Below are 57,671 nucleotides of genomic sequence, written 5' to 3'. Positions count from 1 at the left end.
CTTTGTTCTTGTCTTGTGTCTCTTGTTTTGTTTCTTCTTGTCCAGGCGCTCTTATCTCTTATCTCTTATCTCTGTCTTTGTCTCTTGTCTTTTGTCCGCCGACCAGACCACCGACTGAATCTGCTGCTACTGCAACGGGATCTCGAGACCGGGACACTAGTGGATGGTTTCCACCGTGGTCTTGGCTGCTGCTCTGTCAGGTGATCGGCGAGGTTAGGTCGTAGAGGGTGATGCCGTCCACCTCCTGCGAGGTGTAGCGGGCTTTCACCCACGCGGTGATCTGACTGCTCACGCTGTTCGAGCTCCGTTCGCGGCCGCCATCGCCCTGCTGGGTACTGGCGATGAAGTAGTGGATGTCGCCGTTCGCCACGTACTGCTGGAACTGTTCGAGGGTGGGGGACGGGTCGCTGCCGTTGAAGCCGCCTACCGGCATGACCGGGAGTTGGGTTGCGAGTTGGAATCCGGCTGCGCTGTTGGAGCTGACGGTCGCTGCTACCCAGGTGTACTCGGAGCCATTGCCTTCCAGGATTCCGGTCACGCGGTCGGTGGGTTTGCTGGCATTCATGAAACTGCCTGCTACGCCGCCCATCATGCCGCCGGTATCGCCGCCGCTGTGAGTGGTGGCACCGTTCTGGGTTCCGCCCGGTATGGTCGGCCGTCCGGCGTCGCCGCCGGGTCGTCCGCCGAAGCCGCCGCGCACACTCGGACCGGCCGAGGGCATCGGTCCCTCATGGGAGGTGACCAGGCCGTGCACGGTGTAGGCGACGGGTCCGGCGAGGCCTACCAGGAGTGCGGCCGCCGCAGCGGCGATGCTCGGCTTGCGGGGGAGCCGGATCAGCAGCGCCAGGGTGGTGAGGATGCCGCCGACCGGGATTGCCCAGCGCAGCCACGGCACGAAGGTGGTGGTGCGGGACAGCAGGATCCATGCGGTCGCGGTGGTGGCGCCGAGGGTCGTGGCGAGAGTGAGCCGCACCCACAGGCGTTCGCGTTCGCGCCACAGCATGACCGCTCCGGCACCGATCAGTGCGGCCACGGCCGGGGCCAGGGCGACCGTGTAATACGGGTGGAAGATGCCCTTCATGAAGCTGAATACCAGCCCGGTGCCGACCAGCCAGCCGCCCCACAGGATGAGTGCCGCCCGTCGTTCGTCGGTGCGATCGGCCTTGCCGCGCAGGAGGATTCCCACGCCGAACAAAAACAGTGCGGCGGGGATGAGCCAGGCGATCTGACCGCCCTGTGCGGCGTCGAAGAGTCGTCCTATGCCTGTGGAGCCCCACATGCCATTGCCGCCCGCGGGCAGTTCGCCGGTGGGCCCGACGCTGCCGCTCTCATTGCCATTGAGGCGGCCGAGGCCGTTGTAGCCGAGAGTCAGTTCGATGATCGAATTGTTCTGGGAGCCACCGAAATACGGACGGTCGGGGGTGGGCCACAGTTCTGCGATGAGTACCCACCAGCCCGCGCCCGCGATCATGCCCGCGCCTGCCGCGAACAGTTGCACAATGCGTTTGCCGAGTTTGGGCGGACCTGCGATCAGGTAGGTCAGCGCCAGCGCGGGTACCACCAGGAGCACCTGTAATTGCTTGGCCAGGAAGCCCAATCCGATGAACAGCCCGGTGAGCACCAGCCAGCGCCAGCGGCCGTCGGCCACCGCGCGGGTCATGGCCCAGGCTGCCGCGATCATGAGGAACACCAGCATGGCGTCCGGATTGTTGAACCGGAACATCACGGCCGCAATGGGAGTCAGGGCGAGGGTCAGTCCGGCGAGCAGTCCGGCCGCCGCACCGAAATTGCGGCGCACGGTCGCCCACAGCAGTGCCACCGAGGCGACGCCGAGCAGTGCCTGCGGCAGCAGCATGGCCCAGCTGGACAGCCCGAATACGCGGACGGACAGTTCCATCGGCCACAACGACAGCGGTGTCTTGTCCACCGTGATGGAGTTGGCTGCATCGGAGGAGCCGAAGAAGAAGGCCTTCCACGACACCGAACCGGCTTGCACCGCAGCGGAATAGAAGGAGTTCGCCCAGCCATTGGCGGAGAGGTTCCAGATGTAGGCGATGGCGGTGCCGATGAGCAATGCGGCCAGCGCTGGGAACTCCCAGCGCACCGATCGCGTGCGCGGCGGCTCCTCGGGAGGCGAAATCAGTCGGGTGCCGTCCAATGTCGCTGTCACGGTGTGTCTCCCGCCTGTTCTCGATCGGGTCTGCCGGGGTTGGCGGGTAGCGTCGTCCAGTCGGGAAGCTGTCCGTGCTCCGCGTGAGGCTCGGACTTCCGTTGCTGAGCCGTAATTGGCTGTGGCACAGTCGAGGTCGCTGTCATTGGTTGACTCCCTTCTGGTTATTGCGGTTCGTGTCGCTCGCGTGGCTCTGCCGGAATACCCAGCGCAGGCCGACGAAGCGGGCGAGGGTGGCGAGCAGGTTGGCGATCACCAGTACCGCGAGTTCCAGGTGCACGGCGGCTCCGGGGGCCCAATGGTGCAGGGTGAACAGCGATCCGCTGGTGAGTAGCAGGCCGAAGGCGAAGATCAGCAGGCCCTGGAAGTGGTGGGATACCGCCTCGTCCGAACCGCGCACGCCGAAGGTGAAGGCGCGGTTGGCGGCGGTATTGCCGATGGCGGTGACGAGCAGGGCCAGGAAATTGGCGGGCTGCGCGCCGAGTATCGGTTGCAGCACCAGGTAGAGCAGCAGGTAGGCGAGGGTCGATCCGATGCCGACAATGCCGAAGCGGACGAGCTGCCCGACCATGCCCAGCGGCACACCCTCCACGAGGGGTTCGCGCCCGATGGCCACGCGCAGTTCATTGATCGGCAGTCGGCCGGTGGTGAGCGCGCGCCCGACCCGCCAGATGCCGCGCAGATCCTTGCGTGCGGTGTCGACGATATCGACTCGGCTGTCCGGATCGTCGATCCAGTCGACCGGCACCTCGTGAATCCGCAGCCCGATCCGCTCGGCCAGCACCAGCAGTTCGGTGTCGAAGAACCATTCCCCGTCCTCGACGAGGGGCAGCACCAGTTTCGCCACCGGGCCGCGCATGGCCTTGAAACCGCATTGCGCGTCGGAGAACTTGGCTTGTAGCGAGGTGCGCAGGATGAGGTTGTAGCAGCGCGAGATGATCTCCCGCTTGGGTCCGCGCACCACCCGCGAGGAGGAGGCCAGCCGGGTGCCTATGGCCAGGTCCGAATGTCCGGAGACCAGCGGCGCGACCAGTGGCAGCAGCGCGTTCAGGTCGGTGGAGAGATCGACGTCCATGTATGCGAGGACCTGTGCGTCGGACTGCTGCCACACCTCGCTCAGCGCCCGCCCGCGGCCCTTGCGGTCCAGGTGCACGACGCGGACGCCGCTCAGCTGTCCCGCCAATTGCCGCGCGACGGCGAGAGTGCCGTCGGTGGAGGCATTGTCGGCGATGGTGATTCGCGCCGAGAACGGGAAGTTCAGGGTGAGGAAGGCGTGCAGCCTGCGCACGCACGGCCCGAGATCGACCTCTTCGTTGTAGACGGGAACGACCACGTCCACAATGGGCGCGGTCACGGCCTCTGCTGGTTCCGCCGCCCGGACGGCGGTCACGGTGTCGGTCATGATGACCAACCTCGGTGATCACACTGGGCCGGCCCTGCGGTGCAGCTGCGAGGTTCCTGTGAGCGGTTGCCGGGGCCGCCGCCCCGGTCCCGCCGATCGGCCTACATGAATGAGGATTCCCTGGTCAGGCCCAGGGATTCGTCGCCGCCGGTGATGATGGGCTGGCAGTTGCCGTAGCCGACCGCGCCGGTGGAATCGGTGACCCGCACGACCGTGTCCCGGATCTGATGCAGCCGCCGCGCGGCGTCATGGGTGCTGCAATCGGGGATGCGTTCGCCGTCCAGATGCAGGCCCGGCCCGCGCCAGGAGCCGTGATGCTGCCCGTCGAGGCCGAAGTAGAGGCCCGCGCCCAGGTGAAAACCGGTGTCGGACACGGCTTCCAGGGTGAGCGTGCGTTCCTTGCCGTCCTCGGTCGTGGCCAGGATCTCGCCGCCGCGCAGCCGCCGGTTCACCGGATCGAAGGACAGGTCGGGGACGAGATCCTTCCACTTCTCCAGCCAGCCGTGATCGTGTTCGACGCCGCCCATGACGGTCTTACTGAAATAGCCGTCCATCTGGATGATCTGGTAGTGCAGGTGCAGTCCATAGCGAGAGCCGTCGGGGCGCGTCATGAGGATCGGGGCCCAGATCATCCGGAAGGAGACCTCCTCGGGGAGGTCCATCGATTCCACATCGGGCATGGGCAGGCCGACGTCGTAGCGGACACCCCAGGAGTGGTCGCGCGTCGAGACCCAATCCTCGAATTCAGTACGCACGCCGTCGATTTCGACCCAGCCGGAGGCGGTGCCGATCTGGTGATAGCGCACCAGGTCCGACATCACCCGGTACCCGCGCCGCATATGGGTGCGGTCCTCCATTTGCGCGGGCAGGGCCGCCTCGAACAGCCAGTCGAAAGCGATTGGCTGGCAGTCGTTCTCATCGAGCCGGAAACGAATCTTGCGCATGGGCTCGACGATCTCGTAGTGGATCGGCCCGACCGTCAGCGCTTCGGGCTCCGGCGCGAGGGTGCGACTGCCGCGCACGGTGATCTGCTCGACGCCCCGGGAGATTCCGGCATAGCCGTCGAGCACATTGCGATTCTTGTACTGCCCCAGGCCGAAACCGAGTTGTCGGGAGCCGTCCGGCGCGCACGCCATGGCGCACACCTTCTCGGTCCAGGCCAGGTCGCTGGTGGCGACCGTGGCGACGGTATCGGCGATCTGATGGTTGAAGCCTTCGTCGGCGGGGCCGAGCGGTCCGATCGGGTTCACGCACCCGGCTTAACACCGGGCGTTCCCGGCCGTCGAGGGGCGGTCCCGGCCAGCGGGTCGCGCACTTACGGGCTGACGTGCAACCGCCACAGCGGGGACACCGGTCCGTGGCCCGCGCCCAGATCGTAGGAGGCCTCCAGGCAGCGGAAGGTCCACTCCTTGGCGAAGGCCACCGCGTCCGGGACCGAATACCCGTGTGCGAGTGCGCAACAGATGGACGCGGCCAGGGTATCGCCGCCGCCGTGATCATTGCCGGTGGCAATGCGCGGGGCGGGAAGCTCATGGAAGGTTTCGCCGTCGAACAGCAGGTCGGTGCTCTGCTCCGAGGTCCGCAGATGTCCGCCCTTGACGATGGCCCACTGCGCGCCGAGCCCGTGCAACGCCTCGGCGGCCTGTCTCGCGCTCTTGTCGTCGGTGACCTCGATGCCGGTGATCAGCCGCACCTCGTCGAGGTTGGGTGTGACCACGGTGGCGAGCGGAATCAGGGTGTGCCGCACCGCATCCAGGGCCTCGGCGTGGAGCAGCGGATCGCCGTGCATGGAGGCCGCGACCGGGTCCACGACCAAGGGGATACTCCCGCCGCGTCCGATGCCGACCTCCCGGCATACGCCCGCGACCGCCTCGATAATGGCGGTGGAGGCCAGCATGCCGGTCTTGGCGGCCCCGATGCCGATATCGCTCACCACGGTTCGCACCTGGTCGGCCACGATCTGCGGCGGAATTTCGTGAAAACCGCTGACGCCCAGGGTGTTCTGCACGGTCACCGCGGCGACGGCCACGCAGGCGTGCACGCCGCACAGCGCCATGGTGCGGGAGTCGGCCTGGATGCCCGCGCCGCCGCCGGAGTCGGTGCCCGCGATGGTGAGGGCGCGGACGGGCGTCTGGCCGTTGGGGGTGAGCGGCAGGAGATTCACGGTGCCTATCTTGCCCTCCGCTTCGCTCCGGGCGGGTTCGCGGCCCCGAACCATTGGCCGATGCCGATTGCCTCCCGTTAATGGTAATCGTTATCATTAACGGGTGACTTCAACCCAACCCCGGCCCCAGCTGCCCGTGACCGTGCTCTCCGGCTTCCTGGGCGCGGGCAAGACCACCCTGCTCAACCACATCCTCGCCAATCGCGAGGGCCGCCGCGTCGCGGTCATCGTGAACGATATGAGCGAGGTGAATATCGACGCCGCGCTCGTCGCCGGACAGGGTCACCTGGACCGGACCGAGGAGAAACTGGTCGAGCTCACCAATGGCTGCATCTGCTGCACCCTGCGCGAGGACCTCATCGAATCGGTCGGGAAACTGGCCCGCGAAGGCCGCTTCGACCACCTTGTCATCGAATCCACCGGCATCTCTGAACCCATGCCCGTGGCCGCCACCTTCGAATGGGAATTCGAGGACGGCTTCACACTGGGCGAGATCGCCCGACTGGACACCATGGTGACCGTCGTCGACGCTTCCACTTTCCTCGTCGAAGTGGTGAAGGGGCAGGCCCTCGCCGAGCGGAATATGCAAGCGGCGGAAGGGGATGCGCGCACCATCGCCGATCTGCTCATCGATCAGGTCGAATTCGCCAATGTGCTGATCATCAATAAGACCGACCTGGTGAGCGCGAATGCGGCCGGGACAGTGGAGGCCACCATCCGGCGGCTCAATCCCACGGCGCGCATCGTGCATGCCGCGCACGGCGTGGTCGAGCTGTCCGAAGTACTGGGCACCGGCCGCTACAACCCGGATCTCGCCGCCCAATTCGACGGCTGGGACGAGGAGCTCGCGGGCGGCCATACCCCGGAAACCGAGGAATACGGCATCAGCAGCCTGACCTTCACCGCTGACCGGCCGTTCCATCCCGAGCGACTGGAATCCGCACTGGCGCAACTGCAAAGGCTCCTGCGCAGCAAGGGTTTCTTCTGGCTGGCGACTCGTCCCGGCCTGGCGGCCATCTGGTCGCAGGCCGGACCGAATCTGACGTTCGAAGCGGGCGCGTACTGGTCGGCGCTGGATTTGCCGCCGGGCCAGGAGATCGTCTTCATCGGTGTGAAGCTGGACCGCCCCCACGTCCGTGACCTCCTGAACTCCGCCCTCCTCACCGATGCCGAACTTGCTGCCGGACCGGCGGCGTGGGCGGAGTATCCAGATCCGTTCCCGTCCTGGGGAACTGCGCACGAGCACGCGTGAGACCGGCTCAATTCGAGATGCCGGGGGTGCGGCGCAGGTAGGTGGTGTCGGTGAGCTGTTCCAGGATGAAGGCGGCGATATCGGCGCGGGCGATCTTCAGGGAGAGGCCTTTCGCGTCGGGGGCGACATTGCGCTGGAACTTTCCGGTGGCCGGGCCGTCGGTGAAGGCGCTGGGGCGCACGATGGTCCAGTCCAGGTTGCTGGCCTTCACGTAGTCCTCCTGGACCACGTGGTCGGCGTAGGCCTGGCGCAGGAGCATGCCGAAGAAGACGTACTTCCACAGGAAGTTCAGGTTCGCCCGGCTGTCGCCGACACCCAGGGTGGACTGGACGATCAGGCGTTTCACGCCGGTTCGCTGCATGGCCTCCATGACCGTGCGGGTGCCCTCGGCGCGCACGATGCCCTTGCGGCCCGCGCCGAGTGTCACGATCACGGCGTCCTGGCCGCTGACCGTGCGCTCCACGACGCCGGGGTCGAGGACATCGCCGACGATCAGGCGCAGGCGCTCGTGCTGAATGGGCATATTGGCCGCGGCCCGGGTGAGGGCGGTGACCTCGTGCCCGGCCTCGAGGGCCTGCGCGACGACCTGGCGTCCGATGGTGCCGGTGGCTCCGAAGATTGCGATTCTCATTGCTTTCACCTCGTGTAATTCGTTGTGCTGAAGGTGAATCAAGTACATCAACGGCGAGCCTCACGAACCATCGTCATGCGTCTCGCGGACATGCGAGAGGCTCCACACGTAATCGGCCCGCTCCCGGAGGGCGTATCGGAACAGATCGTTCCGTTCAAGTGCTATTCTGAAATCATGAGCAAGACCGCCGAAACCCCAGCTCAGCGCGCACTGCCCGGTCGCAAGGCGCAAGCTGCCCGCAATGACGAAATCATCCTGTCTGCGGCGCGGGAGGTTTTCCTGGCCGAACCCAAAGCGCCCATCGCGGCTGTCGCCGAGCGGGCGGGGGTGGGGATCAGTGCGTTGTATCGCCGCTATTCGAGTAAAGACGTTCTGCTGCGCACCCTCTGCTATGACGGGCTGCGTCGATACAACGCCGAAGCCGAAGCGGCACTACAGGATTCGGATGATTGGCAGGTGCTCGTCGACTTCCTGCAACGCGTGGTGGACGCCGACGTGCACTCGCTCACCGTGCATCTGGCGGGCACGTTCACGCCCGATGACTCGATCCTGCCGGAGGTGATGCGCTCGGCCGAGTTGAATGAGGAGATCATTCGCCGGGCGCGCGAATCGGGTCGCCTGCGCGATGGCGTCACGACGCAGGATCTGGGGCTGATCCTCGAATCCTGTGCGGCCATTTCACTTCCCGATCCGCAGCGTGCCGCAAAGCTGCGCCGCCGGATCCTCGCCCTGCTCATCGACGGTTTGGCCGTGCCGGGGGAGCTGCCGGGCCCTCCTCCCGCACCGAACGAATTCGCGCACCGATGGCAGCCGCACGGCCGCTGACTTCCATATATCTTTCCCGGGCTGAAGCAACCAGGCGTCGCTGATCGCGGGTGGCAGGTAAGGTCGGCGGCGGTAATTCATGCCAACGGGGGCTCGCACCAGCGGGCTGAGAGGACGGCTAGGGCCGTCGACCGTATGAACCTGACCGGGTAATGCCGGCGTAGGGAGGATTCACAGATGACGTCCAAGCGTGCCACCGGGACCTCCGCACCCGTAGACACCGTGACCACCGGTCCCATTCAGGGCAGCGTCAAACACTACGAGCAGATCGACGCCGACGGCGTGACGCTGCGCGTTCCGGTGCGGCGGGTCAACCTCACCAATGGTGAGCATTTCGATCTGTACGACACGTCCGGCCCGTACACCGACGACACCGCGGTGATCGATCTCGAGGCCGGTCTACCCAGGACCCGCGACTCCTGGACCAAGCCGGATGTGCCGGGTCCGCGCACGCAGCTGGCGTGGGCGCGCGCGGGAATCATCACCCCGGAAATGCGTTTCATCGCCGCCCGCGAAGGCGTGGAGCCGGAGCTGGTGCGCGACGAGGTGGCCGCGGGCCGCGCGGTGATTCCGGCCAATCACAATCACCCCGAATCCGAGCCGATGATCATCGGCAAGAAGTTCCTGGTGAAGATCAACGCCAATATCGGCAATTCGGCCGTGAGCTCCTCCATTGCCGAGGAGGTCGAGAAGATGGTGTGGGCCACCCGCTGGGGCGCCGACAACATCATGGACCTGTCCACCGGCAAGAACATTCACGAAACCCGCGAGTGGATCCTGCGCAACTCCCCGGTCCCGGTCGGCACCGTGCCGATCTATCAGGCCCTGGAGAAGGTGAACGGCGATCCCACCCAGCTCACCTGGGAGATCTACCGCGACACCGTGATCGAGCAGGCCGAGCAGGGCGTCGACTACATGACCGTGCACGCGGGCGTGCTGCTGCGCTACGTGCCGCTGACCGCCAAGCGCGTGACCGGCATCGTCTCGCGCGGCGGCTCCATCATGGCGGCCTGGTGCCTGGCCCACCATCAGGAATCGTTCCTGTACACCAACTTCCGCGAACTCTGCGAGATCCTGGCCAAGTACGACATCACCTTCTCCCTGGGTGACGGCCTGCGCCCCGGCTCCATCGCCGACGCCAATGACGAGGCCCAGTTCGCCGAACTGCGCACCCTCGGCGAGCTCACCAAAATCGCGAAATCCTATGGCGTGCAGGTGATGATCGAAGGCCCCGGCCACGTGCCCATGCACAAGATCGTGGAAAACGTGCGCCTCGAAGAAGAACTCTGCGAGGAAGCCCCCTTCTACACCCTGGGCCCGCTCGCCACCGATATCGCACCGGCGTACGACCACATCACCTCCGCCATCGGCGCATCCATCATTGCGCAGGCGGGCACGGCCATGCTCTGCTACGTCACCCCCAAGGAACACCTGGGCCTGCCCAACCGCGATGACGTGAAGGTCGGCGTGATCACCTACAAGATCGCCGCCCACTCCGCCGATCTGGCCAAGCAGCATCCGCACGCCCAGGACCGAGACGACGCACTCTCCAAGGCGCGCTTCGAATTCCGCTGGCACGACCAGTTCAACCTGTCCCTGGACCCGGACACGGCTCGTGAGTACCACGACGAGACCCTCCCGGCCGAACCCGCCAAGACCGCCCACTTCTGCTCCATGTGCGGCCCCAAGTTCTGCTCCATGCGCATCTCCGCGGACGTCCGCGAATACGCCGAAAAGCAGGGTCTCACCGATGTGGCCGCCATCGAAGCGGGCATGGCGGAGAAATCCGCCGAATTCGCGCAAACCGGAAATCAGGTCTACCTTCCGGTCGTTTCCTAGCAAATCGGTTCGTGCGTGCGTCTTTCCGGGCGCACGCACGAATATCGAATAGTTCTGCCGAAATCCCCACCCGGCGTTCCTGGGCATTGCTACCGTTGATCTCGCAGTGCCCGGTGACCATAGGGGGAACAATGGGCGACGCCAGCGCAGCTATCCGGGGGGCCGGGCCGATATGACGCAGCCGAACCCCGCAGCAGCCGATGAAGCCACTCGATATCTGGCCTCGGCCGTACATCTCGACGATCGATTGGCCGACGATCTGATCGGCGAATTCCTCACCGAACCCCGCCGCGCCATTCCGCCTTCGCCGGGCGTCAATTCGGAAGTCGTACTGCGCGAGGCGGTAACGGCCCGCGCGCGGCGGGTGCTGGTCGCGGCGGTCGTGCTGGCGCTGCTGGGAACGTTGGTCGGCATCGGCTCGTACCTCGTCGTGGCCTGGCTGGCCTCGGCACTCGCCTGGCGGCTGAGCTCGGTCGTGGTCACCGTGGGCGCCACCTGGATGCTCCGCAATATCGAGACGCCGCCGCAGTTTCCGCGCTGGCTGCACTGGTGGCTGACCTACCTGCTGTGGGGCTCCGTCACCTGGGTCTTCCTCATCGTGGCATTGAGTCCCCTGCTGGTCTCGGGCCAGCGCACCTCCGCCGATCCGAGCGAGCTGCTGTTCGCCCTGTCCCTCATCGTGCAGGCGCTCATCTTCGGTGTCCTGCTGACCGAGAAGCTGATGCGGCAGCATGTGGTCGACCAGTGGTACCGCTTCGGAAACTATGTGCCCGGAACCCCGCCGCGCGATACCGTCGTGCGTTCCTGCGGCCCCTATGCGAATCGGTTGCGGCGTTTCGCCGAGGCGGACGCCCGCACGGGTCAGCACAGTCCCGCCGAATTCGTGGTATTCCGTGGCTTGAATCCTTTCGTGGGCGCGGGGATTCATCTGGAGAAGTGGTCGTGGTCGACAACTCTCGAGCTGTATCCGGCGGACCCGGGGGCAAACGGCGGGGTGCCCACCTTCACTCCGATGGAATTACAGGATTTCGTCACCAAAGACCTGATGGCACTGCGCGAAACGTCGACGCTCACGCCCGGCTGGCGCTTCTCCGACCTGCATATCGCCCATTGGGCGCTACTCGACTCGGGTCACCTGTTGCACTATCCGGATGCCGCGCCTTTGCTCCAGCAACTGGAGGCGGGCATGAATCCGCAGATGCTGCCGGAGTATTGGGCCGGACTGATGAACAGTTCACCCGAATGGTTGCGCTACTTCCGGTGCTACCGGGTGGAGGGTTGGGAGCGGCAGCTGGCGGTGTCCACCTTCCTGCACGTCGGCTGTCAGCAGCGCACGCTCATGCTGGAATGCCAGTCGTTCGTACTGCCGCCGATCGATCCGGCCTACCGCACCGTCGACCGGCGGCGGCTGCCGGTGCTGCCGGAGTTATGGCAGACCCTATGCGAATTCGCCTTGCTGCCCACCACCATTCCCGCCCGGATCGGCACGATCTGGCGGTGGCTGCGCGATCAGGCGCGCGTCGGCGGCAGCGCGTGGCGCTCACCGGGTGAGGCCGCGATCGCCTTCGGCGCGGAGTGCAGCGTCCGGGAACTCGGCTCGGGCGATGCCTTCAATAACTTCTTCGAGGTCACCGACAAGGAACGGTATCTGCTCATCCTGCGCGAGCGGATCTTCGACGCCGTGAGCCGGTTCCTCACCGAGAAGGGCATCTCCACAACGGATTTCGAGCGCTCGGTGACGCAGATCAGCAATGCCACGTACATCAACAACTCGAATGTCGTCGCCAATAATATCGGCGGCTCGAACAATCGCGGCGTCATGAACGGTGCCACCATGCCGGTCTCGAGCCCCGCCGCACCGAGCAGGTAGGAGTGATCATGCCGGAGAACACACCGGGCGGAACCCACATCAACGGCGGCAATATCGTCGCAGGGAATATCGGGGGGAGCGGAAATTCGAGCGTATTCAAGGGTCCGGTGAGTCAGACCGTCGGAGCCGAGTCCGACGCTCTCGCAACGGCTTTGACAGATCTGCGGAGTGAACTGGCCGCACTGCGCGCCGTGCTGCCCGCCACGCCCGGCCCGGACGCCCACCCGGATGAGGTGGGCGAACTGATCGAGGACCTGGAGGGTCCACAACCGAATGTGGGCCGGGCCGTGAGCAAATGGGGCCGGTTGGTGCACCGCATCCCCGAATCACTGCGCACCCTGGACGGCATAACGCGCATAGTGACCCTGTTCGGGCAGGTCCAAGACCTCGCGAGCTAGCCCGAACGCCGGGCGAGCGCCTATTTCTTGTCGGCGGTGAGGGTGCCGCCGATGGCCCAGCTGTCGGTGGGGGTTTCCTGAATCCAGACCTGGACCGCTTCGGCGGGGATCTGGAGGGCGTCGACGAAGGCGTCGGTGAGGCGGCGGACCAGGTCGCGCTTCTGCTCGATGGTGCGGGGGCCCTGCTGAACGGTGACGATGGGCATGGGGGAGCTCCTTCGGTGAATTGGTGAATTTGATTGGGCGCCAATCGGTTTCCGGCTTCGGTTACCGGTTGTTCGGCGGCCTGTGAATAGTTCACCGCACTCGAGGGCTCGGACCAATGGGCAGTGCGTTCCCGCAGCGATAAGGAATGCTTATCGTGATTCGGCGAGCAGGGCCGCGAGGAGTTTCAGGTTCGGGGAGGCGGCGTCGGCGCGGACCGCGAGGGCGATCGGGAGGCTCATGCCCGGATCGGCGAAGGGGCGGAAGGCGATTCGCGGGTTCTGTACCAGGCGGGCATTGGATGCGTAGACCACGGTCCACATGGGGGTGCCGGAGCCGATGATCGCCAGATTGTCCTGGAGGTTGGCGGAGGCGGGGCCGGGGACCGGCTCGAAACCCGCACGCTGACAAGCGGTCAGGACCAGATCGACCAGGGCCGGATGATTGCGGCGTTCGGTCAGGCGCAGGGGGACCGACGCCAGGTCGGCGAGCCGGATCGAGTCCTGTGCGGCGAGGGGGTGCCGGGCGGGCAGGGCCACCACCAGCGGATCCGACCAGACCGGCAGGAAATCCAGGTCGGGACTCTCCGCCGGTTCGGGCGATCGGAGGAAGGCGGCGTCGAGTCCGCCGTCGCCGACCTGCCGTAGTCGCTCGGACACCGGCAGTGCGATCAGCTCGACCCGGACATTCGGTGCGCGGTCGGCGAACCCGTCCAAGACGGCGTCCAGGCGCTCACCCAAGCCGGTGACCGTGCCCAGGCGGAATACCTCGGCCCGGCCGCCCGCCAAGTCCGCGACCGAGGCGCGCGCCTGATCCGCGGCCGCCAGCACGGCGCGCGCGGCCGGGAGGAAACGCAGCCCGGCCTCGGTGAGCAGCACCTTGCGCGGGGAACGATCCAGCAGCTGGACCTTCAGCTCCCGTTCCAGGCGCTGCACCTGCTGGCTGACCGCGGGCTGCGCGATATGCAGGCGTTCCGCGGCCCGGCCGAAGTGCAGTTCCTCGGCCACGGTCACGAAATAGCGCAGTTGGCGCAGTTCCACAGCGGGGACTCCTCGATATACCGACGGTGTCCGTGGAACCTACGCCCGGATCAGGGACGGGTGGAAATCTGCTGCACCGCCCAGCTATTGCCGTCCGGATCATCGAAGAACAGAAATCCGACATTGTCGAGAGGATCCGGTTCGGAGGGGGAGCTCGGAGCCACCAGCTGGATCTCGCTGACTTCCACACCGCGCGCGACCAGCTCGGCCCGCGCCTGCTTCAGGTCGGGGACCACCAATTGCAGGCCCTTCAGATATCCGGGTTCCATCTTGGGTACCACGCCCTCTCCGATCACGACGGAGCAGCCGGACCCGGGTGGTGTCAGCTGTACGACGCGCATGCCATCGCCGATCCGGGTGTCGTGATCGACAGTGAATCCGAGCTGATTGCTGTAGAAATCCTTGGCCCGATCGATATCCGAGACCGGGACGACGACCACTTCGAGAGTCCAGTGCATGAGGATCTCCTACCGGAAGGTGTTCGGATATCCATGCAGACGGTGCGGCGTGGCGAAAGTAATCGCCACGCCGCACGGCACTACCGCTCCTGCGGGCCGATGGGCCAGCCCAGCGCACCGAAGGTGGCGTTCAGGCTGATCTCGGTTTGCGTCGCGAGCGCGTCCAGGTTCGCGAGCATGGTGACCACATTGTCGGTGCGGCAGCCGACCGGATCGCCCGCGCCGGGAGCCAGGCGGGATTTGATCCAGTTGAAGGCGTCGGCCATGCCGAGCGTGGTCAGGGTGAGGTGTTCGCTGAGGTGATCGCGCTTGTAGTAGACGGACGTGCCGCCGTCACACCACTGCTGGACCATCCGGTCGTTGGTGTACCAGGGCACTGCCTCGTCGTAGACGCCTTGGTAGACCATGGTCGGCGCGGTCGGCGGATTGCTGCCCAGCACAGTCGAATCGAAGACCTCCTTGACCTCCGGCAACGCCAGGAAATCGGCGATCGGAATGGTCATCAGACGCTGATAGTCGGTGAACATCAGGTTCAGCACATTGCGCACCAGGCACTGGTTGGCTGTGCGATCCATGACCGCCTTGCCCTCCGGCGTCAGATAGCGCTCGGTGGCCTCCGCGAACTTCGGATACGCATTGCGCAGTGAGGCGATGCCGACGCCGATCAGGCTCGCGAACATCGAACCATTCACGTGCAGCAGCGATTCCACGTCCGAGACGGGCGCGCCCATGGCGATGCCCTTGATATTCAGCTCCGGTGCGTAGGTCGGCTGCATCTCGGCCGCCCAGCCGCTGCCCATGCCGCCGCCCGAGTAACCCCACAGGGCCACGGGCGTATTCGCCCCGTCCAGGCCGAGCGGTTCGAATGCCTCGGCGGCGCGCACGCTGTCGAGAATCATGTAGCCGGGTTCCTTGGCGACCGCGAGATGACCGTAAAGGCCTTCGTAATCAGGAACATTGATGGCGTAACCCTGGCTGATCGAGGCCGCCAGCTCCAGGTACTCGACCGTGGAGTGGATGCCCTCCAGCGCGGGCAGCCCGCCACCCTGTTGCAGCACATACGAGGGCGCGCAATTGGGTGAGGTGCTGTCGTAGAAGAACTGGTGCGAGACCAGCGGCCGGCTGTGCGAGGTGTTCGCGCCCATGGGCACCGCCACCGTGGTGGCCGCGACGGTCGGCTGCCCGAACAGATCGGTGGTGCGATAGAGCAGCTGCCAGGACCGCACATGCACCGGCAGCACGGTGAGCACCGCGAGTTGCACTTCCCGCGTGCGCAGAATCGCGCCCGGCGCAGCGTCTTCGAAGCCGTCCGGAGCGCTGTAGAACGGGTCCACATTCAGCGGCTGCGGGGCGGCGGCGGCCGGGACAGGCGACACAGCTCCCCCGAGCAGCACGGCCGCGGAAGCCGTCAGAGCCGTCGCGAGGGCGGCCGCGGTGAACCGCCGCCATCCCCGTCGTCGGCGATCCCCATTGATTGCCACGTCTGTTCCCTTCCTCATCGACGTGACGATGATTACAACATGGCATACTGTTATCAACAAGATGTCTTTCTGAAACAGGCGCGGCTATTGTGCTGGCATGCCCCGCAGCAAATCCGCCGCGGCGCCCGATCGGCTGGGTTCGACGAACAGTTCGCCCGCGCCCGCGCGGCGCCGGATCCGCGGCCTCGACGCCGACGAGCGCAGCGCCCAGCGCCGCCGTCAGTTGCTCGCCGCCGCCACCGAACTCTTTGCCCGCCAGAGCTATTCGGGCACCTCGATCGAACAGATCTGCCAGCACGCGTATGTCGGCACCAAAGGCTTCTACGATCACTTCGAGAGCAAGGAAGCCTGCTACACCGCGCTGCTGGAACAGATCACCCAGCAGATCCAGCAACGGGTCGCGGACGCCGCGGTCGAGCATGCGGAAGCCGAATGGCCGCAACGCCTGCGCGCCATTCTCGCCGCCTTCGTGCACGCCATCGCCGACGATCCGCGCCTGGCCAAGGTCACCTTCGGCGAAGCGGGCGGCATCTCACCCGCGGTGGAAGCCCAGCGCCGCAGTAATCGCCGCTGGTCGGCCGATTTCCTCGATCATCAATGGCGGCAAGGCGATTCCACGCCGGACCCGCGCAGCCTGGCCCTCGCGCTGGCCACCATCGGCGGCATGTTCGAACTCATCGCCGACTGGCTGCATCATCACGACGATGGCGGACAGCCGGACTCGGTGGAGACGCTGGTCGGGGATCTCACCAATTTCGCGGAGGTCGTCGAGGCCGGTCGCACGGCCCGCGCCAAGCAGTAAATGCGGGCCGCCCTTTCGAATCGGCCCGCACCCTTCTGAGCGACTAGCGCCTACCGGGCTTGTGCGGCTTGGGTTCCGGCTTGTGCGGGTGATGTTCGGACTCCTGCGGCGGCAGGGCCAGCGAGCCGACGACATGCGTCTTGCTGAGTGAGGTCGAGGTGCGCCCGTAGGTCAGGCCGACGGCCGAGGCATTCATATTGAACATGTACGGCTCCTGTAGCCAATCGCTGGACGAGTAGACCGCCTGGAGCAGCTCCAGCGCGAATCCCGGTGCCGCGCCCTGCCTTCCGAGCACGATGTAGCAGGCCGAGCCGCCCTTGTCCGGGTAGCCGATGAACTTCTTCCAGCCCGACATGGTCGCGCCGATGCTGATCAGCCAGTTCTGGAAGTCCTGCGACGGATAGTTCAGCAGGTCGACGGCGAACCCGCTCACCGCGGCGAGGTAGCCCTTGCGGCCGACGGTATTGATATCGGCCATCATCGCCTTGTAGATCGACGGGTCCGGGGACAGCGAATTGGGCTGGTACTTCTGGTAGTACAGGTGCACCATGATCTGCTCGAAGGTGACCGGGTCGTACAGCGCGAGCTGGTATCCGCCGACCGGGGCCACGACTCCGGGGGATACGACCGTGGGCGCGGGCGGATCCACCGCCGGGTTCGGAATCGCCACATCGCCATTGGTGATGATGCCGAACGAGGTGCTGACCTGACCGCCGCCCGGCGCCTTGTTCGGGGTGTAATCCGTTGCGGCATAGGCCAGGATCGCGCCATTGGTGTAGGCCTCCAGCGCGTTCGCGACCGCGATCGCCTGGTCCCCGGAGAACAGCACGTTCAGCGGCCGCAGCGAGAACTCGACGACCGACGGGTTCTTCATGACCGCCGACGACCAGGCGTCGAAGATCCCGACATCGGAATCGCCGTAGCCGGGATTGAGCGCGTCCAGGATCGAGTTGTCACCACCCGTGGCGCTCACCGTCACCAGGCGGCTGTCCGCCCAGGTCTTGGTGAGTTGCTCCCACTCCGTCTGCGATTCGGCCTTGCCGGAGGTGAAGACGGCCTTGTACTCGAGTTTGATGTTCGCGCTGATCTGAGACTGATCGGACGAGAACGACTTCTGCACCGCCTCGTAGTAGTCGAGGCTGCCGCCGACCACCACTTGACCCACGAAATGCGTTCCCCACTTGCGGAAGAAGGCATAGAACTGTTCTTGATTCTGCGGCGTGAAGGTCGACGGCAGGTTCTGCACATCCGGATCGTCGCGGAAATCGGGAGTGAGCCATTGGCTGGAGGTGTGGTTGAGATTCAACTCCCAGGCGGTGAAATCGGCTTCGTAAATTCCGTAATAGTATGACTGGTCGGTTTGAACAGTGGAACTGTAAGCGATATTGAATTGCCCGCTGAACGCGCCGTAAGACGTTTGTACTCCGGCCTTCTGCGAGAAATGCGACTGGAACTGCTCCACCGTGTTGTAGACATACGACGAGCCCGTGGTGTTGGTGTACTCCAGCGGGGTCGCGTTGTCCGGCACCTGGTAGGTGATGCCGGTCGGCGGATATTCCCAGCTCTTGTTGTCGTCACCGAGATTAACTATTTGTGGCATCAATGATCGAGTGCTGTATGTGCCGAGGATGTTGAAACCGCGTCCGATCGCGCCGGAACCGGGTATCAGCGACATGGTGTGTTCCTTCCGTTGCCGTCCCCGGATCAAGGGTACGACCATCGGTAAGAACAAATGTGCGCAATAACCTGATAGGCGAATCTATTTGGTAAGCGCGTGCTCCGGAATATTTGCGGCGGACGAATTTTCGGCAGGCGCTTCTTCAAGACCGATCCGTTTGTGCAGAGCGGCAAGCGGTTTGGGAGCCCACCAATTACCGGTGCTCATCATGCGCATGAGAGCCGGTGCGAGCAGGCCGCGAATAATGGTGGCGTCGGAGATGACCGCCAGGGCCAGGCCGATGCCGAACAGCTTCATCGGGGCCACCTGTGAGGTCGCCACGGCCAGCAGCACCACCGCCATCAAACCGGCTGCGGCGGTGAAGATCCGGCCGGTGCGGGCCACGCCGAGCGCCACCGAACGGGTATTGGCCTCCGGGGTGCGGTCCGAGGCCAGCCACTCCTCGCGAATCCGCGAGAGCAGGAAGACCTCGTAGTCCATGGACATGCCGAAGGCCAGGCAGAACATGAGAATCGGCATGAACAGATCGATGCTGCCGGTCGGCGTGAACCCGAGCAGTCCCGACAGATGCCCCTGCTCGAAGATCCAGATCATGGCGCCGAAGGTGGCGGTCAGCGACAGCATGTTCAGGATGAGCGCCTTGATCGGCAGCACCACGCTGCCGGTGAACAGGAACAGCAGAATCAGCGTGATGATCGCGATCAGCGCGCCCGCCAAGGGAAGTCGTTTGATCACCGAATCCATGGTGTCCTCGTTCAGCGCCGCGGCACCACCGAACTTCGCCGCCACGGGCGCGGGCACCGCACGCAGGGCGGACAGCTGGTCCTTACCCTCCTGCGAATACGGGGTCAGCTTGGTGCCGACGGACAGGTACGCGCCATTCGGCCCGGACATCTGTGGCACCCCGGGAGCCATTTTCGCCCCGTTCACGTACACGCCGTCACTCGATAGCACCGCTGGAACGCCCGGCACCTTCGAGAGTTCGGTGGCGTACGCGCCGATCTCCTTGGTGGGGCCGGTGAATCCGGGCAGCACGATCACCGAACTGGACGCCATATCGGCGTTGAAATCCGAGCGCAGCGCATCGCCGACCTGCCGGGCCGAGGCGAACGTGCCGATCACCCGATCGTCCGGCGTGCCGAAATGCGCCGTCAGGAACGGGGATCCGAGCAGCAGCAGAACCAGGGTCGTTATCAGCGCGACCGGGCCGGGACGATTCATGACCGCGGTGACCAGGCGATACCAGGCGCTGTCCTCGGCCCGCTTCGGCGTCGGCTCGCCGCGACCGAGCAAGCGGCGCAAGGGTTTGCGCAGATCCCAGGCATTCACCCGATCCCCGAGCAGTATGAGCGCGGCGGGCAGCAACAGCACCGAAGCGCCCACGGCCGCCGCCACCACCGCGACACCGGCATAGGCGAAGGACTTGAAGAACGGCTGCGGGAACACCGCGAGCGCCGCGAGAGCCAGGGCCACGGTGAGCCCGGAGAACACCACGGTGCGCCCGGCGGTCTGCACCGAGCGCAGGATCGCGGCCCGGGTGTCGCGCCCCTCGTTCAACTCCTCGCGGTACCGGCTGACGATGAAAAGGCTGTAGTCGATGGCCAGGGCCAGCCCCAGCGCGCTGGTCATATTGAGCGCGAAGATCGACACGTCCATGACCGTGGTCAGCAGCCGCAGAATGCCCAGCGTCGCCGCGATGGCGAACAGGCCCACGCCCAACGGCAGCGCGGCCGCGATCAGGCTGCCGAACACCAGCGCCAGCAGGATGCCGGACACCGGCACCGCAATGGCCTCGGCCAGGATGAGGTCCTTCTCGACCTGATGATTGATATTCGCGAAGGTTCCGGCCATGCCGCCGACCCGCACCTGCACGCCGTCCCGGTCGCCGTTCAGCTCGTCGCTGAGGGTGTTGGCCCGGGTCTGCACCTCGGTATCGGTGCCGGTGACGGTGGCCAGGATGAGGCCGCGTTTGCTGTCCTTGCTGCGCAGCGCCGACGATAAGTCGCCGCGGTCGGCGGAGGTGGTCCAATACGACTGCACGCCGGTGATGCCGGAGTCGTGGGTGAGCTGATCGGTGATGCGCTGTGCCTCGGCCCGCGCCTGCGGACTGTTCACGCCGTCCTCGGCGGTGAGCATGACGAGGAAGTTCGGATTGCCGCCGGGGAAGTTCTCGGTGATGAAGTCATTGGCCTGCACCGACTCCAGCTCACCGGTCAGGTAGCCGCCGCCGACCATGTGTGACTTGGCGGTGGCACCGAAGCCGCCGCAGACGATCATGAGCAATAGTGCGGTCACCAGGACGGCGCGCGGGCGCGCCATGGCGAACCGGGCAAGACTGGTCAGCATCGTTGCGCACCCTTCGAAGTCCCTAGACTTCGGAACGGTAGCGTTCCTGATCCGCCGCCCGGTACGGACAGTGATCATGGTCATGGCCATGTGATCGAACTATTACTCCGCGAACGGCGGGTCGAGCCGCAAGTCAGCGCACCGGCAGAATCCGCCCCCGGACCTCGCCCAGCGTCAATCGGCCACCGCCCACGGCCGGAGCCGAGGCCGTGATCGACACCTCGTCACCGTCCTCCAGGAAGGTGCGCTTCGCATCGCCCAGATCGATGGGTTCGGTGCCGTTCCAGCTCATTTCCATGAACGAGCCGCGCTCATCGCGCTCGGCCCCGGAAATCGTGCCCGAGGCGAACAGGTCACCCGTGCGGGTGGACGCGCCGTTCACCGTCATATGCGCCAGCATCTGCGCCGGTGACCAGTACATGCGGCGGTACGGGGGAGTGGAGACCCGCTGCCCGTTCCAGTCCACGCGCAGGTCGATGTCCAAACCCCAGGCACCGCTGCCGGTCAGGTAGGGCAGCGGTTCGGGATCCTGCGCGGGCAGCGGAATCCGCGCCGCGGCCAAGGCATCCAAGGGCGTCACCCACGCGGATACGGAGGTAGCGAAGGACTTGCCCAGGAAGGGGCCGAGGGGTTGCGCTTCCCACCCCTGGATATCGCGGGCCGACCAGTCGTTGACCAGCGCCACCCCGAATACGTGCTCGGCGAAGTCCTCCGTCCGGATCGGGATGCCCAGGGCCGAACCCGCGCCGACCACGAATCCGAGCTCGGCCTCGATATCGAGGCGGCGGCTCGGCCCGAATTCCGGTGTCCCGGCACTTGTTCGGGTCTGCCCCCGCGGCCGGGTGATCTCGGTCCCCGACACCACGACCGTGCCCGACCGCCCGTGATACCCCACCGGCAGATGCCGCCAATTCGGCAGCAGCGCTTCACCATCCGGCCGGAAGATGCGGCCCATGGCGGTGGCATGATCGAGGCTGGCATAGAAATCCACGTAATCCGCGACCTCGATGGGCAGGTCCACACGGACCGCCTGCACCGAATGCACCGCCGCCGCGGGCAATTCCGATTCGGCGGCGGCATGCACTCGTTCGCGCACCTCCCGCCAGCACTGCGGGCCCTGCGTCATGAACGCGTTCAGGCTGGGCTGGGCGAACATCGGATCATCCAGGGCCACCGCCAGATCGATGATGCTCTCACCCACTCGCGCACCCACCCGCGGCTCACCCCCGCGCGGGCGGAATACGCAGTAGGGGAGATGCGTCAGCCCGAATCCCGAATCCTCGGGGATTTCGATCCGCACACGGCTATTCATATCCACCCGTCCCTCAGATCCACTTCTCCGGCCCACGCCCCGACCAAGTCCACGCATAATTCGGGTCCTCGCAGGCCAGCGCGGCCTCACCCAGTTGCAGCGGATGGAAGGTATCCACCATGACCGCCAGTTCATCGAAGAATTCGATGCCGATGCTGCGCTCGTAGGCCCCCGGCTGTGGCCCGTGCGCGTACCCGCCCGGATGCACCGACACCGACCCCTGCCCGATCCCGGATCCCTTGCGCGCCTCGTAGTTTCCGCCGCAATAGAACATGATCTCGTCGGAATCCACATTGGAGTGGTAGTAGGGCACCGGAATCGACAGCGGGTGGTAGTCCACCTTGCGCGGCACGAAATTGCAGACCACGAAGTTATTGCCCTCGAACGCCTGATGCGCCGGCGGCGGCTGATGCACCCGGCCGGTGATGGGCTCGAAATCGGCGATATCGAAGGCGAACGGATACAGGCAGCCGTCCCAGCCCACCGCATCGAAGGGATGCGTCGCGTAAACCATTCGGGTGCCGACGATTTCACCGGCGGGACGATGCTTGACCAGCACCTCCACCTCGGTGCCGTCGGCGAGCAGTGGTTCGGCCGGACCATGGAGATCGCGCTCGCAGTAGGGCGCGTGCTCCAGCAACTGCCCGTACTTGGACAGGTAGCGCTTGGGCGGCGTGATATGCCCGCTGCCCTCGATAATATACGCGCGCAAGGGTTCCGGCCCGTCCGGCAGCCAGCGATGTGTGGTGGCGCGCGGCAGCAGCACCTGATGGCCCTGATGCACGGTGAGCGCGCCGAACACGGTCTCCACCCGGGCGCTCCCGGATTCGATATAGACCAGTTCGTCGCCGATGGCATTGCGGTACAGGGGTGATTCGCCGAGCGCGGCCACATACGAGAGCCGCACATCCGCATTGCCCAGCACCAGCCGCCGCCCGGTCACCACATCGGTGTCGCGCGGGGTGTCCCCGGGGAACAGGTCGTGCAGCTTCAAATGCCGGTGCCGCAGTGGATGATTCGGGTGGGTCCGCTGATCCGGTAGCGCCCACACCGTGGAATCCACTATGGCGGGCGGTAATCCGCGGTGATAGAGCAGCGAGGAGTCGCCGGAGAAGCCCTCTTCTCCCATCAGCTCCTCGTAATAGAGCTGACCCTGCGCATCCCGATGTTGTGTATGCCGCTTGGGCGGCACCGATCCGACTTGCCGATAGAACGTCATCGCCGGTCTCCCGTTGACTATTGGGTCCGTATTTCCCATCGTAGCCATCGGAATTGCGCAGCAACCCCGGTTTCAGGTGTTCGGATTGCGCAGTTTTCGAGCGTGCGGCTGGACCGCTCAGGCGTGCCGGAGGGCGCGATAGACGGCCGCGCCCACGAATTCGCCCAGGGTGTCGGGGTTCCAGTCCGGCGAACCGGTCAGCAGGGTGCGGACCGCACCCTCACCGGCGGACACCCACAGTTCCACCAGTGCCGGAAGTTTGCGCTCGGCATCCTCGGTGCCCCAGGCGCGCAGGGTCGGTCGCAGTCGCCGGGTGCAGCGTTCCACCGCGAGATCGCGGCCGCGGCCGAACGAATCCGCCACCGCCGGATCGGGATTCCCGTACAGCAGCCGCCAGGTGTCGGGGCGGATGGCCACGGCGTGCAGCAGGGCGCGGAAGCCCTCCACGAATACGGCCTCGTCGGCCTCGACGCGGCGGCGCGGCAGGGTTTCCAGAATGCCGTTGAGTAGGTAGTCCTCCTCGCGGCGCATGAGCGCCTCGATGAGTTCGACTCGATCGGCGAAGCAGGCGTAGACGACCGGGCGGGTCACCTTCATGCGGTCGGCGACGGCGGCGATGGTGATCGCCGCGATGCCGTGCTCCACGGCGATCTCCAGCGCGGTGTCGAGCACCTGGGGTCGACGGCGTTCGGGCCCGAGATGCCGGGCGCGCTGCCGTGGTCGTACCGCCGAATCGGTGCCCATGAGGACCGACGATAGCAGCGCGCCGGGACAGGGGAACGGCTGGTCGGGGCCGGTCCGCGCGAGCGTGCCCGGTATGAGGCCTTCGCCCGTGTGGCGACTCCAAGATCATTTCCTGCAACGGTGAAGGAAAATGCTACTGTCGCGAATGAAAGTGCCCCGAGGTACCGCCGCCCCGCCCCAGGAAGCCGAGATGACCGAGACCCTCTTCAATCCGAAGACCTGCGCGTTCACCGAATTCGACGGAGAAACCCGGCGACTGCTGCGCGCCACCGTGAACTGGTTCGAGGATCGCGGCAAGGCCCGCCTGCTGGCCGACGCCCGCGACCGCGTCTGGTACGCCGAATTCCTCGATTTCGTGAAGACCGAACGCCTCTTCGCGATCTTCCTGACCCCGGCCGCGGAAGGCGGCGGCGATCCGGACAAGCGCTGGGACACCGCGCGCATCGCCATGCTGAGCAAGATCCTCGGCTTCTACGGCATGCAGTACTGGTACGTCTGGCAGGTCACCATCCTCGGCCTCGGCCCGATCTGGCAGAGCGCGAACAAAGAAGCCAAGGCGCGCGCCGCCGCGGCCCTGGACTCCGGCGAGATCTTCGCCTTCGGCCTCTCCGAACAGGCGCACGGCGCGGACGTGTACTCCACCGATATGGTCCTCGAGCCCAAGCCGCGCGGCGGATTCACCGCCACCGGCGGCAAGTACTACATCGGCAATGGCAATCAGGCCGCCATGGTCTCGGTCTTCGGCCGCCGCGCCGATAAGCCGATCATCGACTCCGCCGACTTCCTGCGGAAGATGACCGACGAGGAGTACTCGGGCTACCTCTTCTTCGCCGCCGACTCCCGGCACAAGAACTACAAGCTGCGCAAGAACGTCGTCGACTCCCAGATGTACGTCGCCGCCTTCGATCTGGAGAACTATCCGGTCGCGGAGTCCGACATCCTGCACACCGGCCGGGCCGCCTTCGACGCCGCCATGAATACCGTCAATGTCGGCAAGTTCAATCTCGGCTTCGGCGCGGTCGGTGCCTGCGAGCACGCCCTCTACGAGGCCGTCACGCACGCCGACAGCCGAATCCTGTTCGGGCACCGGGTCACCGAGTTCCCACAGGTGAAATCGCTGCTCGCGGACTGCTTCGCGCGACTGATCGGCATGAAGCTCTACAGCGAGCGCGCCATCGACTACATGCGCTCGGCCCGTGAGAACGACCGGCGCTACCTGCTTTTCAATGCCATCGAGAAGATGTCGGTCACCCGCAACGGGCAGAAACTCTATGAGGATCTGGCCGATGTGATCGCCGCGCGCGGCTTCGAGAACGATATGTACTTCCCCATGGCCATGGTCGGCATGTTCGGCCTGCCGCGCCTGGAAGGCACCGTGCACGTGAACCTCGCGCTGTCGCTGAAGTTCATGCCCAACTACATGTTCCATCCCGCCGATGCCGGATTGGCCGCGCTGCGTTATCTGCCCGGCGCGAGCGTCGCGCCCAAGGCGGCCGTGCGGGCCATCTCGGGTGCGCTCAGCTGGACCAGCCGTCGCGCGGCTGCTCCCGCGAGCCGGGCGGTGCCCACGCTGAAGGCCGAATTCGCCCGTGCCACACACGCTCCCGTGAAGACCCGCCGCGATGCCGCCGACGACGAATTCCTGTTCCGGCAGGGGCCGAGCAGCGGTCTGGGCAAGATCCGCTTCGCCGACTGGAAGCCGGTCTTCGAGAATTTCGCGCACGTACCGAATGTCGCGGTGTTCCTGGAGCAGGCCCTGGCCCTGCAAACCCTGCTGGCCGCAGCCACTCCCACGGCCGCGCAGCAGGAGGACGTCGACTTCCTGTTCGGGCTCGGCGAGCTGTTCACCATGGTCCCGTACGCCCAGCTCATTCTCGAGCAGGCCGAGATCGACGGCACCGATCCGGCCGTGCTGGATCAGCTCTTCGATGTCTTCGTGCGGGAGTTCTCCAAGCACGCGATCACCTTGCACAGCAAGCCGACCGCCACCAAGGCGCAGCAGACGCGCGCGCTCGATCTGGTGCGCCGCCCGGTGGCCGACGACGCTCGATTCGATGAGGTGTTGTCGCAGGTCAGAAAGCTGGCAGGTGCTTACGTCATGAACCCCTGAGCTTGCTAGCGTGGATTATGTTCGCGCAGCTCAGCAAATGCTACATTCGTGAATGAATAGGTCTTCCGGACTGATTCGGCGTCCGGAAGACCGCGCATCGACACTGCAAAGGAGCAGCACGATGACCGCAGCGACCACGCGTCCGCAATTCGACGCACCCGCCCGGACCATCCGCGAAGTCGACTACGGCTTCTTCGGGCCGGACTCGCCCACCTGGAAGGTCTGGACCGCGTCCACCGCGGTCATCGGATTCCAGCGCGCGGTCACCCTCGAGCATTTCGATCCCGCGCTCACCGCGGCCGTCGCCGATGTCGGCGGCATCTACACCGATCCGCGCGGGCGGCTCGACCACACCTTCGCCTACTTCCTGATCGCCGCGGTCGCCGACAGTCGGATGGCCATCGAGGCCTCCGAACACCTCATGCAGGTGCACGCCAAGGCCACCGGCATCGAGCCGATCAGCGGAAAGCGCTACAGCGCGAACAATCCCGACTCTCAGCTGTGGATTCACGTCACCGGCTGGCATTCGGTGCTCAAGTGCTACGAGATGTACGGTCCCGGCCCGCTCAGTCCGGCCGAGGAGAAGCAGTACTGGGCCGACTGCGTCACCGCCGCCGAACTCCAGACCTGCAAACCGGCCGACGTCCCCCGCTCGCGTGAAGAGGTCCGCGAATACTTCGCCATGATGCGGCCCAAGCTCAGCTCCTCCGAGCGCGCCCACCGCGGCATGCACTACCTGCTGTTCACGCCGTCCGATCGCGGCTTCAAGCTGTGGGCGGGCAGTCGTCTGGTCGCGCCCGCGGCCATCGCCACCCTCCCCAAGTGGATGCGCGAAACCGGCGGCTTCGACCAGCCCGGCCTGCTCGACGCCGCCTACCCGCGGGCGGTGCGAATCGCCATCGCCGCTCTGAAGAATGACCGCCTGAAGCTGGCGGTCGCCCGCAATGGCGTCGGCCCGATGACCGCGCGACTGCTGAAAGAGCACATGGAAGCGGGAATCCCGCAGAATCCGATCACCGTGACTCCGTCGCAAGCGCGCGAACTATACGGCCGCGCGGCCCGAACCACCGCCTGACGGTGCTAGTGACCGGAGGCACAAACGCCTACGGTGGCGTAGCCGGACGAGCGTACGGCAAACTGCACTCGATCATCAGGAGCTTGATCGCGAAAACCTAGGCGAGGAGGCCATTCCCGTGTCCCATTACAAGGCGAACCTGCGAGACATCGAGTTCAACTTGTTCGAAGTCCTGGGAATCGGCGAGCTGCTGGACACGGGTGCCTACGGCGACCTGGACAGCGAGACCGCCCGCGACATGCTCACCGAGGCCAAGCGGCTCTCCGAGGGACCGATCGCCGAATCCTTCGTGGAGGGCGACCGCAACCCGGTCGAGTTCATCCCGGATCAGCACACCATCACCGTCCCCGAATCGCTGAAGAAGACGGTCGCGGCCGTCAACGACGCCGGTTACTCGGGTCTCGGCATGTCCGAGGAGATGGGTGGCGTGCCCGCGCCGAACGCCCTCATCTGGGGCATTCAGGAAATGATCGTGGCCGCCAACAACTCGGCCAGCTTCTTCAATATGGGCCCGCTCATGCACAAGGTCATCTTCGACGAGGGCACCGAGCAGCAGCAGCGCTGGGCCGCGCACGCCTGGGAGAACCGCTGGGGCGGCACCATGGTGCTCACCGAGCCCGACGCCGGCTCCGACGTCGGCATGGGCCGCACCAAGGCCGTGCAGCAGGCCGACGGCACCTGGCACATCGAGGGCGTCAAGCGCTTCATCTCCGGCGGCGATGTCGGTGATACCGCCGACAACATCTTCCACCTGGTGCTGGCCCGCCCCGAAGGCGCGGGACCGGGCACCAAGGGTCTGTCCCTGTTCATCGTGCCCCGCTTCCACTTCGATCCCGAGACCATGGAGATCGGCGACAAGAACGGCGCGCTGGTCACCGGCGTCGAGCACAAGATGGGCATCAAGTCCTCGCCCACCTGTGAGATCACCTTCGGCGGCGACATCCCGGCGGTCGGATACCTGGTCGGCGACAAGCACAATGGCATCGCGCAGATGTTCAAGGTCATCGAGAACGCGCGGATGATGGTGGGCACCAAGGCCACCGGCGCGCTGTCCACCGGTTACCTGAACGCCCTCGAATACGCCAAGCAGCGCGTGCAGGGCGCGGACCTCACCCAGATGACCGATAAGGCCGCGCCGCGGGTGACCATCACCCATCACCCGGATGTGCGTCGTTCGCTGGCCACCCAGAAGGCCTACGCGGAAGGCCTACGCGCGCTGTACATGTACTGCGCTTCGCACCAGAACGCCGATGTCGCCGAAGCCAATTACGGGATCGACGCCGAGCTGGCGGAGAAGGTCAACGACCTGCTGTTGCCGCTCGTCAAGGGCTGCGGTTCGGACCGCGCGTACGAGAGCCTGACCGAATCGCTACAGACCCTGGGTGGTTCGGGATACCTCCAGGACTACCCGATCGAGCAGTACATCCGCGACTGCAAGATCGACTCGCTGTACGAGGGCACCACCGCCATCCAGGCGCAGGACTTCTTCTTCCGCAAGATCATTCGCGATAAGGGCGTCGCCCTCGCGCACGTGGCCGGGCTGATCCAGAAGTTCATCGACGGCGGACCCGACCAGTTCAAGGCCGAGCGCGAACTGCTCGGCACCGCGCTGGCCGATGTCCAGGGCATGGCCGCCGCGCTGACCGGCTACCTGATGGCCGCACAGGCGAACCCGGAGGAGCTCTACAAGGTCGGCCTCGGCTCGGTCCGGTTCCTGTACGCCACCGGCGATCTCGTCATCGCCTGGCGACTGCTGGAATCCGCCGCCATCGCCCAGGCCGCCCTCGACGCGGGCGCCGCCGAGAAGGACAAGAACTTCTACATCGGCAAGGTCGGCATCGCGTCCTGGTTCGCCAAGAACAAGCTGCCGCTCATCACCGGCGTCCGCTCGGTCGTGGAGAACCTCGACAACGACATCATGAAGCTGGACGAAGCAGCTTTCTGATCTTCAGCGCGTGTCATGTCGGCGTGTCTCAGGGCTCGCCGACATGACACGCGCGTTCTGTCTGTGACCTGCCGAGTTGATTGCCGCACAACGGGTACAACTACCGCATGGTCTTCCCGGTATCGTTCGGCTGGATTCAGATCCTGCTGATAGTGATGGCGATCGCGGCGATCGCGCTGCTGGTGACCGCGCTCTTCAAGGCGCGCAAGGTGGGCTGGAAAGTCCTCGCCGGGCGTGGCGCGGGCGCGATCTCGCTGATCCTCGCCGCCGTGGTGATCCTCTGGGTCACCACCCTGCTGCAAACCTTCCTCGGCCTCACCGGTGAGGTGAAGGCGGCGCATATCGTCGCCTCCCCGGTCTCCGGTCAAGAGCACCTGCTCGACGTCGACCTCACCCTCTACGGGGACAAGGACCACGACGAGCAGCACCTGAAATACCAAGTCGAGGGCGATATGTGGGTCCTGCAGGCCAATATCGTCGAAATGGAACCGTGGGTGAACGCCCTCGGCTTCAGCTCCGGATACAAGGTCACCCGGCTCTACGGGCAGCGCCTGGACGGCATCGCCACCAAGCAGAACCACATCTTCCTCAATGGCGGCGACGGCGACTTCTTCCAGGACATGAAGAAGGAGAGCTGGTACACCAAGCCGTTCGTCCGCTCGGCCTACGGCAATGCCGTCATCGCCACCGCGGGCAACTACGACGTCTACATCTCCCGGGACGCGATCAAGACCAGACCCGCTTAACCGGCGAGGTCCGCGATCACCGGGGCGTGATCGCTGGCTCCCTTGCCCTTTCGCTCCTCGCGGTCCACGTTCGCCTCGGTGACGCGGGCCGCGAGAGCGGGGGAGCCGAGAATGAAATCGATGCGCATGCCCTCTTTACGAGGGAAGCGCAGCTGGGTGTAGTCCCAATAGGTGTAGACGCCGGGTCCGGGATGGAACGGGCGCATCACATCCGAGAAGCCCGTCTCGGCGAAGGACTCGAAGGCATCGCGCTCCTTCTCCGAGGTGTGCGTCTTGCCCTCGAAGAACTCCGGCGACCACACGTCCAGATCGGTCGGCGCGATATTCCAGTCGCCCACCAGCGCGATCTGCGTGTCCGGATCCTCCGCCAGCCACTTCGCACCCGAGTTACGCAGGGCCGCAAGCCATTCCAGCTTGTAGGTGTAATGCGGATCGTCCAGCGCGCGGCCATTCGGCACGTACAGGCTCCACACCCGCACGCCGCCGCAGGTCGCGCCGACCGCCCGCGCCTCCACCACCGGAGTGCTCAGCAGGGACGCACCGGCGTCCTTGTCGAACCCGGGCTGATCCGGGAAACCGATCTCCACATCCTCCAGGCCGATTCGCGAGGCGATCGCGACACCGTTCCACTGGTTCAAGCCCACGTGCGCGACCTCGTACCCGGCGGCCTCGAAGGCCTCGAACGGGAACTGCTCGTCCTTGCACTTGGTCTCCTGCATGGCCAGCACGTCGATATCGTGGCGGTCCAGCCAGGAGAGCACCCGATCCTGCCGGGAGCGAATCGAATTCACGTTCCAGGTCGCGAGACGCACGGGAAACCTTTCAGCACTATGGGTTTTCAAGCATGGGGTTTTCGAGCATGGGGTTTTCGAACCATGAACTACGGGGCGGCGTACCGGTACGCGTGATGTTCGAGGAACCCCATCTCCCGATACAACGCCACCGCTGCTTCATTGTCCGCCTCCACCTGCACGTAGGCATGTGTCGCACCGCGCGCCTGCCCCCAGCGGATCATCTCCGCGCACAGCAGCGCACCGAGTCCGCGCCTGCGATGCGCCGCCCCGACGGCCACGCAGGTCAGGCCCACCCAGCGCCGTCCGTCCGGCGCGGTGGTGACCGCCGCCCGGCCGATGGCCACCGGTGTCGGCAAACCCAGTGCGGCGAAACCGACCTCACCGTCGCGAACCGCGGTCAGCACCTCCACCACCGGCGTCGAACCGACATCGGTGTCGCCGCCGCGATGGCGGTGCATGGACAGCCACGCCCCATCCGGTTCGGGCGTGAACCGCACCATCGGCGGCCCCTCCGGCAGGGGCAAGGTCTCGATATCGGCCGCCAGCACCAGGGTTTCGTTCCAGGTCCGCCAGCCCGACGGCACCGCCGCCAGCCGATCCGGCAGCAGCAGTTGCAGGGGCAGCCCGTGCGCGGTGTACCACTCGCCGATGCGATGCAGCGCCTCCGTGCTCGCCAGCGCCGGACCCTCCGAACCGCCCAGCGGCACCGCCGAATTCGCGCGCCCGGTATATCCGGTCCCGGCCCGCAGCAGCCAGCCGTCGATCCAGGCGCGCTGCACGCCCGGCCAGCCGTCGGCGGCCGCGGCCTCCAGGGCGCGGATCTCGCTGGTCCGAATCGGCCTGGGGCCGAGCGCCTTCCACGCCACCACCCGATCCCGGGCAATGGAGATCACCTGGCCGTCGGCGGTGCGCACGGTCAGCGGATCGGCGTGCAGGAGTTCACCGATCACATCGGTGAGCGGTTGCGGATACCCCTCGGGCAGGCGGTAGCGCACCACCACCCGCCTGCCGATCGGCGGCAGCCCGGAATCAGGTGTCATATGCGGCGGGGGATCAGTCGTCGTGGTCGTCGTGGCCGAACGGGTCCGGGACGGTGCCCGGAATCCAGCTCAGACCCGGAGCGCCCCAGCCATTGCGCTTGATCGCCTTCTTGGCGGCGCGGGCATTGCGGCCGACCAGCACGTCCACGTACAGGAAGCCGTCCAGGTGGCCGACCTCGTGCTGGAGCATGCGCGCGAAGAAGCCGTGGCCCTCGATCTCGACCGGCTCGCCCTTCTCGTCGGTGCCGGTGACCTTGGCCCAGTCGGCACGACCGGTCGGGTACTGCTCGCCGGGGACGGAGAGGCAGCCCTCCTCGTCGTCATCCGGATCCGGCATGGTCTCCGGAATCGCCGAGGTCTCGAGCACCGGGTTGATCACCGCGCCGCGGCGGCGCACCACGGTGCCGTCCGGGTTCTCGTCCGGGCAGTCGTAGATGAACAGCCGCAGCCCCACGCCGACCTGATTCGCGGCCAGGCCCACGCCATTGGCGGCATCCAGGGTTTCGTACATGTCCGCGATCAGTTCGGCCAGTTCCTCAGGGGTCTGCGTGACCTTCTCGGTCGGGTTGTGCAGAACCGGGTCGCCGACGATGACGATCGGGAGAATAGCCATGCTCAGAGCCTACTGGGTGGCTGCTCGCGGCCGGTCCGGTGCCCTTTGCCGGTGCCGCCGGGCAGACCGTACAGGCAAACCGGACAGCCGGCCCCGGCCTGCGACACGCCGGGTGTGGATCACAAAAACACGCCGAGCGGTACGCATCGGGAACGTCTCGCCGCGTGGTTGAATGGCCCGAGACGCACAAGCACCATATTCGTCTGGTGACCACTCGGCGAGGGAGCACTATGGACAGCGCAGCGGCACGGGATATTTCCGCAAGCGAGCACCGCCCTTCCGCGAGCGAGGACCTCGCGGCCGATGCGGATGGCGCGCACGGGCTTTCCCGCCGCGAACTCGACATCCTCGATTTCGAGCGCAAATGGTGGAAGTACGCCGGCGCCAAAGAGGAAGCCATTCGCGAGCTGTTCGACCTCTCGCCCACCCGCTACTACCAGGTGCTCAATGCCGTCGTCGACAAGCCCGAGGCCCTCGCCGCCGACCCCATGCTGGTGAAGCGCCTGCGCCGGCTGCGCGCCAGCCGCCAGAAGACCAGGGCCGCACGCCGTCTCGGATTCCAGGTGTGAAGCACGCCCGCACTGCCGCACGCGAGCGCCCGCAACGATTAGGCTCGACGCCGTGAGCAACCCGATTTCGCCGTCCGGCGGTCCGCCGCTGCGGGCCCTGGCCATGGTGCTGATCGCCCTGGCCATCGTGTTCGCCGGGTTGGGCGCCATGTCATTGTCGAGTTCGGACTCCTCGAGCGCGTCCGAAACCTCCGCCGCGCCCAGCACCACTGTGGCCCAGCCGGTTTCGGCCCCGTCGTCCGCGGTCGCGCCGCCGGTCACGACCGCCCCGGCCGCCACCACGACGCCACCCGTCACCACGACCACGGCTCCGGTCACCACCACCCCGCCGACCACCGCACCCTCAGCAACCTCTGCCGCCGACAAGTCCGTTCCCGTACGGGTTTACAACAATGGCGTCATCGCGGGCCTGGCCGCCCAGACCGGCGGGCAGCTCACCGCCAGCGGCTGGAATGTCACCGAGACCGGCAACTACGCCACCGGCGTCATCCCCAAAACCACCGTGTACTACGGCAGTTCGCCCGGTGAGCAGGCGGCGGCCGTCGCCATCGCCAAGGAACTCGGCGTCACCGCCGAACCGCGTTTCCCCGGAATCGCCGATTCCCCGCCGGGAGTCATCGTCATCGTGACCGGCAACTGAGGTTACCGAGGTTTCAGCACGCGGCCAGGTGGCATAGCGGTCTCGACCGAGTCTCTTCACAGGCAACAGAACACCCGGATGGCCCCTCCATCGGAGGGGATCACGCCTCTGGCATCATCTTGTCCGAGTAGCAATCATGTCCAGTCAGCTTTACCCGTAAACTCGGTACTCGTAAAGGAGTTCCCCGATGGCCCCGTCCACAACTCGTCGCCCGTCCTGGTGGACAGTGACCCCGGTGCTTGCGGTCGCGGTCCTCGGCCTCACCGCCTGCTCCAATGGTCAGGAGTCGAGCGAAGTCAAGGGGACGACTCCGCCGGTCTTCACCAGCGCCTCGGCGCCGGCCGGCACCCCCGAAGGCCTCGGCAACACCAGCGAGCCCCGCGATTCCGTCAGCGCCACGCTGAAGGACTCCAATGGCGTCTCGGTCGGCAGCGCCACCTTCACCAATAAGGGCGGCCATCTCGAGGTCGTCGTCGAAGCGCACGGCCTCAAGCCCGGCTTCCACGGCCTGCACCTGCACCAGAACGGCAAGTGCGAGCCGAACTCCATGCCGCCGAACGGCGGCGCGCCCGGCGACTTCCTGTCCGCCGGCGGCCACTTCCAGGTCGGTGACCAGAACGCCAAGCCCGCCAGCGGTGACCTCACCTCGCTCGAGGTCCTCAAGGACGGTTCGGCCAAGCTGACCACCAGCACCGATGCCGTCACACTCGAGGAGATCAAGGGTAAGGCCCTGATCATTCACGCGAGCGCCGACAACTTCGGAAACGTCCCCACTCGCTACACGCAGCCCGGCGGCGCTACCGGGCCGGACGCCGACACCATGGCGACCGGTGACGCGGGCGCTCGGGTCGCCTGCGGCGTCGTCTCTTAATACAGGGTGATCCATGGCCGGGGCAGGCATCTCGAAGGTCCACTTCAACAGCTCGCCCCGGCCCACGCTGGGCGTCGAATGGGAAGTCGCGCTCGTCGACAAGCAGACGCGCGACCTATCCAACCGGGCCGCAGACGTTTTCGACGCCTGCGGTGACCTGCGTGCCTGGGACGGCACGCCACAGATCACCAAGGAACTGCTGCGCAATACCGTCGAGCTGGTCTCCGGTAAGCATGACAATGTCGGTGAAGTCGTCGACGAGCTACGCGCCACCCAGGACGCCGTGCGCCGCGCCGCCGACCGGCTCGGGGTCGACATCTTCTGCGCCGGAACGCATCCCTTCGCGCAATGGTCCACGCAGCAGCTCACCCGCAGCGCCCACTACGACGAGCTGATCGAGAGAACCCAGTGGTGGGGCCGCCAGATGCTGATCTGGGGCGTGCACGTGCACGTCGGAGTCTCCCACCCGGAGAAGGTCTTCCCGATCCTCAACAGCCTGCTGCTGTCCTATCCGCATCTGCTCGCGCTCTCGGCCTCGTCCCCCATGTGGGCGGGCGTCGACACCGGCTACGCCAGCAATCGCGCGCTCATGTTCCAGCAGCTACCCACCGCCGGACTGCCCTTCCAGTTCGAAAACTGGACCCAGTTCGAGGCTTTCGCGCACGATCAGATGAAAACCGGTGTGTTCGAACAAATCGGCGGCATGCACTGGGATATCCGCCCCGCTCCCAAGTGGGGCACCATCGAGGTCCGCATCTGCGACGGCACCCCCACCCGCACCGAACTCTCCGCCCTCGTGGCGCTCATCCACTGCCTCATCGTCGACCTGGACCGCCGCGTCGAGGCCGGTGAGACGCTGCCCACCATCCCACCGTGGCATGTGCAGGAAAACAAGTGGCGCGCAGCGCGTTACGGCCTGGACGCCATCATCATCACCGACGCCGACAGCAATGAGCGCCTGGTCACCGACGACCTCATGGACCTGCTCAACCGGCTCGAGCCCACCGCCAAGAGCCTCGGCTGCGAGAACGAACTCGCCCTGGTCGCCGAGATCCCCAAGCACGGCGCGTCCTACCAACGTCAGCGCCGCGTCGCCGCGGGCGCACAGGGCGATCTGGTCGCGGTGGTCGATTCGCTCGTGCAGGAGTTGCGGCACTAGCTCCCCGCGCGGCCCGGATGATGCGGTGTGGCCACGCCGACCGCGAATTCTGGGAGTGTGATTTTCGCTACTCCCATCCACGTACGCCGTACGCGCTGGCCAGGGGTGATATCGCCGCCACCGGGGGCTGTTCATCTCACACGGTAGGCGGCGTTCAACTACTCACGGGGTCGGCGTTCATGCGACGTTTACTATGGCTGAGTGTTGCTCGAGGGACCGCGTTCCGAATCAGTCGGCGAGGCGCGCCGCAACCGGATGCAGGCCCTGTCGTCGCGGCGCATCCGGATCGCCGTGCTGGCCGCTGTTCCGGTGCTGCTCATCGCCCTGCAGATCGTGGCCGCGCGCAATCACTTCCTCGGACCCGTCGAAAGCATCCGGGCCGACTTCCTCGGCAGCCCCAAATCATTCACCGTGCCGTGGGCAGGGCTCGGGCTCGCCCTGATCGGACTGTCCTGGCGGCACCGGTTCATCGCGCTCGGCTCCGCGCTGGGCATCGACCTCGTCTACCAGGGGGTGCGCTCGCTCTCGGGCGGGCCGCTGGCCATGGGCAATGGCCCGGTCATCGTGCTCACCGCCATCGTCGTCATCGCGGCCTGGCGCTGGGACGGCATCGAACGCCGCAACGCGCTGCACGCCGCCGCCCTCGGCATTCTGCTGGTGCTGTCCAACAAGGTCGCCGACGTCTGGCTGATGATCACCATGATGGCCGGGCCCAAGGTCCTCGACGAACACGTCGTCCTGGTCGACCACGCGCTCGGCGACCCCTCCTGGCTCATGGGCCAACTGTTGGACGCGGCCGGGCCCATCCCCACTTTCGTATTGCATTGGGTCTACATCGAATTGCCGCTGGGCGCGATGATCGTGACCATCTGGCAGCTGCGCAATGTGGTCAAGACCGGACAGTGGCCCGGCCACTATCTGGTGCGCACCTTCCTGACCGTCGGCCTGATCGGGCCGATCTTCTACGTGATCTTCCCCGTGGTCGGGCCGATCTTCGCCTACGGCGCGGACGGGCACGCCTTCTCCCTCGGCGACTACTGGCCGAATATCGTGCCGCCCATCGACATGACCCCGGGCTCACTGCGATTCGACACCATCACCCCGCGCAACTGCATGCCCTCGCTGCACACCGCATGGGCGCTCTCGCTGTTCATCCACTCCCGCCGCGATGTGATCACCGGCCAGGCCGCGCCGCTGTGGCTGCGCTGGGGCGGCACCTTCTGGCTCCTGGCCACCCTGTCCGCCACTCTCGGCTTCGGCTACCACTACGGGGCCGATCTGGTGGCGGGCGCGGTGTTGTGCCTGGCCATCGAATCGGGACTCCGTGCGCCCGAACGAGGTTGGGACAGTACGCGTATCCGGCTGGTCGGCGCGGGCGCGCTGCTGTTCGCCGCGCTGCTGCTGTCCTACCGCTACCTCTCGCTGACCTACGCCGAACATCCGGTTCCCGCGGGGATTCTCGTGCTGAGCGTGTTCGCGGCCTATGTGACCGCGTTCTATCGCACCTGGTTCGCGGCCGTGCCCGTGGCGGCCGAACCCTTCGCTGCCGTCCGCGCCTGACCGCCTCCGGTCTATTGCTCGTCGGGCTTTGTGCCGCGCGAAGATTCGGATGATTCGTCCGATCCGGTGGCAGCGGCGGCCGGTATCGGAGGCGGCGCGGGCCGATTGTGCCGCAGCAATGTCAGACTCCCCGCGCAGCCGAGCGTGATCAGCACCGCCGCCCAGGCCGGGGCCGGCGAATTCCCGCCCATCACCGTGCACACCACCTTGTCCGCGCCCTGGAGCGCGTAGTGGCCGCGAGAGGTGTAGTCCCGCAAACCCATTACCGCCGACGGTATGAAGATCACCATGGTGCCCAGCACCCGGCTCGGCACATAACGCGGCGTGGCGGCGGTCAGGCCGAAGCCGAACAGCCAGGCCAGCACGGCCGTGCCGCCGACGGTCAGCAGTGCCCAATCGGCGTCCTCGGTGAAGGCCGTGACCACCCCCAGCGCCCCCAGCCCCGCCAGGCAGAGCATCGGCGCGCCGTGGCGGCTGCCCGACCACATGCCCAGCGCGGCCACGCCCACCAGCACCGGAATCGACCAGGCGGGCAGATTCTCGGTGAGGGTCGCCGAACCCACCGCCGCCAGGGCCGCACCGATCAGCACCAGTTCGCCGTCGCGGCGTGGCAGCAGCATGGCGGCAATGAGCGCGGTGGTCACCGACGACACCACACCCAGCCCGATCGCGGCCACGCTGCCACCGTGCCGGGCCAGCCATTCGGCGCTCACCAGGGTGATCAGCACCAGCACCACGCCCGCCAGAATCGGCGTCAGCGGCAGTTCGACGGACGGCTTGCGGGCCGGCGGGCGATTGCGATTCATGAGCACGCCGAGGGCGACCAGCACCAGCGCGACCTCGATCATCCACATGGGCGGCATATCCGAGGCTGTCCAATGCGGCATCAGCGCATCCTCGGCCGTGCTGCCGCCCATGCGCGGAAGCGGGTTCACCGAGCCGATCAGCAGGCTGATCAGCGCGCCGAGAGTCCAGCCGTAGGCGGGCAGCTTGTGATGCAGCACGGCCGCGCCCAGCGCGCCCATGATCACGCCGCCCGCGGTCGAGTCGATGAAATTCAGGGTGGCGAGGGAGGTGGTGGGGTCGACGGTGTGACCGAAGGCGTGATTGGCCAGCAGCGCCACCAGCCCGCCCAGCGCGGTGCCCCACGCCACGACCACGCTGCCGAGCGTGGTGACCAGCACCGCCGTGATCATGGCGACCAGGACGCCCGCGGCGACCGCGCGCGGCAGGCTGTAGGCCAGCAGATCGAGCTGCAATGCGGAGGTCTCGGACGTCCAGCCGAAATCGATCGGCAAAGCCAGCGACAGTCCGGCAACCGTTGTCGCCACTAGCGCCGTCACCGTCTCGAGCGCTACTTGATACGACCTCACCTGGGTGAAACTACCGGCGATAGACCTACCGGTCGGTCCGACTCGCCCTCAATGCGAGGTTTGCTAATCGGATTCTGTAATAGAACCGATTGGTCTGTTACTGCTGGTCTCGATCCCGCTCACACATAGCCCGGGGAGGAGCCGGGCTGGCCCGCGTTGGCGCGCTGCTCGGCGTACTTGCGCAGCGCCTCCACCTGAAGCGGATCCAGCGACGGCCGCACCGTCTTGCGAGCCGCCGCGACATCGGCGGCGGTCACGACATCGGCATCGATATCCCGGCGCAGCGCCGACAGCGCGGCCTCGCGCAGCAGGGCCGAGCAGTCCGCGGCCGAATAACCCTCCAGATCCTCGGCCAGCTTCCGCAGCCGCACATTTTTGGCCAGGTGCACCCCGCCCTTGGCGGCGGTGTTCAGGATGTCGGCCCGCCCGGCGGCATCCGGCGGCGGCACGAACACCAGTTTCTCCAAGCGGCCGGGCCGAGTCAGCGCGGGATCGATCAATTCCGGCCGGTTGGTAGCGCCGACCACCACCACATCCCGCAGCGGCTCCACCCCGTCCAACTCGGTCAGCAGCGCCGCGACCACCCGATCCGATACACCCGAATCACTCGATTGGCCACGCCGCGGGGCGAGCGCGTCCACCTCATCCAAGAAGATCAGCGAAGGCGCGGAATCGCGGGCGCGCTGGAACAGCTCGCGGACCGCGCGCTCCGACGACCCGACCCACTTGTCCATCAGCTCAGCGCCTTTGACCGAGTGCACGCTCAACTGCCCCGTACCGGCCAGTGCCCGCACCAGGAACGTCTTGCCGCAGCCCGGCGGACCGTAGAGCAGTACCCCGCGCGGCGGATCGACACCGAGGCGCGCGAACGAATCCGGATGTTGCAGCGGCCACAGCACCGCCTCCGTGAGCGCCTGCTTCGTCTCGGTCATATCGCCGACGTCATCCAGGCTCAAACTCCCAATAGCCAGTTCCTCCGAACCTGAACGCGATAAAGGGCGGATGACCTTCAGAGCCTCGATCAGGTCTTCCTGTCGGATGGCCGGTTCGCCGTGCTCGCGGCTGGCTCGCGCCGCCGCCAGCAGCGCCGACTCCCGCACCAGCGCCGCCAGGTCAGACACCACGAATCCGGGTGTGCGCGAGGCGATTACATCGAGTTTCAAGTCTTCCGTCGGCGCATTTCGCAATAGCTGTTCGAGCAGCGCCGCCCGTACCACGGCGGTAGGCAGCGGCAGTGACACCTCCCGGTCGCACAGATCCGGGGCGCGCAGTCGCGAATCAACCCCGGACGCATCGGAAGTCGTCGCCAGTAGGGCGACCGCCGGATGCGCCACGACCGCTCGCAATTGATCGAGGATCAGCGTCGCCACCGGCTCGGCGGCCAGAGGCAGCAGGGCGTCGATATCGGAGATGATCAGAATCCCGCCCGCGCCCCCGCAGATATCGGTCGCGGCGCTATTGACCGCTTGCAGCCGGGCCCCGGGCTCGGTCGCCCCGACCGCCGGTCCATCCAGGGCCACCACCCGTCGCGAACCGGCCACCGCGCGCGCCAGAGTCGCCTTGCCGACACCGGCCGGTCCGGTGATCAAGATGCCCAGATGTGAGGACGCGCCAAGGGTTTTCAGCAATTGCGGCTCGTCCAGCGCCAGCTTCAGCCATTCCCTCAGCTTGGCTGCCTGCGCCTGGACTCCGGCCAGATCCGCCACCGCCACCGCCGAAACGGGAGCTGCCGACTGCGGCTGATCGATCCGAACCGGAGCCCGCACCGCCTCGCCGACAGGCGTGGCCTGCGCGTGATCGGTGACCGGGACGCCCGGCCCCCACACCACCGCGGTATTGGGTTGCACGCTGACCGGCCCGCTGGCGGGGTCCGTCGCGGTCACGGTGAGCAGTTCCGAGGACCACGCGAACCCGAAGGCGCGCGACAGTGCCCGTGAGGCGGGCGCGGTACTGGTGCCCGGTCCCAGATCACGAGGTGAGAGTGAGACCGTGTCGCCTGCGGTGACGATCTTCCCGAGCAGCGCCTGCCGCAGTGTCGCCTCCGGAATCGAGGCGGTGGCGTGGGCCGAGCCGGTCACCGAAATCTGGCGTGCCCCATAGACGGTCACCGGGGCCACCACCACCGTCGAGTTCTCCCGCACCCCCACGTTGGACAGCGTCACCTCGTCCAGCAGTGCCGTCCCCGGTGCGGTCCCGGCGGGCGCGACCGCCACCACCGCGGCCGTCCGCCGCGCCCCGATCAGCGCGATCCCGTCCCATTCCCGCAAGCCGAGCGCCGTCAGCGTCTCGGGATGCAGCCGCACCAGCCCCTTCCGGTTGTCTGCGGCCTTGGTATTGAGTCGGGCGGTCAGCGCGAGTTCCGGCACGGAACCCATTGTGCCCGCCGCGGTCTGTTCTCAGTCCGGGCTCGTCCGGACCGTGCCCGGAAAGTGCTCGGCCCCGCTCGATTCCGTCATGGATTCGAGCGGGGCCGAGCGGAATTCGAGCGGTCAGAGCCGTCCGCTGGGGCGGCGCAGCCGCAGCCGGGCCGAGGACACCCGGGGCACCCGGCCGAGCGGCCGGATACGCCGCTGCGCCCGGCGCTGTGCCCGGCGTTCGGCGGGCTTGTGATCCCAGGTCTCCGGCCGGGCCGCCACCCAGCGCGCCGAATGCACGGCGAACGGGATGTGGCCGAGGTACAGCGCCACCAGTCCGATCATCAGTATGAGCGGGTAGGTGACCAGCAGGGCGGCCGCCAGCGCGACCAGCACCAGCAGTATGGGCGCGGTCCTGGGCGCGACCGACACCGACTTGATGGCCAGGGTCGGCAGCGTGCTCACACAGAGCAGTCCGGTGAATACGGTCCAGATCGCGACCGCCGGGAAGCTGACCCACCAGCCGTCATGGAACTGCTCGGACAGCGCGATCGGCAGCAGCACGATGAGCGCGCCCGCCGGTGCGGGGACGCCGACGAAATACTCACGCTGCCAATCGGGCACATTGTCGTCGTCCATGAGCGTGTTGAAGCGGGCCAGCCGCAGCACCATGCAGACCGCGAACATGAGCGCCAGAATCCAGCCGACGCTGTCGGAGTGCAGGAAGGTCACGTACAGCACGAGTGCCGGTGCGACGCCGAAGGCAATGGCGTCAGATAGCGAATCGAGTTCCGCGCCCATCTTGGTGGTGGCATCCAGCATGCGGGCGATGCGACCGTCCAGCATGTCGAAGATGGCGGCCGCGCCGACCAGCGCCAGCGCCATGCCGAGCTGCCCCTGCATGGCGAACTTGATCGCCGAGAGCCCCGAGCACAGACCCAGGATGGTCACCATGCTCGGTAGCAAGCGGACAGTGCGATTCCGGCGGCGCGCCACGGGCGCGGGCGCGAGTTGTTCCATCATGAATCCAGTTCGGCCAGCACCGTTTCCGCGCCTATGGTCCGCTGCCCGGGCACGACGAGCAGTTTGGTGCCGATCGGGAAGTAGGTGTCCACGCGGGAGCCGAACCGGATGAGGCCGTAGGTCTCACCGATCGAGAGCTTGTCGCCGACCTTGGCCTCGCACACGATGCGCCGGGCCAGCAGGCCCGCGATCTGCACGACGACGATGCGCTTGCCGTTCTCGGCCTCGATGACCATGCAGTTGCGCTCATTGGCGTCACTGGCCTCGGGCAGGTCCGCGGAGAGGAATTCGCCCTTCTTGTAGACGATGCTCTCCACGACGCCGCTGACCGGCGTGCGCTGCACGTGCACGTCCAGCACCGACAGGAAGATGCTCACGCGCGGCAGCGGCTGATCGCCGAGGTTCAGTTCGGCGGGCGGCACCGCGGTGTCGACAAGGGCGACCTCGCCGTCGGCGGGCGCGACCACGACACCGGGCCGGTTCGGCGGCACGCGATGGGGGTGCCGGAAGAAGGTGGCGCAGGCAGCGGCCGCGAACAGGCCCGTGCGACGCACCCACTTGTGCCGGAAGCCCAGCGTGGCGACCGTGAGCGGCGCGGCCACGAAGGGCAGGCCGGCCGGATGCAGCGGCGGGATGGCGGAGCGAACCAGGTCGGCGACGTGGCCGAGTCCGGTTTGTTCGGGGGTGCCGGGCGGGGTGGGACGGCGGGCCACAAGCTCCTCTTTCATGCGCGGGTAGGTGCGGTTTCGGACCGCGATCACACGATACGGGAACGTGGCCCAGCGCTCGCAGTGTCGGCCTCGGACGTCGCAGTGAGCCGCCTGGCAATACCCCTCGATTGTGAGCATAAGCACACGCATGAGAGTCTGTTCCGATTAATATGAGGGAGCCTCATGTCTGATTGGGCACCCGATGAAGGTCACGTTCGACGCGCGGTACATAGGAGAAGACCATGTCTGCTCGAATTGCCTCGATCAGCGGGGCAGAGCACACGGCAATGCTCGGGCTCGGCGTGTACCGCCCCGCTCGGGTCGTGACTAATGATGAGGTTGCCGGCCCCATCGACTCCAGCGACGAATGGATTCGGACGCGTTCCGGAATCCGCACCCGCCGCTTCGCCTCCCCCGAGGAGACGATCATCGCCATGAGCGCCGCGGCCTCCCGCGATGCCATCGAGGCCGCCGAGATCGACGCGAACCAGATCGACTGCGTCATTGTCGCCACCTCCACCTGGCTGCTGCTCACTCCCGCCGCTGCGCCGCAGATCGCCACCGAACTCGGGCTGACCGGCGTCGCCGCCTTCGATATCTCCGCCGGATGCGCCGGGTTCTGCCACGCCCTGGCGGTGGCCTCGGATCTGGTGAAGGGCGGCACCGCCCGGAATGTGCTGGTGATCGGCGTGGAACGCCTCACCGACGCGATCAATCCGAAGGACCGCGGCACCGCCTTCCTGTTCGCCGACGGTGCGGGCGCGGTCATTGTCGGGGCCGCGGAGGAGCCGAGCATCGGCCCGACGGTGTGGGGTTCGGACGGCACCCAGCATCACGCCATCCGCCAGGACAAGGACTGGATGGACTTCTTCCGCGAGATCGACGAGCAGGGCCTGGACGCCGTGCGCCCCTATCTCGCCATGGAGGGCACGGCCGTATTCCGCTGGGCCGCACACTCATTGGAGAAGGTCTGCCGCGATGCCATCGAACGCGCGGGCCTGACCCCCGAAGAACTCGACGCCATGGTTCCGCACCAGGCCAATGGCCGGATCATCGAAATCATGGCCCGCGTACTGAAACTCCCCGAGCACTGCGCCCTGGCCAATGACATCGAGGAGACCGGCAATACCTCGGCCGCCTCGATCCCCCTGGCCATGGAGGCCATGATGCGTAAGGGCGATGCCAAACCCGGCGGCACCGCCCTGCTCATCGCCTTCGGTGCGGGCCTGTCCTACGCGGCCCAGGTGGTCACGCTGCCGAACTGGAAGTAACTAGCCGAGATTCCATACGACTGTGACCGTGAAGGTCACCGTTTGCTGGCCCGGTTCGAGATTGAAGGTCGAGGCCGGGGCGGCTTCCTTCAGCGTGGTGGGGGAGGAGCCGCCACTGTTCTCGCTGATGGTGTGGACCGACTTCAGCTTGAGCCCGGAGAGATCGGCGTACTGCTGTGCCCGGCTCTTCGCGTCGTCGAATGCGCGTGCGCGCGCATCGGAGAGCAGTTTGGTGTTGTCCTCCAGCCCGAATGACACCGAGCTGATCCGGGTTTCATTGCCACCGGCCTTGACCGCCGCATCCAGGATGGACGAGGCCTTGGTCAGATCCCGGACCGCTACGTGCACGGAGTTGGTGGCCCGGTATCCGGAGATCTCGCGGCCGTCCGGGCCGTAGTTCGGGTAGACGGACAGGTCGCTGGTGCGAATGTCCTCGCGTTTGGCCCCGGCAGTGACCATCGCGTCGGTAATGGCCTTGGCCTTGTCATTGGCCGTGTCGACCGCGGTGGACACATCGGGGGCGGTGACCTCGGCCCCGAGGTCGGCATTGAGCACGTCGGGCGTGCCCTGCACTTTTCCGCTGCCGACCACGGTCACGGTCCGATCGCCATCGTCGGAGCTGCCGCAGCCGGTCAGAAGTAGCGCGAGACCGGTGGCCGCGGCGCAGATACCTGTAAGTCGTCGCATGGTCCGAACCTACGCAGGATTGCGCTGGGTCACCGGCAAACACGCCTCCGTGTTCGACGGCGATGTCTCAGCGCTCGACGACGGCCTTGATCTTGCCGAGCGTTTCGTTCATGCCCGCGACGAGCGAATCCTCGAACCCCTCTTCGGGCCCGAACCCTGCCGAGATGGCCTTGCGGGAGAACGCGCTGACCCCGTGGGGGATATCGCGGCGCTGGATGACCCGGGTGCCGCCCTCGGTGGGTTCGAGTGTGAAGCTCCAGATGACGCGGCTCTCGTTCATCCGGAAGGCGATGGCCCGATTGGGTTCGAAGCGCACCACCCGCGAGGTGGTGGGCCAGAACTTGCTGCCGTCGCGATTGAGGTTGACGGTCCAGGTGCCGGTGTGGACGCGGCGGCCGAGCGGCTGCATGCGCACGCACTGCGGGCTGAACTCGGGCATGCGCTTGAGGTCGGAGACGATGTTCCAGACCTGCTCCGGCGCTGCCTTGATGTCGATGGTGGCTTCGAGTTCTTTCGGCAACGGTGCCCCCTGGAGACGTGATTGTCGGTCACAGTCATCCTAGTTCCGGACACTGAAAATCAACTAGATCACATTCCGGTGTTGCCGACCCGCCAAAAGTAATGCGCGGCGCACAATATGGGATAGACGAAGCAACAGACACTGCCACCAGCTTCCGACGGGAAACGTGAGGTGATCGGCCGTGAACCTGCGCTCGCTCCTACATCGCAAGGCCCAAGCGGTCCCGCTCCTGCCTGCTGAAGAGTCGGGTTCGACCGCGCGGTCTCCCGGACGGATCCCGGGGTTCGGTCACAAGAAGGCCAATGGGGCACTCGAGGAACGGCTCGAACGATTGCTCACGCCGAATGAGCTGGATATTGTTCACCATCATCGGGTTTGAGCTGGTGGCGAACATCATTGAAACCGGCTTGCCTAGTCGCCTCATACTCTTTAGGTGACTTCACCAGCTGCCGCCAAACCGGCCATCCTCAGTGTCGACGACGATCCTGGCGTCTCACGTGCGGTTGTTCGTGACCTGCGCCGCCGGTACGGGGCGGATTACCGGATTCTGCGGGCGGAGTCCGCGGCCGATGCCCTCGACGTCCTTCGTGAACTCAAGCTGCGCGGCCAGCCGGTCGCGGTCCTGATCGCCGACTACCGGATGCCCGGTATGAACGGCGTCGAATTCCTGGAGCAGGCCATGGACCTGCACCCCTATGCGCGGCGCGTGCTGTTGACCGCCTACGCCGATACCGAGGCCGCCATCGAGGCCATCAATGTCGTGGACCTCGACCATTACCTGCTCAAGCCGTGGGATCCGCCGGAGGAGAAGCTCTATCCGGTCGTGGACGCCCTGCTGGACGCCTGGCGCAGCGATGACCACAAGCCGGTCACCGAGACCAAGGTGGTCGGGCATCGCTGGTCGGCGCGATGTTCGGAGGTGCGAGAGTTCCTGGCGCGCAATCAGTTGCCGTACCGCTGGTACCAGTTCGACGAGCCGGAGGGCTCGCGACTGCTGACCGCGGCCGGTGCCACCGAGGACCAGTGCCCGGTGATCATCAATCCCACCGGTGACGTGCTCATCATGCCGTCGGATTCGGAGCTGGCGGCGGGCGTCGGCCTGTCCGTCGACCCGTCCGGCGATTTCTACGACCTGATCGTGGTCGGCGGCGGCCCGGCCGGTTTGGGCGCGGCGGTTTACGGCGCGTCGGAGGGTCTGCGCACCGTCCTGGTCGAGCGCACCGCCACCGGCGGCCAGGCGGGCCAGAGCTCGCGCATCGAGAACTACCTGGGCTTTCCGGACGGCCTGTCCGGCGCGCAGCTGGCGGACCGGGCGCGACGGCAGGCGGTCAAGTTCGGCGCCGAGCTGATCACCGCCCGCGAGGTGGTGGCCCTGGAATCCTGCGGTTCGGCCCGCGTGGTGAAGTTCGCCGACGGCGGCAGCATCGCCGCGCACAGCGTGCTCATCGCGACCGGCGTCAACTACCGGCATCACCCGGCCCCCGGCGTGGACGATTTCACCGGGCGCGGCGTCTACTACGGCTCGGCCATGACCGAGGCGTCGGACTGCGCCGAACGGGACGTCTACATTGTCGGCGGCGCGAACTCGGCGGGGCAGGCAGCCGTGTTCCTGTCCCGGCATGCGAGCCGGGTGCACATACTCATTCGGGCCGAATCGCTGCTGGATTCCATGTCGCACTACCTGATTCAGCAGATCGAGCAGATCCCGAACATCAAGGTGCATCCGCGTACCGAGGTGATCGCCGCCGTCGGTGACGACCACCTGGAGGCAATCGTGCTGCGCGACAATGCCACCGGAACCGAGGAGAAGGTACCGGCCGAGCGCCTGTTCCTGTTCATCGGCGCGGCCCCGGAAACCGACTGGCTGGACGGCATGGTCAAGCGGGACGAGGCCGGTTACGTGCTGGCCGGTCCCGATCTCATGGTGGACGGCGAACGACCGGCAGGCTGGGAGCTACCCCGCCCGCCGCAACATCTGGAGACCAGCGTTCCGGGCGTATTCGTCGCGGGCGACGTACGGTCGGAATCGGCGAAGCGGGTGGCGTCGGCGGTCGGTGAGGGCGCGATGGCCGTCATGCTGGTGCACCGCTACCTCGCGAAACAGTAGGAGTGGCCACAGTGGGAAATACCCGATTGATCTGCGATCCCAATGAACTGCGCGATCTGTTCCTGTTCGAGAAGCTGAATGACGAACAGCTGGCCTGGCTGTGCCGCGACGGTCGCGTCGAAATGTTCGAACCCGGCCTGGTCTTCCGCGAGGGCGACCTGGCGACCTGTTTCTACGTCCTCATGGAGGGCGAGGTCCGGCTCACCAAGATGTCCGGCGGCGAGGAGATCGAACTCGTCCGCACCGAGCACCACGGCTCCTACGCCGGTGCCTGGACCGCCTATATGGGCGACAAGGTGGACCAGAACTACACCGGCTCGTTCTATGTGACCCGCCCGTCGAAGTTCTTCGTCCTGGACGCGGGCACCTTCGCCAAGATGATCCAGGAATGGTTCCCGATGGCGCTGCACCTGCTGGAGGGCGTCTTCTTCGGCAATCGCAATGCCAATGAGATTCTCGGGCAACGCGAACGGCTGCTGGCGCTGGGCTCGCTCTCGGCGGGCCTCACCCATGAGCTGAACAATCCGGCCGCCGCCGCGGTGCGCGCCACCTCCTCGCTGCGCGAACGCGTGGCCGGAATGCGGCACAAGCTGAAGATGATGGCGCACGGCAAGTTCGACTCGGCCACCCTGGAAGCGCTGGTGCAATTGCAGGAGGAGGCGGCCGCGCAGGTCGCCAAGGCCCCGACGCTGACCTCGCTGGAGGCCGCCGACCGGGAGGACGAGCTGGGCGACTGGCTGGAATCCCACAATATTTCGAACGGCTGGGATCTCGCGCCGAACTTCGTGCAGGGCGGATTCGATATCGACTGGCTGGAGAAGGTGCACGGCACCCTGCACGAATGCGGCACAGACGTTTTCGAGGGCGCGATCCGGTGGCTCAACTACACCATCGAGACCGAGCTGCTCATGAACGAGATCGCCGATTCGACCACCCGCATCTCCTCGCTGGTGAACGCGGCCAAGCAGTACTCACAGATGGATCGGGCCCCGTTCCAGGTGGTCGACATTCACGAACTGCTGGACAGCACCCTGGTCATGCTGGCCCGCAAGATCGGCGACGATATCGCGGTGGTCAAGGACTACGACCGCGGCCTGCCGCCGGTGCCCTGCTACGCGGCCGAACTGAATCAGGTGTGGACCAACCTGATCGACAATGCCGTCGCCGCCATGGGCGGCCGGGGCACGCTCACCGTCCGCACCTATCGCGAGAACGAGTGCGTCGCAGTGGAAATCGGTGATACCGGTCCGGGTATCCCGGTGGAGATCCGCAGCCGCATCTTCGACGCGTTCTTCACCACCAAACCGGTCGGCGAGGGCACCGGCCTGGGTCTGGACATCTCGTTCCGGATCGTGGTGAACAAGCATCACGGCGATATCCGAGTCGAATCCGAGCCGGGCAATACCCGGTTCATCGTGCGGCTTCCGATCGAAAGCCAGGAAGTCGCGGCGGCGCCCCTGCAAGATGGTGCGGTGCAAGCTGATACGGGAGGAAACTGATGTCCGAGCAGATCGAGGGAATCAACCCCACCTCGGCCCCCAGCGGCCCCGGCTGCGTGGAATGCGAAGCCGCCCAAGGCTGGTGGGTGCACCTGCGCCGCTGTGCCGAATGCGGTCACGTCGGCTGCTGTGACAGCTCCCCGTCCCAGCACGCCACCAAGCATTTCAAGAATTCCGGGCACCCGTTCGTGCAGAGCTATGAGCCGGGCGAGGACTGGTTCTACAACTTCGCGACCGAGGAGATGTACGGCGAGGGCCCGGAACTGGCCGCGCCGCACCATCATCCCCTGGATCAGACGGTTCCGGGTCCGCGCGATCGCGTGCCCGCGGACTGGCAGCAGCACGTGCACTGATCCGCATCGCGGCTTTCCGGCGGTCGATCGCCGGAAAGTTGCGGGTTGCGAGCTTTTCCGACGCTTTCGGACGGCTCCGGGTACGCTGCTGCGAGCGCCGGGCAGGTCCGGCGCGCAGGCCCTCTCGGAAAGTTCGGAAAGCAGGCATGAAGCGGATTTCGATCGTCGCCCTCGTGGCAGGCGCGATGGTGCTCGGGCTAGCCGGATGCGGTTCGGACAAGTCCGATTCGGCCGACGGGATGCGCCCGATCAGTACGACCACCGGTGCGGCCAAGCCCACCAATGCGGCCGTGGCCACCTCGGCCGGAGCGCCCATCGAGCCGCCGTCGGGCGCTCCCACCAAGACCGCGGCCGCCAAGAAGACGGTCGCCCCCAATGGCGCGCAGACCACGTGTGGTGATTTCCGCGATCTGGACGACGCCACCGAGAAGACCGTTATCGACCAGATCCTTGCGGCCAACCCGAATTCCATTCTGGAAGGCAGCCCGAATGTGGCGCTCGGCACGGCCAAGCTCGCCTGCCTGGCCCCCACGTACGCGAATACCCAGGTGGCCGTGGCAATTCGGGTGGCGTCCAAGTAATCTCGCGCACTTCGCGCACGCCGGGGATGTAACTCGCACATATCGTTTGTTGATCTCAACAAGAGATCCGTAGGCCGTCACCAAGGCGGAGCGCTCACCGTGAGCGTGTGCGGTTGCTACGTCGTGCGAGGACAGGTGGACCCATGGACGCCGGTGGGCTGGTGGAATTCGAGCGACATCGCCCGAGACTGTTCGCGCTCGCCTACCGCCTGCTCGGATCGGCGAGCGAAGCCGAGGACGCCGTCCAGGAAACCGGCCTGCACTGGAACGCGGTGAACGACCGAGGTGAGATCCGTTCCGCCGAAACCTGGTTGACCACCGCATTGGTGAATCACTGCCGCGCCGGGCTGATCTCGGCCCGCGCCCGCCGGAAAAGCTACACCGGCCCCTGGCTGCCCGAGCCGGTGCAGACCGGCCACGGGGAACTCGGTCCTCTCGAATCCGCCGAGCAGCGCGAACTCCTGTCGATGGCCGTCCTGTCCGGCCTCGAACTCCTGACTCCCGCCGAGCGCGCGGTCTTCGTGCTGCGCGAGGCATTCGGCTACGCCCATCGCGAAATCGCCGACATGATCAACCTTTCCGAGGCCGACTCGCAGCTGCTCTATCGCCGCGCCACCCAGCAGGTCCGGGCGGACCGCCCCCGCTTCGATCCGGCCCCCGCCGCCGCCCGCGCCCCCTTCCAGAAGCTCCTCACCGCGGCCCGTTCCGGCGCTATCGACGCCCTCGAGGCGCTGTTGGCCGCGGATATCGTCGCCACGGCCGACGGCGGCGGCCGGGTCGGCGCCCCCCGTCACCCGATCAGCGGCCGCGATCGAGTGGCCCGCTACCTGGCCGGTCTGCTCGCCCGCGACCTCCCCGGTCTGGAGATAACCATCGAAGAGGTCAATGCCGCACCGGCTTTCGTTGCGCGCGTGGCCGGTACCGCGGTCCTGATCGCCACCGCCGATCTGGTCGAGGACCGGGTCTCGGCTCTCCGCCTGGTCGTGAACCCGGACAAGCTGGCCTATTTCATCCGCGCCGACAAGGTGTCCCGCTAGCGAGAAAAAGACATCACAAATCGTCAACTAATGGTTGACCAAATCAGAATGGTCAACTTACAGTTGACGTATGACGAACCCGATCCGCCTCGACGATCTGATCGACGGCATAAAGAAGGCCCGCCCCGACGATGTCCTGGAACAGCTCACCGACGCGGTGGTGGCCGCCAATCATCTCGGTGATGTCGCCGACCATCTGATCGGCCATTTCGTCGATCAGGCCCGCCGTTCCGGCGCGTCCTGGACGGATATCGGCGGCAGCATGGGCGTCACCAAGCAGGCCGCGCAGAAACGCTTCGTACCCAAGTCCCCCGGCGATCCGAATGCCGCCGCCCTGGACCCGAACGCCGGTTTCGCGCGATTCACCCAACGCGCCCGCGCCGTGGTGATGGCCGCGCAGGAAGAGGCGCGCGCCACCGGGCATGCCGAAATCTCCACCGAGCACCTGATCCTGGGCCTGCTCAGCGAGCCGGAGTCCCTCGCGGTGGCGATCATCAATGGCAAGGGCGTCTCCTCCGAGGCGGTGCGCCGGGTCGCGACCGCCGCCCTCTCGCCCGCCGAGGGTGAATCTCCCGCGCTGATCCCCTTCGACGGCCAGGCCAAGAAGGCCCTCGAGCTGACCTTCCGGGAGGCGCTGCGCCTAGGTCACAACTACGTCGGCACCGAGCATCTGCTGCTCGCACTCCTGGATCTGGAAGCCGGTTCCGGCACGCTGTCGGGTCTCGGTTTGGAAAAAGATGCGGTGGCCGCCGACCTCATCGGCCTGCTCGAGTCGCTACAGGCGCAGAAATAAGGGGACTCGCAGTAGTACTGCGGGCGCGGCCTACCCGGATCTCCGGCCGCGGGCGATACGATGTCGATATGGCGGACGACGAAGGTTCCGACCTAGTTGCGGGGGAAACACGCGCCGACCTGCTGCGCGCACTGTCCTATGTCTCCACCGAGGACACGCCGGACGGCTATATCGTCAATGGCGATCTGCCGCCGGACATCGCGCCGGCGTTCATCCGGGCCATCATGCGCATCGAGGCGGAGTTGCTGCTCAATGATGCGGAACTCGTCACCATCGAGAATGGCGAGCCACGCACTCCCGAAGAGCGGCGCACCGACGCCTTGATCGCCCTGTTGCTGCGGGTGGACGACCGACTCGTGCGCTGATCCGGGCGGGTGCCCGGGGTTGGCCGCGGAGCTTCCGTCGGCCTACCCCGACCTTGCACTCGCCATCGGTGAGTGCTAGAAATGGCTTTGGCACTCCAGACCCGTGAGTGCTAGGTCGGGACGGTGAGGCCGGGAGCCACACACCTCCGGGTCGTCCGTCGCGGGCACCGAGCCGGCCAGATCGTGTCAATCCCCTGATCTGGAGGATCTCAACGCAATGGCCAAGACAATTGCGTACGACGAAGAGGCCCGTCGCGGTCTCGAGCGCGGTCTGAACGCCCTCGCCGACGCCGTCAAGGTGACGCTGGGCCCGAAGGGCCGCAACGTCGTGCTGGAGAAGAAGTGGGGCGCCCCCACCATCACCAACGATGGTGTCTCCATCGCGAAGGAAATCGAGCTCGAGGATCCGTACGAGAAGATCGGCGCGGAGCTCGTCAAGGAAGTTGCCAAGAAGACCGACGACGTCGCGGGTGACGGCACCACCACCGCGACCGTGCTGGCTCAGGCACTGGTCCGCGAGGGCCTGCGCAATGTCGCCGCCGGCGCGAACCCGCTGGGTCTGAAGCGTGGCATCGAGAAGGCCGTCGAGGCCATCACTGCCCGTCTCCTCGAGACCGCCAAGGAGGTCGAGACCAAGGAGCAGATCGCTGCCACCGCCGGTATCTCGGCCGGCGACTCGTCCATCGGTGATCTGATCGCCGAGGCCATGGACAAGGTCGGCAAGGAAGGCGTCATCACCGTCGAGGAGAGCAACACCTTCGGTCTCCAGCTGGAGCTCACCGAGGGCATGCGCTTCGACAAGGGCTACATCTCCGGTTACTTCGTGACCGACCCGGAGCGTCAGGAAGCCACCCTCGAGGATCCGTACATCCTCCTGGTCGGTTCCAAGATCTCCACCGTCAAGGACCTGCTGCCGCTGCTGGAGAAGGTCATTCAGGCCGGCAAGCCGCTGCTGATCATTGCCGAGGACGTCGAGGGCGAAGCCCTCTCGACCCTGGTCGTGAACAAGATCCGCGGCACCTTCAAGTCCATCGCCGTCAAGGCGCCGGGCTTCGGTGACCGTCGCAAGGCCATGCTGGCCGATATCGCCATCCTCACCGGTGGCGAGGTCATCAGCGAAGAGGTGGGCCTGTCCCTGGACACCGCCGGCATCGAGCTGCTGGGCACCGCCCGCAAGGTCGTCATCACCAAGGACGAGACCACCATCGTCGAGGGCGCGGGCGACCCGGAGGCCATCAAGGGCCGGGTTCAGCAGATCCGCACCGAGATCGAGAACTCGGACTCGGACTACGACCGTGAGAAGCTGCAGGAGCGTCTGGCCAAGCTGGCCGGCGGCGTTGCGGTCATCAAGGCCGGTGCCGCGACCGAGGTCGAGCTCAAGGAGCGCAAGCACCGCATCGAAGATGCCGTGCGCAACGCCAAGGCTGCCGTCGAAGAGGGCATCGTCGCCGGTGGCGGCGTGGCCCTCGTGCAGGCCGCCCCGGCGCTGGACGCGCTCTCCCTCACCGGTGACGAGGCCACCGGCGCGAACATCGTTCGCGTCGCGCTCTCGGCTCCGCTGAAGCAGATCGCCTTCAATGCCGGCCTGGAGCCGGGCGTTGTCGCCGAGAAGGTCTCGAACCTTCCCGCCGGCCACGGCCTGAACGCCGACACGGGCGAGTACGTCGACCTGCTGGCCGCCGGCGTTGCCGACCCGGTCAAGGTCACCCGTTCCGCTCTGCAGAACGCGGCCTCCATCGCGGCGCTGTTCCTCACCACCGAGGCCGTCGTCGCCGACAAGCCGGAGAAGTCCGCCCCCGCGGGCGACCCGACCGGTGGCATGGGCGGCATGGACTTCTGAGTCCTGCCTTCCGGCAACACCTCTCGAACTGGAAGCCGGTTCGCCTTCGGGCGAGCCGGCTTCCGGCGTTTCCGGGGGCGGTCGCGTTTCCGGGGCTGGTCGGGTCGCACCGAAAAAATCGTCGCGAAAAAAGTTCAGGGGATTGTCGATTCGCGTCCTTCCCCATTCGACCTTGTGGTGAGAGGGTCCGAGAGGGACCCGTCCACACGAGGAGACAGAGCCATGAAGTACATGCTGATTTTCCGTGCGAATGACGAGGCGCTGGCGGGCATGATGAACGCCGACTTCAACGAGGTGCTGGCTACCGTCGGCGCGTACAACGACGAGATGATCCGGGCGGGCGTGCTGCTCGCCGCCGAGGGACTCGACGATCCCGCCGAGGGCGTGGTCGTGGACTTCTCCTCCGAGCCGCCGGTGATCACCGATGGGCCGTACGGCGAGACCAAGGAACTGTTCGGCGGGTTCTACATCCTGAATGTGGCGTCCAAGGAAGAGGCCGTGGAGTGGGCGAAGCGGTCGCCCATGACGGGTGCGGGTTTCAAGACCGAGATTCGCCGGGTCACCACCATCGATGAATTCCCGCAGGACAATGAGTGGATTCAGAAGGAGCGGAAGTGGCGTGAGGCCACCGGACAGCTCTGATCGCGAGGCCGTCGCCGCCATCTGGCGCATCGAGTCGGCGCGGATCGTCGGTGCGCTCGCGCGCTATACCGGTGATTTCGCGCTGGCCGAGGATCTCGCGCAGGAAGCGCTGGCGGAGGCGCTGGTGAATTGGCCTCGCGAGGGTGTGCCACGGAATCCGGCGGGCTGGCTGCTGACGGTGGGCCGCCGTCGCGCGATCGATGGGTTCCGCCGCCGGGCCGCGCTCGATGAGCGGTACTCCGTCCTCGCCCGTGAACTGGGTGAGGACGGGGTCGGCGGGGATGTGTTGTGGGATCCGGACCAGATCGACGATGACGTGCTCGCATTGATGTTCATCTCGTGTCATCCCGTGCTTTCGCGTGAGGCGCGGGTGGCGCTCACCCTCCGGGTGGTCGGTGGTCTGACGAGCGATGAGATCGCCAAGGCATTCCTGGTTCCGACCGCGACCGTGCAGGCTCGCATCACCCGAGCGAAGAAAACCCTTGGCGCGGCACGGGTTCCATTCCGAGTGCCGTCGGTGCAGGAGCGTTCCGAGCGACTCGGGTCCGTGCTGAGCGTGGTCTACCTGATCTTCACCGAGGGGTCCTCGGCCAGCTCGGGCGGCGATCTCATTCGATTCGATCTGGCCGGTGAGGCGCAGCGCCTGGGGCGCGTGCTGGCTCACCTGATGCCGAACGAGCCGGAGGCGCACGGCCTGCTGGCACTGCTGGAATTGACGGCGGCGCGATTCCCGGCCCGGACCGGACCCGAGGGTGAACCGGTGTTGCTCGAAGACCAAGATCGCCGCCGCTGGGACCGGGCCGCGATCGCCCGTGGCCGGGCGGCGCTGTCCCGTGCGGGACAGCTCGGCCGAGGCTTGGGTGCCTACGGTTTGCAGGCGTCGATTGCCGAATGTCATGCGGTCGCAGCCTCTGTCGAGGCCACGAACTGGGAGCGCATAGTTCTGCTCTACGAGGCGCTGGGCAGGCTCGCGCCGTCCCCGATCGTCGACCTCAATCGTGCGGTCGCGGTGTCCATGGCCCAGGGTCCGGCGGCTGCTCTTCCGATCGTCGACGATCTGCTGGCCGTCGATGCCCTCCCGAATTCGCATCTGCTGCCGACGGTGCGCGGTGAGCTGCTCACCCGCCTGGATCGCCCGGATGAGGCGCGTGTCGAGCTCGAGCGAGCCGCGAAACTGTGTGCCAATGACCGCGAGCGGGATCTGCTGCTTCGCAAACTGGCCGCCCTGGACTGAGACCCGCTCCCACCGGCACTGTCCGCCGCGAGTGTGATGGTGGTCGCATCGGTTTGCGTCGGCGCCGGGTAGTCATCAGAATTTGATGATTGCTGGAGAATTGCCGAACCGTAGGGGTGTGTCAAATGTTGATGTTCAACAGCCGGAATGGTTCGGGATTCAAGTTTGCCCTCACGATTCGGCGGCCGCTGGTCATGTTGAGTCTCACGCCCGCGCTGCTGGTGGGCGGACCCGCGGTGGTCGGGGGAATCGGTAGCGCCTCGGCCGATGTCATCGAGTCGATCGCCGTGGAGCAGGCGGTGCGCGACTACGTCGATGCCACCAATGCGGTCGATCTGGCCAGGCTGCGCAATGACACCTGCGGATATATGGCCGAGGAGTTGGAGACGCTCGGCCCGCTGGTCGCCTACAAGATGTGGAGTGACGGCCCGGCGCGCGGATCCCGGCTCATCGTGAATGGTTTCGGCGAGACCCGGATCGACGGTGACGCGGCCACCGCGGCGGTCACGCTGTCCCGCACGAATTCGCCGACGGTGCAGAGCGTCGAGTTCCGCCTGGCCCGGTCCGAGGGTGCGTGGAAGGTCTGCTCGACCGACTCCCCGATCGCCTGACCTAAGCGCTGGTTAGGCTCTTTCGCGCGTGCCGTGACGGACGTCCGGTTCGCTCGAAGGAGGGGAGATTCGAATGAACTATCCGCAGCAGCCGAATCCGGGACAGCCCGGGCAGCAGGGGCAGGTGCCGCCGGGTTACGGCCCGCCGCCGCAGCCCTATACGGGCCAGCCGTACCCGCCGCAATCGCAAGCGCCACAAGGCTTTCCGTCGCCACAACAACAGCCGCAGCAGGGGTGGGGAGCCCCGCAGCAGGCGTGGGGGCAGCCGGGTGGAATGCCGCAACAGCAATGGGGGCAGCAGCCGGGTATGCCGCCGCAGGCTCCGCCGCCCGGTAAGGGATGGAAGTCGCCGCTGGTGTTGATCGGTGGCGCGGTGGTGCTGGTGATCGTGATCGTCGGCGGGATCGTGGTCGCTCTGAACAGCGGTGGTTCCGACAGCAATTCCGCGCAGGCCACCACTACGAGCGCCGCGGCGAGTACCTCGAAGACGACGAGCGCCCCGTCCTCCAGTACCAAAGCGCCGAAGTCGACGACCGCGGGTGCGAAAGCGGGAGCGGTGCCCGCGGCCGTGCAGCCGATCGTCGATGCGCTGCCCGCGGCGCTGAAGACGGCGGTCTTGAAGAACGATGTGCGCCAGAAGCCCGGTGACGACTACCGGGGTGAGGCCAATCAGGCGGGCATGACCATCAGCGCGCACGATTCGCTGACGCAGGGGCTCATGCACTGGCCGGACAATGAGTACTACCCGCTCGCCTCGATCACCACGAAGCCCGATGTGATCCTGCATATCTGGCAGTCGCAGCATCCGGACTGGCTCACCGATGAGGGTTCGCGCAAGGTTCGCATCGATCCGGGCAGCTCGCTCAGCAATGGCAGCGCGACGCTCGAGGTCTTCGTTCCGAAGAGCAATCTCTACATCACCCTGTCGGGCTTCTCCAGCGTCGATGCGGCGAAGCAGTTCGTTCAGCGTGCGGGATTCTGACCCTGAACCCGCGAAGGCCGGTCTCACCTTGAAGGTGGGACCGGCCTTTTCGCTTTCATGGACCGCGGGTTGTCAGGGGTGACGTTCGGACAGAGTGATGGCGGCGTCGATGGGACGGATGCCGAGTATCTCGGCGGCGGCCGCGATCGTGGCTTGGGTGGCCGGACTGTTCGGGCGGTCCGGGTCATAGAGGAGCTCGACCAGTTCCATGGCGGCCAGCGCTTGGTCGCGGGTGAAGACGCGGCCGGGCAACCAGCTGACGCGCCAGTCGGATTCATCAGGTCCGGGCAGTCGTTCCGCGAACTCGCCGACTACGGCGCTCGTGATCGACCAATCGCACACGTACACACACCAAAGGTCGCTGGATGACCGTGCAGTTGCAAGGGCGAGTTGCGAGATATGGGCGATTTAGGGCTCTGACCAGCCGATTTGACTTTGGTTCGTAGCAACACGTAACTTATTCCAGGTCAGAGCGACACGGACACCGACCCGGAGCCGAGAGGCACGGGACACGAGGTTGGACGACGAGCGCCTGATGATCACAACTGCTCCACCTGATCAGCGGATTTGGTTCTGCTGCAAGGGCTGAGCTAAGCTTCACCAGAACAAACAAGCAGCCTCACTGACCAGCCGGTTCACGCCGGGGGTGTTGGTGTGTGCGTGTGTTCTTTGAGAACTCAATAGTGTGTCGATGAATGTCAGTGCCAATTATTTAAATTGGTTCCGGTCTTC

52 protein-coding genes and 1 riboswitch are annotated in these 57,671 nt (G+C 66.2%); of the genes, 28 read left to right on the top strand and 24 right to left on the bottom strand.

The window, feature by feature from the left end; all coding sequences use genetic code 11:
* Positions 1–196: 196 nt before the first annotated feature.
* From AB0N05_RS17950 to thiD, 4 genes are all read right to left on the bottom strand, one after another.
* Entirely contained in the window at positions 197–2,104 is a 1,908-nt protein-coding gene (locus tag AB0N05_RS17950; RefSeq protein ID WP_364696432.1) for a glycosyltransferase family 39 protein, read from the bottom strand.
* A 208-nt stretch (positions 2,105–2,312) separates the two neighbouring features.
* Positions 2,313–3,572, bottom strand: coding sequence for a bifunctional glycosyltransferase family 2/GtrA family protein (locus AB0N05_RS17945; protein ID WP_364694861.1), 1,260 nt, complete (start codon positions 3,570–3,572; stop codon positions 2,313–2,315).
* A gap of 101 nt (positions 3,573–3,673) precedes the next feature.
* Positions 3,674–4,822: a hypothetical protein gene (locus AB0N05_RS17940; protein ID WP_364694858.1), complete on the bottom strand. Its 1,149-nt coding sequence runs from the start codon at positions 4,820–4,822 to the stop codon at positions 3,674–3,676.
* Positions 4,823–4,887: 65 nt separating this feature from the next.
* Positions 4,888–5,736 carry a bifunctional hydroxymethylpyrimidine kinase/phosphomethylpyrimidine kinase gene (thiD, locus tag AB0N05_RS17935; protein WP_364694855.1) on the bottom strand — a complete coding sequence of 283 codons (849 nt, stop codon included), beginning with the start codon at positions 5,734–5,736 and terminating at the stop codon, positions 4,888–4,890.
* Positions 5,737–5,839: 103 nt separating this feature from the next.
* Between thiD and AB0N05_RS17930 the strand changes: the two genes are divergently transcribed.
* A complete protein-coding gene (locus tag AB0N05_RS17930) occupies positions 5,840–6,988 on the top strand; it encodes a GTP-binding protein (protein ID WP_364694852.1) in 1,149 nt (382 codons plus the stop codon).
* A 7-nt stretch (positions 6,989–6,995) separates the two neighbouring features.
* Here the strand turns inward: AB0N05_RS17930 and AB0N05_RS17925 are convergent, their stop codons facing one another.
* On the bottom strand, positions 6,996–7,619 hold the full coding sequence (locus AB0N05_RS17925; RefSeq protein WP_364694849.1) for an SDR family oxidoreductase: 624 nt from the start codon (positions 7,617–7,619) through the stop codon (positions 6,996–6,998).
* Between the two features lie 174 nt (positions 7,620–7,793).
* Here AB0N05_RS17925 and AB0N05_RS17920 point away from each other — a divergent pair, with 174 nt between their 5' ends.
* From AB0N05_RS17920 to AB0N05_RS17905, 4 genes are all read left to right on the top strand, one after another.
* Positions 7,794–8,444, top strand: a complete 651-nt coding sequence (locus AB0N05_RS17920) for a TetR/AcrR family transcriptional regulator (protein WP_364694846.1) — start codon at positions 7,794–7,796, stop codon at positions 8,442–8,444.
* A 75-nt stretch (positions 8,445–8,519) separates the two neighbouring features.
* Positions 8,520–8,628, top strand: a riboswitch (TPP riboswitch).
* On the top strand, positions 8,622–10,283 hold the full coding sequence (thiC, locus tag AB0N05_RS17915) for a phosphomethylpyrimidine synthase ThiC (protein ID WP_364694843.1): 1,662 nt from the start codon (positions 8,622–8,624) through the stop codon (positions 10,281–10,283). Its footprint overlaps the riboswitch before it by 7 nt.
* Before the next feature lie 172 nt (positions 10,284–10,455).
* Positions 10,456–12,153: a hypothetical protein gene (locus AB0N05_RS17910; protein ID WP_364694840.1), complete on the top strand. Its 1,698-nt coding sequence runs from the start codon at positions 10,456–10,458 to the stop codon at positions 12,151–12,153.
* A gap of 8 nt (positions 12,154–12,161) precedes the next feature.
* Positions 12,162–12,551, top strand: a complete 390-nt coding sequence (locus AB0N05_RS17905) for a hypothetical protein (protein ID WP_364694837.1) — start codon at positions 12,162–12,164, stop codon at positions 12,549–12,551.
* Between the two features lie 20 nt (positions 12,552–12,571).
* On the opposite strand, the gene dmpI is transcribed toward AB0N05_RS17905, so the two are convergent.
* The 4 genes from dmpI to AB0N05_RS17885 all read right to left on the bottom strand — a co-directional run bounded on the left by dmpI (position 12,572) and on the right by AB0N05_RS17885 (position 15,752).
* On the bottom strand, positions 12,572–12,874 hold the full coding sequence (gene dmpI / locus AB0N05_RS17900; RefSeq protein ID WP_364694834.1) for a 4-oxalocrotonate tautomerase DmpI: 303 nt from the start codon (positions 12,872–12,874) through the stop codon (positions 12,572–12,574).
* Between the two features lie 33 nt (positions 12,875–12,907).
* Positions 12,908–13,795, bottom strand: coding sequence for a LysR substrate-binding domain-containing protein (locus tag AB0N05_RS17895; RefSeq protein ID WP_364694831.1), 888 nt, complete (start codon positions 13,793–13,795; stop codon positions 12,908–12,910).
* A gap of 50 nt (positions 13,796–13,845) precedes the next feature.
* Positions 13,846–14,253, bottom strand: coding sequence for a VOC family protein (locus tag AB0N05_RS17890; RefSeq protein ID WP_364694828.1), 408 nt, complete (start codon positions 14,251–14,253; stop codon positions 13,846–13,848).
* 80 nt (positions 14,254–14,333) lie between these two features.
* Positions 14,334–15,752: a lipase family protein gene (locus AB0N05_RS17885; protein WP_364694825.1), complete on the bottom strand. Its 1,419-nt coding sequence runs from the start codon at positions 15,750–15,752 to the stop codon at positions 14,334–14,336.
* A gap of 79 nt (positions 15,753–15,831) precedes the next feature.
* Here AB0N05_RS17885 and AB0N05_RS17880 point away from each other — a divergent pair, with 79 nt between their 5' ends.
* Entirely contained in the window at positions 15,832–16,536 is a 705-nt protein-coding gene (locus AB0N05_RS17880; protein WP_364694822.1) for a TetR/AcrR family transcriptional regulator, read from the top strand.
* Between the two features lie 43 nt (positions 16,537–16,579).
* Here the strand turns inward: AB0N05_RS17880 and AB0N05_RS17875 are convergent, their stop codons facing one another.
* From AB0N05_RS17875 to AB0N05_RS17855, 5 genes are all read right to left on the bottom strand, one after another.
* Positions 16,580–18,211, bottom strand: coding sequence for an MAC/perforin domain-containing protein (locus AB0N05_RS17875; protein WP_364694818.1), 1,632 nt, complete (start codon positions 18,209–18,211; stop codon positions 16,580–16,582).
* 84 nt (positions 18,212–18,295) lie between these two features.
* The gene (locus AB0N05_RS17870) at positions 18,296–20,560 is read right to left on the bottom strand and encodes an MMPL family transporter (RefSeq protein ID WP_364694815.1); all 2,265 of its coding nucleotides are present in this window, start codon (positions 20,558–20,560) and stop codon (positions 18,296–18,298) included.
* Between the two features lie 133 nt (positions 20,561–20,693).
* Positions 20,694–21,872, bottom strand: coding sequence for a fumarylacetoacetase (gene fahA / locus AB0N05_RS17865; protein ID WP_364694812.1), 1,179 nt, complete (start codon positions 21,870–21,872; stop codon positions 20,694–20,696).
* A 13-nt stretch (positions 21,873–21,885) separates the two neighbouring features.
* Positions 21,886–23,091: a homogentisate 1,2-dioxygenase domain-containing protein gene (locus tag AB0N05_RS17860; protein ID WP_364694809.1), complete on the bottom strand. Its 1,206-nt coding sequence runs from the start codon at positions 23,089–23,091 to the stop codon at positions 21,886–21,888.
* A 117-nt stretch (positions 23,092–23,208) separates the two neighbouring features.
* Positions 23,209–23,835 (bottom strand): TetR/AcrR family transcriptional regulator, encoded by a 627-nt coding sequence (locus AB0N05_RS17855; protein WP_364694806.1) that lies wholly within the window; start codon positions 23,833–23,835, stop codon positions 23,209–23,211.
* A 190-nt stretch (positions 23,836–24,025) separates the two neighbouring features.
* On the opposite strand from AB0N05_RS17855, the gene AB0N05_RS17850 reads away from it, so the two are divergent.
* The 4 genes from AB0N05_RS17850 (at position 24,026) to AB0N05_RS17835 (ending at position 29,711) form a co-directional block, all read left to right on the top strand.
* A complete protein-coding gene (locus tag AB0N05_RS17850; RefSeq protein WP_364694803.1) occupies positions 24,026–25,945 on the top strand; it encodes an acyl-CoA dehydrogenase family protein in 1,920 nt (639 codons plus the stop codon).
* 121 nt (positions 25,946–26,066) lie between these two features.
* Entirely contained in the window at positions 26,067–27,020 is a 954-nt protein-coding gene (locus tag AB0N05_RS17845; RefSeq protein WP_364694801.1) for an oxygenase MpaB family protein, read from the top strand.
* Positions 27,021–27,138: 118 nt separating this feature from the next.
* Entirely contained in the window at positions 27,139–28,965 is a 1,827-nt protein-coding gene (locus AB0N05_RS17840) for an acyl-CoA dehydrogenase (RefSeq protein WP_364694798.1), read from the top strand.
* Positions 28,966–29,072: 107 nt separating this feature from the next.
* Positions 29,073–29,711: a hypothetical protein gene (locus AB0N05_RS17835; protein WP_364694795.1), complete on the top strand. Its 639-nt coding sequence runs from the start codon at positions 29,073–29,075 to the stop codon at positions 29,709–29,711.
* Here AB0N05_RS17835 and AB0N05_RS17830 read toward each other — a convergent pair.
* The 3 genes from AB0N05_RS17830 to AB0N05_RS17820 all read right to left on the bottom strand — a co-directional run bounded on the left by AB0N05_RS17830 (position 29,708) and on the right by AB0N05_RS17820 (position 32,158).
* Positions 29,708–30,523, bottom strand: a complete 816-nt coding sequence (locus AB0N05_RS17830; protein ID WP_364694792.1) for an exodeoxyribonuclease III — start codon at positions 30,521–30,523, stop codon at positions 29,708–29,710. The two genes, AB0N05_RS17835 and AB0N05_RS17830, sit on opposite strands and share 4 nt — an antisense overlap.
* 68 nt (positions 30,524–30,591) lie before the next feature.
* Entirely contained in the window at positions 30,592–31,545 is a 954-nt protein-coding gene (locus AB0N05_RS17825) for a GNAT family N-acetyltransferase (RefSeq protein ID WP_364694789.1), read from the bottom strand.
* Positions 31,546–31,558: 13 nt separating this feature from the next.
* Positions 31,559–32,158 carry a peptide deformylase gene (locus tag AB0N05_RS17820; RefSeq protein WP_364694786.1) on the bottom strand — a complete coding sequence of 200 codons (600 nt, stop codon included), beginning with the start codon at positions 32,156–32,158 and terminating at the stop codon, positions 31,559–31,561.
* 230 nt (positions 32,159–32,388) lie between these two features.
* Between AB0N05_RS17820 and AB0N05_RS17815 the strand changes: the two genes are divergently transcribed.
* The 5 genes from AB0N05_RS17815 to AB0N05_RS17795 all read left to right on the top strand — a co-directional run bounded on the left by AB0N05_RS17815 (position 32,389) and on the right by AB0N05_RS17795 (position 36,957).
* Positions 32,389–32,727, top strand: a complete 339-nt coding sequence (locus tag AB0N05_RS17815) for a DUF3263 domain-containing protein (protein ID WP_364694783.1) — start codon at positions 32,389–32,391, stop codon at positions 32,725–32,727.
* 52 nt (positions 32,728–32,779) lie between these two features.
* Positions 32,780–33,367 (top strand): LytR C-terminal domain-containing protein, encoded by a 588-nt coding sequence (locus AB0N05_RS17810; RefSeq protein ID WP_364694780.1) that lies wholly within the window; start codon positions 32,780–32,782, stop codon positions 33,365–33,367.
* 187 nt (positions 33,368–33,554) lie between these two features.
* On the top strand, positions 33,555–34,238 hold the full coding sequence (locus tag AB0N05_RS17805; protein ID WP_364694777.1) for a superoxide dismutase family protein: 684 nt from the start codon (positions 33,555–33,557) through the stop codon (positions 34,236–34,238).
* Positions 34,239–34,251: 13 nt separating this feature from the next.
* Complete coding sequence (locus AB0N05_RS17800; protein WP_364694774.1) at positions 34,252–35,397, top strand: glutamate--cysteine ligase; 1,146 nt, start codon at positions 34,252–34,254, stop codon at positions 35,395–35,397.
* A 255-nt stretch (positions 35,398–35,652) separates the two neighbouring features.
* A complete protein-coding gene (locus AB0N05_RS17795) occupies positions 35,653–36,957 on the top strand; it encodes a DUF5933 domain-containing protein (RefSeq protein ID WP_364696429.1) in 1,305 nt (434 codons plus the stop codon).
* Positions 36,958–36,968: 11 nt separating this feature from the next.
* On the opposite strand, the gene AB0N05_RS17790 is transcribed toward AB0N05_RS17795, so the two are convergent.
* The 4 genes from AB0N05_RS17790 to AB0N05_RS17775 all read right to left on the bottom strand — a co-directional run bounded on the left by AB0N05_RS17790 (position 36,969) and on the right by AB0N05_RS17775 (position 42,420).
* Complete coding sequence (locus AB0N05_RS17790) at positions 36,969–38,288, bottom strand: hypothetical protein (RefSeq protein WP_364694771.1); 1,320 nt, start codon at positions 38,286–38,288, stop codon at positions 36,969–36,971.
* A 161-nt stretch (positions 38,289–38,449) separates the two neighbouring features.
* On the bottom strand, positions 38,450–40,705 hold the full coding sequence (locus tag AB0N05_RS17785; RefSeq protein WP_364694768.1) for an AAA family ATPase: 2,256 nt from the start codon (positions 40,703–40,705) through the stop codon (positions 38,450–38,452).
* Positions 40,706–40,819: 114 nt separating this feature from the next.
* Complete coding sequence (gene pssA, locus AB0N05_RS17780; protein ID WP_364696427.1) at positions 40,820–41,704, bottom strand: CDP-diacylglycerol--serine O-phosphatidyltransferase; 885 nt, start codon at positions 41,702–41,704, stop codon at positions 40,820–40,822.
* Positions 41,704–42,420: a phosphatidylserine decarboxylase gene (locus tag AB0N05_RS17775; protein WP_364696424.1), complete on the bottom strand. Its 717-nt coding sequence runs from the start codon at positions 42,418–42,420 to the stop codon at positions 41,704–41,706. The genes pssA and AB0N05_RS17775 overlap by 1 nt, the downstream gene beginning before the upstream one ends.
* Before the next feature lie 239 nt (positions 42,421–42,659).
* Between AB0N05_RS17775 and AB0N05_RS17770 the strand changes: the two genes are divergently transcribed.
* Positions 42,660–43,688, top strand: a complete 1,029-nt coding sequence (locus AB0N05_RS17770; RefSeq protein WP_364694765.1) for a beta-ketoacyl-ACP synthase III — start codon at positions 42,660–42,662, stop codon at positions 43,686–43,688.
* Here the strand turns inward: AB0N05_RS17770 and AB0N05_RS17765 are convergent, their stop codons facing one another.
* Positions 43,689–44,375: an SIMPL domain-containing protein gene (locus AB0N05_RS17765; protein WP_364694762.1), complete on the bottom strand. Its 687-nt coding sequence runs from the start codon at positions 44,373–44,375 to the stop codon at positions 43,689–43,691.
* Positions 44,376–44,442: 67 nt separating this feature from the next.
* The gene (locus AB0N05_RS17760) at positions 44,443–44,895 is read right to left on the bottom strand and encodes an SRPBCC family protein (RefSeq protein ID WP_364694759.1); all 453 of its coding nucleotides are present in this window, start codon (positions 44,893–44,895) and stop codon (positions 44,443–44,445) included.
* A gap of 433 nt (positions 44,896–45,328) precedes the next feature.
* Here AB0N05_RS17760 and AB0N05_RS17755 point away from each other — a divergent pair, with 433 nt between their 5' ends.
* From AB0N05_RS17755 to AB0N05_RS17700, 12 genes are all read left to right on the top strand, one after another.
* On the top strand, positions 45,329–47,002 hold the full coding sequence (locus AB0N05_RS17755) for an FAD-dependent oxidoreductase (protein WP_364694756.1): 1,674 nt from the start codon (positions 45,329–45,331) through the stop codon (positions 47,000–47,002).
* 11 nt (positions 47,003–47,013) lie between these two features.
* Positions 47,014–48,501, top strand: a complete 1,488-nt coding sequence (locus AB0N05_RS17750) for an ATP-binding protein (RefSeq protein WP_364694753.1) — start codon at positions 47,014–47,016, stop codon at positions 48,499–48,501.
* Complete coding sequence (locus AB0N05_RS17745) at positions 48,501–48,854, top strand: UBP-type zinc finger domain-containing protein (RefSeq protein WP_364694751.1); 354 nt, start codon at positions 48,501–48,503, stop codon at positions 48,852–48,854. Before AB0N05_RS17750 ends, AB0N05_RS17745 begins: the two co-directional genes overlap by 1 nt.
* 146 nt (positions 48,855–49,000) lie before the next feature.
* Entirely contained in the window at positions 49,001–49,435 is a 435-nt protein-coding gene (locus tag AB0N05_RS17740; protein WP_364694748.1) for a hypothetical protein, read from the top strand.
* A 143-nt stretch (positions 49,436–49,578) separates the two neighbouring features.
* Positions 49,579–50,472 carry a sigma-70 family RNA polymerase sigma factor gene (locus tag AB0N05_RS17735; RefSeq protein ID WP_364694745.1) on the top strand — a complete coding sequence of 298 codons (894 nt, stop codon included), beginning with the start codon at positions 49,579–49,581 and terminating at the stop codon, positions 50,470–50,472.
* A 70-nt stretch (positions 50,473–50,542) separates the two neighbouring features.
* Positions 50,543–51,265 carry a Clp protease N-terminal domain-containing protein gene (locus AB0N05_RS17730; RefSeq protein WP_364694742.1) on the top strand — a complete coding sequence of 241 codons (723 nt, stop codon included), beginning with the start codon at positions 50,543–50,545 and terminating at the stop codon, positions 51,263–51,265.
* A gap of 68 nt (positions 51,266–51,333) precedes the next feature.
* Positions 51,334–51,630, top strand: coding sequence for a hypothetical protein (locus AB0N05_RS17725; protein ID WP_364694739.1), 297 nt, complete (start codon positions 51,334–51,336; stop codon positions 51,628–51,630).
* 217 nt (positions 51,631–51,847) lie between these two features.
* Positions 51,848–53,470, top strand: a complete 1,623-nt coding sequence (gene groL, locus AB0N05_RS17720; RefSeq protein ID WP_364694736.1) for a chaperonin GroEL — start codon at positions 51,848–51,850, stop codon at positions 53,468–53,470.
* Positions 53,471–53,692: 222 nt separating this feature from the next.
* Positions 53,693–54,112 (top strand): YciI family protein, encoded by a 420-nt coding sequence (locus AB0N05_RS17715; protein WP_364694733.1) that lies wholly within the window; start codon positions 53,693–53,695, stop codon positions 54,110–54,112.
* On the top strand, positions 54,060–55,346 hold the full coding sequence (locus AB0N05_RS17710; RefSeq protein ID WP_364694731.1) for an RNA polymerase sigma factor: 1,287 nt from the start codon (positions 54,060–54,062) through the stop codon (positions 55,344–55,346). The genes AB0N05_RS17715 and AB0N05_RS17710 overlap by 53 nt, the downstream gene beginning before the upstream one ends.
* A 125-nt stretch (positions 55,347–55,471) precedes the next feature.
* Positions 55,472–55,957: a hypothetical protein gene (locus AB0N05_RS17705; protein WP_364694728.1), complete on the top strand. Its 486-nt coding sequence runs from the start codon at positions 55,472–55,474 to the stop codon at positions 55,955–55,957.
* 73 nt (positions 55,958–56,030) lie between these two features.
* Entirely contained in the window at positions 56,031–56,939 is a 909-nt protein-coding gene (locus AB0N05_RS17700; protein WP_364694725.1) for a hypothetical protein, read from the top strand.
* 72 nt (positions 56,940–57,011) lie between these two features.
* Here AB0N05_RS17700 and AB0N05_RS17695 read toward each other — a convergent pair whose 3' ends face one another.
* Complete coding sequence (locus AB0N05_RS17695; protein WP_364694722.1) at positions 57,012–57,281, bottom strand: hypothetical protein; 270 nt, start codon at positions 57,279–57,281, stop codon at positions 57,012–57,014.
* Between the last annotated feature and the right edge of the window lie 390 nt (positions 57,282–57,671).

It is taken from the genome of Nocardia sp. NPDC051030 (assembly GCF_040683015.1).
GTDB lineage: Bacteria > Actinomycetota > Actinomycetes > Mycobacteriales > Mycobacteriaceae > Nocardia.
The sequence above is the reverse complement of the archived record's forward strand: the minus strand, read 5'-3'. Positions and strand labels throughout refer to the sequence as shown.

Excerpts from the sequence above, each read along its gene's own strand:
- AB0N05_RS17945 (WP_364694861.1), bottom strand. The coding sequence starts at position 3,572 with ATGACCGACACCGTGACCGCCGTCCGGGCGGCGGAACCAGCAGAGGCC.
- AB0N05_RS17925 (WP_364694849.1), bottom strand. The coding sequence starts at position 7,619 with ATGAGAATCGCAATCTTCGGAGCCACCGGCACCATCGGACGCCAGGTC.
- AB0N05_RS17920 (WP_364694846.1), top strand. The coding sequence starts at position 7,794 with ATGAGCAAGACCGCCGAAACCCCAGCTCAGCGCGCACTGCCCGGTCGC.
- thiC (WP_364694843.1), top strand. The coding sequence starts at position 8,622 with ATGACGTCCAAGCGTGCCACCGGGACCTCCGCACCCGTAGACACCGTG.
- AB0N05_RS17910 (WP_364694840.1), top strand. The coding sequence starts at position 10,456 with ATGACGCAGCCGAACCCCGCAGCAGCCGATGAAGCCACTCGATATCTG.
- AB0N05_RS17905 (WP_364694837.1), top strand. The coding sequence starts at position 12,162 with ATGCCGGAGAACACACCGGGCGGAACCCACATCAACGGCGGCAATATC.
- AB0N05_RS17890 (WP_364694828.1), bottom strand. The coding sequence starts at position 14,253 with ATGCACTGGACTCTCGAAGTGGTCGTCGTCCCGGTCTCGGATATCGAT.
- AB0N05_RS17885 (WP_364694825.1), bottom strand. The coding sequence starts at position 15,752 with ATGAGGAAGGGAACAGACGTGGCAATCAATGGGGATCGCCGACGACGG.
- AB0N05_RS17880 (WP_364694822.1), top strand. The coding sequence starts at position 15,832 with ATGCCCCGCAGCAAATCCGCCGCGGCGCCCGATCGGCTGGGTTCGACG.
- AB0N05_RS17875 (WP_364694818.1), bottom strand. The coding sequence starts at position 18,211 with ATGTCGCTGATACCCGGTTCCGGCGCGATCGGACGCGGTTTCAACATC.
- AB0N05_RS17870 (WP_364694815.1), bottom strand. The coding sequence starts at position 20,560 with ATGCTGACCAGTCTTGCCCGGTTCGCCATGGCGCGCCCGCGCGCCGTC.
- fahA (WP_364694812.1), bottom strand. The coding sequence starts at position 21,872 with ATGAATAGCCGTGTGCGGATCGAAATCCCCGAGGATTCGGGATTCGGG.
- AB0N05_RS17860 (WP_364694809.1), bottom strand. The coding sequence starts at position 23,091 with ATGACGTTCTATCGGCAAGTCGGATCGGTGCCGCCCAAGCGGCATACA.
- AB0N05_RS17855 (WP_364694806.1), bottom strand. The coding sequence starts at position 23,835 with ATGGGCACCGATTCGGCGGTACGACCACGGCAGCGCGCCCGGCATCTC.
- AB0N05_RS17850 (WP_364694803.1), top strand. The coding sequence starts at position 24,026 with ATGACCGAGACCCTCTTCAATCCGAAGACCTGCGCGTTCACCGAATTC.
- AB0N05_RS17845 (WP_364694801.1), top strand. The coding sequence starts at position 26,067 with ATGACCGCAGCGACCACGCGTCCGCAATTCGACGCACCCGCCCGGACC.
- AB0N05_RS17835 (WP_364694795.1), top strand. The coding sequence starts at position 29,073 with ATGGTCTTCCCGGTATCGTTCGGCTGGATTCAGATCCTGCTGATAGTG.
- AB0N05_RS17825 (WP_364694789.1), bottom strand. The coding sequence starts at position 31,545 with ATGACACCTGATTCCGGGCTGCCGCCGATCGGCAGGCGGGTGGTGGTG.
- AB0N05_RS17820 (WP_364694786.1), bottom strand. The coding sequence starts at position 32,158 with ATGGCTATTCTCCCGATCGTCATCGTCGGCGACCCGGTTCTGCACAAC.
- AB0N05_RS17815 (WP_364694783.1), top strand. The coding sequence starts at position 32,389 with ATGGACAGCGCAGCGGCACGGGATATTTCCGCAAGCGAGCACCGCCCT.
- AB0N05_RS17805 (WP_364694777.1), top strand. The coding sequence starts at position 33,555 with ATGGCCCCGTCCACAACTCGTCGCCCGTCCTGGTGGACAGTGACCCCG.
- AB0N05_RS17800 (WP_364694774.1), top strand. The coding sequence starts at position 34,252 with ATGGCCGGGGCAGGCATCTCGAAGGTCCACTTCAACAGCTCGCCCCGG.
- AB0N05_RS17795 (WP_364696429.1), top strand. The coding sequence starts at position 35,653 with ATGCAGGCCCTGTCGTCGCGGCGCATCCGGATCGCCGTGCTGGCCGCT.
- AB0N05_RS17785 (WP_364694768.1), bottom strand. The coding sequence starts at position 40,705 with ATGGGTTCCGTGCCGGAACTCGCGCTGACCGCCCGACTCAATACCAAG.
- pssA (WP_364696427.1), bottom strand. The coding sequence starts at position 41,704 with ATGGAACAACTCGCGCCCGCGCCCGTGGCGCGCCGCCGGAATCGCACT.
- AB0N05_RS17770 (WP_364694765.1), top strand. The coding sequence starts at position 42,660 with ATGTCTGCTCGAATTGCCTCGATCAGCGGGGCAGAGCACACGGCAATG.
- AB0N05_RS17765 (WP_364694762.1), bottom strand. The coding sequence starts at position 44,375 with ATGCGACGACTTACAGGTATCTGCGCCGCGGCCACCGGTCTCGCGCTA.
- AB0N05_RS17745 (WP_364694751.1), top strand. The coding sequence starts at position 48,501 with ATGTCCGAGCAGATCGAGGGAATCAACCCCACCTCGGCCCCCAGCGGC.
- AB0N05_RS17740 (WP_364694748.1), top strand. The coding sequence starts at position 49,001 with ATGAAGCGGATTTCGATCGTCGCCCTCGTGGCAGGCGCGATGGTGCTC.
- AB0N05_RS17735 (WP_364694745.1), top strand. The coding sequence starts at position 49,579 with ATGGACGCCGGTGGGCTGGTGGAATTCGAGCGACATCGCCCGAGACTG.
- AB0N05_RS17730 (WP_364694742.1), top strand. The coding sequence starts at position 50,543 with ATGACGAACCCGATCCGCCTCGACGATCTGATCGACGGCATAAAGAAG.
- AB0N05_RS17725 (WP_364694739.1), top strand. The coding sequence starts at position 51,334 with ATGGCGGACGACGAAGGTTCCGACCTAGTTGCGGGGGAAACACGCGCC.
- groL (WP_364694736.1), top strand. The coding sequence starts at position 51,848 with ATGGCCAAGACAATTGCGTACGACGAAGAGGCCCGTCGCGGTCTCGAG.
- AB0N05_RS17715 (WP_364694733.1), top strand. The coding sequence starts at position 53,693 with ATGAAGTACATGCTGATTTTCCGTGCGAATGACGAGGCGCTGGCGGGC.
- AB0N05_RS17710 (WP_364694731.1), top strand. The coding sequence starts at position 54,060 with ATGAGTGGATTCAGAAGGAGCGGAAGTGGCGTGAGGCCACCGGACAGC.
- AB0N05_RS17705 (WP_364694728.1), top strand. The coding sequence starts at position 55,472 with ATGTTGATGTTCAACAGCCGGAATGGTTCGGGATTCAAGTTTGCCCTC.
- AB0N05_RS17700 (WP_364694725.1), top strand. The coding sequence starts at position 56,031 with ATGAACTATCCGCAGCAGCCGAATCCGGGACAGCCCGGGCAGCAGGGG.